This window comes from Cellulosimicrobium sp. NPDC055967, from assembly GCF_042269845.1.
In the GTDB taxonomy this organism is placed as follows: Bacteria; Actinomycetota; Actinomycetes; order Actinomycetales; family Cellulomonadaceae; genus Cellulosimicrobium.
Genome location: NZ_JBHJYJ010000004.1, coordinates 1,793 through 58,503, shown reverse-complemented (window position 1 = coordinate 58,503; position 56,711 = coordinate 1,793). Strand labels below are relative to the sequence as shown.

The 56,711-nt window shown below is 72.1% G+C and carries 48 protein-coding genes, 5 tRNA genes and 2 pseudogenes (1 of these 55 cut by a window edge); 18 read left to right on the top strand and 37 right to left on the bottom strand.

What is annotated here, in order from left to right; all coding sequences use genetic code 11:
* From ACFC2L_RS06900 to ACFC2L_RS06865, 8 genes are all read right to left on the bottom strand, one after another.
* Positions 1-1,321: the 5' portion of an ATP-binding cassette domain-containing protein gene (locus tag ACFC2L_RS06900; protein ID WP_375823540.1), read on the bottom strand. Its footprint begins 491 nt before the window's first position; only the first 1,321 of its 1,812 coding nucleotides appear in the window; the start codon lies at positions 1,319-1,321; the stop codon falls past the left edge of the window.
* Positions 1,318-2,412: an ABC transporter permease gene (locus tag ACFC2L_RS06895; protein ID WP_375823805.1), complete on the bottom strand. Its 1,095-nt coding sequence runs from the start codon at positions 2,410-2,412 to the stop codon at positions 1,318-1,320. The genes ACFC2L_RS06900 and ACFC2L_RS06895 overlap by 4 nt, the downstream gene beginning before the upstream one ends.
* Positions 2,413-2,542: 130 nt before the next feature.
* The gene (locus ACFC2L_RS06890) at positions 2,543-3,028 is read right to left on the bottom strand and encodes a CAP domain-containing protein (protein ID WP_375823539.1); all 486 of its coding nucleotides are present in this window, start codon (positions 3,026-3,028) and stop codon (positions 2,543-2,545) included.
* A gap of 65 nt (positions 3,029-3,093) precedes the next feature.
* Positions 3,094-4,410 (bottom strand): UDP-glucose dehydrogenase family protein, encoded by a 1,317-nt coding sequence (locus ACFC2L_RS06885; RefSeq protein WP_375823538.1) that lies wholly within the window; start codon positions 4,408-4,410, stop codon positions 3,094-3,096.
* A gap of 89 nt (positions 4,411-4,499) precedes the next feature.
* Positions 4,500-6,173 carry a polysaccharide biosynthesis tyrosine autokinase gene (locus ACFC2L_RS06880; protein WP_375823537.1) on the bottom strand — a complete coding sequence of 558 codons (1,674 nt, stop codon included), beginning with the start codon at positions 6,171-6,173 and terminating at the stop codon, positions 4,500-4,502.
* Between the two features lie 109 nt (positions 6,174-6,282).
* On the bottom strand, positions 6,283-7,272 hold the full coding sequence (locus tag ACFC2L_RS06875) for a GDP-L-fucose synthase family protein (protein ID WP_375823536.1): 990 nt from the start codon (positions 7,270-7,272) through the stop codon (positions 6,283-6,285).
* The gene (gene gmd, locus ACFC2L_RS06870) at positions 7,269-8,297 is read right to left on the bottom strand and encodes a GDP-mannose 4,6-dehydratase (protein ID WP_375823535.1); all 1,029 of its coding nucleotides are present in this window, start codon (positions 8,295-8,297) and stop codon (positions 7,269-7,271) included. The genes ACFC2L_RS06875 and gmd overlap by 4 nt, the downstream gene beginning before the upstream one ends.
* A gap of 39 nt (positions 8,298-8,336) precedes the next feature.
* Positions 8,337-9,716, bottom strand: a complete 1,380-nt coding sequence (locus ACFC2L_RS06865; RefSeq protein WP_375823534.1) for a glycosyltransferase — start codon at positions 9,714-9,716, stop codon at positions 8,337-8,339.
* A 76-nt stretch (positions 9,717-9,792) separates the two neighbouring features.
* On the opposite strand from ACFC2L_RS06865, the gene ACFC2L_RS06860 reads away from it, so the two are divergent.
* Entirely contained in the window at positions 9,793-10,326 is a 534-nt protein-coding gene (locus ACFC2L_RS06860) for an acetyltransferase (protein ID WP_375823533.1), read from the top strand.
* A 1-nt stretch (position 10,327) separates the two neighbouring features.
* Positions 10,328-11,461 (top strand): glycosyltransferase, encoded by a 1,134-nt coding sequence (locus ACFC2L_RS06855; protein ID WP_375823532.1) that lies wholly within the window; start codon positions 10,328-10,330, stop codon positions 11,459-11,461.
* On the opposite strand, the gene ACFC2L_RS06850 is transcribed toward ACFC2L_RS06855, so the two are convergent.
* The 9 genes from ACFC2L_RS06850 to ACFC2L_RS06810 all read right to left on the bottom strand — a co-directional run bounded on the left by ACFC2L_RS06850 (position 11,449) and on the right by ACFC2L_RS06810 (position 21,949).
* Entirely contained in the window at positions 11,449-12,837 is a 1,389-nt protein-coding gene (locus ACFC2L_RS06850) for a hypothetical protein (RefSeq protein WP_375823531.1), read from the bottom strand. The genes ACFC2L_RS06855 and ACFC2L_RS06850 overlap by 13 nt on opposite strands.
* 250 nt (positions 12,838-13,087) lie before the next feature.
* Positions 13,088-14,311: a hypothetical protein gene (locus ACFC2L_RS06845; protein WP_375823530.1), complete on the bottom strand. Its 1,224-nt coding sequence runs from the start codon at positions 14,309-14,311 to the stop codon at positions 13,088-13,090.
* Positions 14,308-14,652, bottom strand: a complete 345-nt coding sequence (locus tag ACFC2L_RS06840; protein ID WP_375823529.1) for a hypothetical protein — start codon at positions 14,650-14,652, stop codon at positions 14,308-14,310. The genes ACFC2L_RS06845 and ACFC2L_RS06840 overlap by 4 nt, the downstream gene beginning before the upstream one ends.
* Positions 14,649-15,590, bottom strand: a complete 942-nt coding sequence (locus tag ACFC2L_RS06835; RefSeq protein WP_253049233.1) for a polysaccharide pyruvyl transferase family protein — start codon at positions 15,588-15,590, stop codon at positions 14,649-14,651. The genes ACFC2L_RS06840 and ACFC2L_RS06835 overlap by 4 nt, the downstream gene beginning before the upstream one ends.
* The gene (locus ACFC2L_RS06830; RefSeq protein WP_375823528.1) at positions 15,587-16,690 is read right to left on the bottom strand and encodes a glycosyltransferase family 4 protein; all 1,104 of its coding nucleotides are present in this window, start codon (positions 16,688-16,690) and stop codon (positions 15,587-15,589) included. The genes ACFC2L_RS06835 and ACFC2L_RS06830 overlap by 4 nt, the downstream gene beginning before the upstream one ends.
* A complete protein-coding gene (locus tag ACFC2L_RS06825) occupies positions 16,687-17,793 on the bottom strand; it encodes a glycosyltransferase (protein WP_375823527.1) in 1,107 nt (368 codons plus the stop codon). The genes ACFC2L_RS06830 and ACFC2L_RS06825 overlap by 4 nt, the downstream gene beginning before the upstream one ends.
* A 7-nt stretch (positions 17,794-17,800) precedes the next feature.
* Positions 17,801-19,324, bottom strand: a complete 1,524-nt coding sequence (locus ACFC2L_RS06820) for a sugar transferase (RefSeq protein WP_375823526.1) — start codon at positions 19,322-19,324, stop codon at positions 17,801-17,803.
* 202 nt (positions 19,325-19,526) lie between these two features.
* Positions 19,527-20,093, bottom strand: coding sequence for a peptidase (locus ACFC2L_RS06815; RefSeq protein WP_375823525.1), 567 nt, complete (start codon positions 20,091-20,093; stop codon positions 19,527-19,529).
* A 95-nt stretch (positions 20,094-20,188) separates the two neighbouring features.
* A complete protein-coding gene (locus tag ACFC2L_RS06810; protein ID WP_375823524.1) occupies positions 20,189-21,949 on the bottom strand; it encodes a DUF4012 domain-containing protein in 1,761 nt (586 codons plus the stop codon).
* Between the two features lie 244 nt (positions 21,950-22,193).
* On the opposite strand from ACFC2L_RS06810, the gene ACFC2L_RS06805 reads away from it, so the two are divergent.
* Positions 22,194-22,739, top strand: coding sequence for a low molecular weight phosphatase family protein (locus ACFC2L_RS06805; protein WP_375823523.1), 546 nt, complete (start codon positions 22,194-22,196; stop codon positions 22,737-22,739).
* A gap of 47 nt (positions 22,740-22,786) precedes the next feature.
* Here ACFC2L_RS06805 and ACFC2L_RS06800 read toward each other — a convergent pair whose 3' ends face one another.
* The 5 genes from ACFC2L_RS06800 to ACFC2L_RS06780 form a co-directional block, all read right to left on the bottom strand.
* Positions 22,787-22,972, bottom strand: coding sequence for a hypothetical protein (locus ACFC2L_RS06800; protein ID WP_375823522.1), 186 nt, complete (start codon positions 22,970-22,972; stop codon positions 22,787-22,789).
* Positions 22,973-23,140: 168 nt separating this feature from the next.
* Positions 23,141-23,431: a helix-turn-helix domain-containing protein gene (locus ACFC2L_RS06795; protein ID WP_253049218.1), complete on the bottom strand. Its 291-nt coding sequence runs from the start codon at positions 23,429-23,431 to the stop codon at positions 23,141-23,143.
* A gap of 51 nt (positions 23,432-23,482) precedes the next feature.
* Positions 23,483-24,004: a TrmH family RNA methyltransferase gene (locus ACFC2L_RS06790; protein WP_375823521.1), complete on the bottom strand. Its 522-nt coding sequence runs from the start codon at positions 24,002-24,004 to the stop codon at positions 23,483-23,485.
* Between the two features lie 666 nt (positions 24,005-24,670).
* Entirely contained in the window at positions 24,671-25,312 is a 642-nt protein-coding gene (locus ACFC2L_RS06785) for a hypothetical protein (protein ID WP_375823520.1), read from the bottom strand.
* 1 nt (position 25,313) lies between these two features.
* Entirely contained in the window at positions 25,314-25,583 is a 270-nt protein-coding gene (locus ACFC2L_RS06780; RefSeq protein WP_375823519.1) for an NAD-dependent epimerase/dehydratase family protein, read from the bottom strand.
* 238 nt (positions 25,584-25,821) lie between these two features.
* Here ACFC2L_RS06780 and ACFC2L_RS06775 point away from each other — a divergent pair, with 238 nt between their 5' ends.
* The gene (locus ACFC2L_RS06775; RefSeq protein ID WP_375823518.1) at positions 25,822-26,754 is read left to right on the top strand and encodes an alpha/beta fold hydrolase; all 933 of its coding nucleotides are present in this window, start codon (positions 25,822-25,824) and stop codon (positions 26,752-26,754) included.
* Here ACFC2L_RS06775 and ACFC2L_RS06770 read toward each other — a convergent pair.
* Positions 26,751-29,501 (bottom strand): AAA family ATPase, encoded by a 2,751-nt coding sequence (locus ACFC2L_RS06770; RefSeq protein ID WP_375823517.1) that lies wholly within the window; start codon positions 29,499-29,501, stop codon positions 26,751-26,753. The two genes, ACFC2L_RS06775 and ACFC2L_RS06770, sit on opposite strands and share 4 nt — an antisense overlap.
* Before the next feature lie 226 nt (positions 29,502-29,727).
* Between ACFC2L_RS06770 and ACFC2L_RS06765 the strand changes: the two genes are divergently transcribed.
* From ACFC2L_RS06765 to ACFC2L_RS06755, 3 genes are all read left to right on the top strand, one after another.
* Positions 29,728-29,952, top strand: a complete 225-nt coding sequence (locus ACFC2L_RS06765; RefSeq protein WP_375823516.1) for a hypothetical protein — start codon at positions 29,728-29,730, stop codon at positions 29,950-29,952.
* Positions 29,953-30,299: 347 nt separating this feature from the next.
* Positions 30,300-31,853, top strand: coding sequence for a sodium/solute symporter (locus ACFC2L_RS06760; RefSeq protein ID WP_375823804.1), 1,554 nt, complete (start codon positions 30,300-30,302; stop codon positions 31,851-31,853).
* Between the two features lie 65 nt (positions 31,854-31,918).
* Positions 31,919-32,659, top strand: a complete 741-nt coding sequence (locus ACFC2L_RS06755; protein ID WP_375823515.1) for an alpha/beta fold hydrolase — start codon at positions 31,919-31,921, stop codon at positions 32,657-32,659.
* Between the two features lie 593 nt (positions 32,660-33,252).
* Here the strand turns inward: ACFC2L_RS06755 and ACFC2L_RS06750 are convergent.
* A complete protein-coding gene (locus ACFC2L_RS06750) occupies positions 33,253-33,993 on the bottom strand; it encodes an SDR family oxidoreductase (RefSeq protein ID WP_375823514.1) in 741 nt (246 codons plus the stop codon).
* A 115-nt stretch (positions 33,994-34,108) separates the two neighbouring features.
* Between ACFC2L_RS06750 and ACFC2L_RS06745 the strand changes: the two genes are divergently transcribed.
* Positions 34,109-34,702: a TetR/AcrR family transcriptional regulator gene (locus tag ACFC2L_RS06745; RefSeq protein WP_375823513.1), complete on the top strand. Its 594-nt coding sequence runs from the start codon at positions 34,109-34,111 to the stop codon at positions 34,700-34,702.
* Here the strand turns inward: ACFC2L_RS06745 and ACFC2L_RS06740 are convergent.
* Together ACFC2L_RS06740 and ACFC2L_RS06735 are read right to left on the bottom strand one after the other, a co-directional pair.
* A complete protein-coding gene (locus ACFC2L_RS06740) occupies positions 34,686-34,856 on the bottom strand; it encodes a hypothetical protein (protein ID WP_375823512.1) in 171 nt (56 codons plus the stop codon). The two genes, ACFC2L_RS06745 and ACFC2L_RS06740, sit on opposite strands and share 17 nt — an antisense overlap.
* Positions 34,857-34,974: 118 nt before the next feature.
* Complete coding sequence (locus tag ACFC2L_RS06735; RefSeq protein ID WP_375823511.1) at positions 34,975-35,883, bottom strand: aldo/keto reductase; 909 nt, start codon at positions 35,881-35,883, stop codon at positions 34,975-34,977.
* An 88-nt stretch (positions 35,884-35,971) separates the two neighbouring features.
* On the opposite strand from ACFC2L_RS06735, the gene ACFC2L_RS06730 reads away from it, so the two are divergent.
* Complete coding sequence (locus ACFC2L_RS06730) at positions 35,972-36,604, top strand: TetR/AcrR family transcriptional regulator (protein WP_375823510.1); 633 nt, start codon at positions 35,972-35,974, stop codon at positions 36,602-36,604.
* Between the two features lie 33 nt (positions 36,605-36,637).
* On the opposite strand, the gene ACFC2L_RS06725 is transcribed toward ACFC2L_RS06730, so the two are convergent.
* The 3 genes from ACFC2L_RS06725 to ACFC2L_RS06715 form a co-directional block, all read right to left on the bottom strand.
* The gene (locus ACFC2L_RS06725; protein ID WP_375823803.1) at positions 36,638-39,403 is read right to left on the bottom strand and encodes an AAA family ATPase; all 2,766 of its coding nucleotides are present in this window, start codon (positions 39,401-39,403) and stop codon (positions 36,638-36,640) included.
* Positions 39,404-39,510: 107 nt separating this feature from the next.
* Positions 39,511-40,272, bottom strand: a complete 762-nt coding sequence (locus ACFC2L_RS06720) for a sigma factor (RefSeq protein WP_375823509.1) — start codon at positions 40,270-40,272, stop codon at positions 39,511-39,513.
* Positions 40,273-40,487: 215 nt separating this feature from the next.
* On the bottom strand, positions 40,488-43,286 hold the full coding sequence (locus ACFC2L_RS06715) for an AAA family ATPase (protein ID WP_375823508.1): 2,799 nt from the start codon (positions 43,284-43,286) through the stop codon (positions 40,488-40,490).
* A 70-nt stretch (positions 43,287-43,356) separates the two neighbouring features.
* Here ACFC2L_RS06715 and ACFC2L_RS06710 point away from each other — a divergent pair, with 70 nt between their 5' ends.
* From ACFC2L_RS06710 to ACFC2L_RS06695, 4 genes are all read left to right on the top strand, one after another.
* Positions 43,357-45,144 carry an L-aspartate oxidase gene (locus ACFC2L_RS06710; protein ID WP_375823507.1) on the top strand — a complete coding sequence of 596 codons (1,788 nt, stop codon included), beginning with the start codon at positions 43,357-43,359 and terminating at the stop codon, positions 45,142-45,144.
* Positions 45,145-45,359: 215 nt separating this feature from the next.
* Positions 45,360-46,157: an alpha/beta fold hydrolase gene (locus ACFC2L_RS06705; RefSeq protein ID WP_375823506.1), complete on the top strand. Its 798-nt coding sequence runs from the start codon at positions 45,360-45,362 to the stop codon at positions 46,155-46,157.
* Between the two features lie 26 nt (positions 46,158-46,183).
* Complete coding sequence (locus ACFC2L_RS06700) at positions 46,184-47,134, top strand: alpha/beta hydrolase (protein ID WP_375823505.1); 951 nt, start codon at positions 46,184-46,186, stop codon at positions 47,132-47,134.
* A 24-nt stretch (positions 47,135-47,158) separates the two neighbouring features.
* Positions 47,159-47,905 (top strand): alpha/beta fold hydrolase, encoded by a 747-nt coding sequence (locus ACFC2L_RS06695; RefSeq protein WP_375823504.1) that lies wholly within the window; start codon positions 47,159-47,161, stop codon positions 47,903-47,905.
* Positions 47,906-47,983: 78 nt separating this feature from the next.
* Here ACFC2L_RS06695 and ACFC2L_RS06690 read toward each other — a convergent pair whose 3' ends face one another.
* Together ACFC2L_RS06690 and ACFC2L_RS06685 are read right to left on the bottom strand one after the other, a co-directional pair.
* The gene (locus ACFC2L_RS06690) at positions 47,984-48,277 is read right to left on the bottom strand and encodes a helix-turn-helix transcriptional regulator (RefSeq protein ID WP_375823802.1); all 294 of its coding nucleotides are present in this window, start codon (positions 48,275-48,277) and stop codon (positions 47,984-47,986) included.
* An 84-nt stretch (positions 48,278-48,361) separates the two neighbouring features.
* Positions 48,362-48,898: pseudogene (locus tag ACFC2L_RS06685) on the bottom strand (cupin domain-containing protein); the annotation flags it as partial.
* Between the two features lie 142 nt (positions 48,899-49,040).
* On the opposite strand from ACFC2L_RS06685, the gene ACFC2L_RS06680 reads away from it, so the two are divergent.
* Complete coding sequence (locus ACFC2L_RS06680; RefSeq protein WP_375823503.1) at positions 49,041-49,988, top strand: SDR family NAD(P)-dependent oxidoreductase; 948 nt, start codon at positions 49,041-49,043, stop codon at positions 49,986-49,988.
* 4 nt (positions 49,989-49,992) lie between these two features.
* Here ACFC2L_RS06680 and ACFC2L_RS06675 read toward each other — a convergent pair whose 3' ends face one another.
* From ACFC2L_RS06675 to ACFC2L_RS06650, 6 genes and pseudogenes are all read right to left on the bottom strand, one after another.
* Positions 49,993-50,994, bottom strand: coding sequence for an NADPH:quinone reductase (locus tag ACFC2L_RS06675; protein WP_375823502.1), 1,002 nt, complete (start codon positions 50,992-50,994; stop codon positions 49,993-49,995).
* Between the two features lies 1 nt (position 50,995).
* Positions 50,996-52,153 (bottom strand): annotated as a pseudogene (locus tag ACFC2L_RS06670) (low temperature requirement protein A); the annotation flags it as partial.
* Between the two features lie 213 nt (positions 52,154-52,366).
* Entirely contained in the window at positions 52,367-53,116 is a 750-nt protein-coding gene (locus ACFC2L_RS06665) for an SDR family oxidoreductase (protein WP_375823501.1), read from the bottom strand.
* 744 nt (positions 53,117-53,860) lie between these two features.
* Positions 53,861-53,932: transfer RNA gene (locus ACFC2L_RS06660), tRNA-Val, on the bottom strand.
* A 54-nt stretch (positions 53,933-53,986) separates the two neighbouring features.
* Positions 53,987-54,907 (bottom strand): aminotransferase class IV, encoded by a 921-nt coding sequence (locus ACFC2L_RS06655; protein WP_375823500.1) that lies wholly within the window; start codon positions 54,905-54,907, stop codon positions 53,987-53,989.
* Positions 54,904-56,001, bottom strand: coding sequence for an anthranilate synthase component I family protein (locus tag ACFC2L_RS06650; RefSeq protein ID WP_375823499.1), 1,098 nt, complete (start codon positions 55,999-56,001; stop codon positions 54,904-54,906). Before ACFC2L_RS06650 ends, ACFC2L_RS06655 begins: the two co-directional genes overlap by 4 nt.
* A gap of 177 nt (positions 56,002-56,178) precedes the next feature.
* Between ACFC2L_RS06650 and ACFC2L_RS06645 the strand changes: the two genes are divergently transcribed.
* The 4 genes from ACFC2L_RS06645 (at position 56,179) to ACFC2L_RS06630 (ending at position 56,697) form a co-directional block, all read left to right on the top strand.
* Positions 56,179-56,251: transfer RNA gene (locus ACFC2L_RS06645), tRNA-Gly, on the top strand.
* A gap of 48 nt (positions 56,252-56,299) precedes the next feature.
* Positions 56,300-56,370 (top strand) — tRNA-Cys (locus ACFC2L_RS06640).
* A gap of 22 nt (positions 56,371-56,392) precedes the next feature.
* A tRNA-Val gene (locus ACFC2L_RS06635) sits at positions 56,393-56,464 on the top strand.
* Between the two features lie 160 nt (positions 56,465-56,624).
* Positions 56,625-56,697 (top strand) — tRNA-Gly (locus ACFC2L_RS06630).
* Positions 56,698-56,711: the final 14 nt, after the last annotated feature.

Below are 56,711 nucleotides of genomic sequence, written 5' to 3'. Positions count from 1 at the left end.
GCCGACGCCCCAGCCCGATCTCCGCGACGGGCCGACGGCGGACGGCCGCGAGCGCCGACGGCAGCGCGGGCACGTCCCGCACCCCGTACACCGCCGCCACGAACTCGACGTTCTCCTCGACGCTCAGCTCGCCGGAGAGCCCGAGGCCCTGCGGGACGTAGCCGACCGCCCGGCGGCCCGCGCGGTCCGGCGGTGCGCCGAGGACCTCGACGCGCCCGCCGTCGAGCCGGTCGAGGCCGAGGACCATGCGCAGGAGCGTCGTCTTGCCCGCGCCGTTCGCGCCGAGCAGGCCCACCACCTCGCCGGGGCGCACGACGAGCGAGACGTCGTCGACGGCCCTGACGTCCCCGAACCGCCGCTCGGCGCCGTCGACCCGCACGAGAGGAGCGTCCGCCCCGGCGGCGGCCGCCGCAGGCCGGCCCGTGCGGGGTGACGCCGGGCTCGCGGTGTCGTCAGCGGCGTCCTCCGTGCCGTGCGCGTCGTCTGCGCCGTGCGTGCCGCGACCGAGCGTCAGGGCCACGACGGCGTCCTCCAGGTCGGGGTCCACGGGGTCCCGGGACGGCGAGGGCGAGCCGTCGGGCCACCACGTGCGGACGGTCCGGCCGCGTCGCCACGAGCGGCCTGCCGCGTCCGCGGGCGGGACGGCCGCGACCGTGACCCGGCCGGGGGCGGCGGCACGCACGTCGTCGGGCGTCCCCGCGGCGAGGACCCTGCCCGCGTCGAGGACGACGACGTCGGCCGCGCGCTCGGCCTCGTCGAGATACGTCGTCGTGACGAGGACGGCTGCGCCGGACGCCGCCGACTCGGCGACGAGCCGCCACAGCTCGACGCGGCTCACGGGGTCGACCCCGGTGCTCGGCTCGTCGAGGAGCAGGACGTCCGGCTCGTGCAGCATCGCGAGGCACACGCCGAGCTTCTGCCGCATGCCCCCGGAGAGCTGCGACCCGAGCCGGTCGCGCGCCTCGGCGAGCCCCGCGCGCCCGAGCAGCTCGTCCGCGCGTCGTCCCCGGCGGGCGGCCGGCACGCGGTACGCGTCGCCGACGAGCTCGACGTTCTCCGCCACGGTCAGCCCGGGCCACACCCCGCTCGACGACGGCTGGTAGCCGACCCGGTCGCGGGCCGGGGCGTCCACGGTGCCGCCGTCGACCGGCACCTGCCCGAGCAGCGCGCGCACCAGCGTGGTCTTGCCCGCCCCGTCGCCTCCCACGACCGAGGTGACCTGGCCGCGCGGGAGGTCGAGGTCCACGCCCGCGAGGGCGCGGACCACGTGCCCGTGCCCGGGGCGGAAGGTGACGTCGAGACCGCGCGTGCCCCAGGTCACCGGGCCGCTCCGCTCGGGGCGGGCGTCGCGGGCGCCGGTGCGGCCGGTCGGCGTCGGCGGTGCTCCCGCGCGGGCGAGAGCTCGCGCGAGAGCCGCAGGACGGCGAGCCCGAACACGACCACGGCCATCACCGCGAGCACGACGAGCGGCAGCCACAGCGCGGACCACGACGCCCCGCGGACCATCACCCCCTGCGACACCTCGGTGAACCACGTGAGGGGCAGGAGGTACCCGATCCAGCGCACCCCGGCCGCCATGGCGTCGAGCGGGAAGATCATGCCCGAGAGCAGCACCTGCGGGAGCATCGTCATGAGCGCGACCTGCACCGCCTGCCCGGTGGTCTGCGACACGGTGGAGATGAGCGCGCCGATGCCCAGCACGACGAAGAGGAACAGCGCGGCTCCCACCACGAACGGGGCCACCGGTCCCGCGAACGGCACGTCGAAGATCCACGTGCCGAGCAACGTCACCGCGACCATGTCGAGGCACGCGAGCAGGAAGTAGGGCGTGATCTTGCCGAGGATCACCGCGGCGGGACCGAGCGGCATCACCGCGAGCTGCTCGAACGTCCCCGCCTCGCGCTCCTTGACGAGACCGATCGACGTGATGATCGTCCCGATGAACGTGAGGATGAGGCCGATCAGCGCGGGCACCATCACCCACGAGGTGTCGAGGTCGGGGTTGAAGAGGATCTCCGAGTCCACGGCGTCGCCGAGGGACGCGACGAGCACCTTCGCCGACTGCGCCGCGAACAGGTTGGACCCGTCGACGTAGACGGTCGGGCGCTCGTCCCCGGGTGCCGGCGCGACGACCGCGACGTCGCTGCGGTCGTCGCGCAGCGCGGCGCGGGCGTCGGCGTCCGTCCCCGCGGGGTCCACGCTCACGACGTCGAGCGCGTCGGCGGCGGCCGGGTTCGCCTCGATCGCCGCGACCGCCTGCTCGGCACCGGGGCCGACGGCCGTGACAGTCAGCGTCTCGACCGTGAAGTTCGCCGCGAACCCGAAGACGACGAGCAGGAGCAGCGGCATCCCGACGAGCATCGCGACCGTGCGCCGGTCCCGGCGCAGCTCGCGGAACTCCTTGACGACCATCGCGCGCACGATGCCTCCCCGGCCCTGGCCGCGCCTCGGCACGGGGTCGAATTCATCACCTGTTGAAAACAGACGATAGGACGCGGCGGTCGAGGGGTCAAGGGCGTGCGGAGCGGGGTCGGGTCGCGGGTCAGCCGAGGAACACCTGGGCGCAGACGAGACCGCCGGCGTCCTCGGTGGCGTCCGCGACGCACGCGATCCCGACGGACGTCAGCGTCGGGTCCAGGACGTTCGCACGGTGCCCGGGGGACCCCATCCACGCGTCGACGACCGCGGCCGGCGCGGCGGAGGCCCGGCTGAGGTTCTCCGCCGCGGTGCCGCTCGCGGGAGCGCAGTCCGTCACGACCTCGTCGAGGGGGGCGTGCTCGAGCGGGGCGCCGACGAGCGCCGTGGCGCGGGACAGCGCCTGCTCGGTCGCGCAGCCGCTCTCCTCCAGCCGGGGGACCCCAGCCCCGTCGCGTTCCTCCTGCGTCTCCGCCAGCAGCCGGGCGGCGTACTCCGTCGGCTCCCAGGGCCGGGTCGCCGCGGGGTCGTCGGCGCTCGGAGCCCCGCGCCCACCGTCGTGGCCCGGCGCGCAGGCCCCGAGGGACAGGCACGCGAGGGTCGTCACCAGCACCGCGAGCCGGCATGCTCCGGCACGGGGCCCCGAGCCCGAGTTGGAGCGTGCCGCCGGGCCGCCGTTCACCGCCGGCCGAGCGCGCGGTACGTCCACCCCGCCTCGCGCCACACGGTCGCGTCGAGCGCGTTGCGGCCGTCGACCACGCGGGGGGCCGCCACGAGGCCGTACAGCTTGCCCGGGTCCAGGTCCTTGTACTCCTGCCACTCGGTGAGGACCAGCACGGCGTCCACACCGTCCACCGCCTCCTCGACGGTCTCGGCGAAGCCCAGCGAGGGGGCCTTGGCGCGCGCGTTGGCCAGCGCGCGCGGGTCGGTCACCACCACGCGCGCGCTCCGGTGGTGCAGCCGCTCGGCGACGTCGAGCGCCGGCGAGTCGCGGACGTCGTCGCTGTCCGGCTTGAACGCCGCACCGAGGACGGCGACGCGCGCGCCGGCCAGCGGACGCCCGTCCAGCACGCCGACCGTGAGGTCGACCATGCGCTCGCGCCGGCGCAGGTTGATCGAGTCGACCTCGCGCAGGAAGCTGACGGCGGGGTCGGCGTGCAGCTCCTCGGCCCGTGCCATGAACGCGCGGATGTCCTTCGGCAGGCAGCCGCCGCCGAACCCGAGCCCGGCGTTGAGGAAGCGCCGCCCGATCCGCTCGTCGAGGCCGATAGCGTCGGCGAGGAGCGTCACGTCTCCCCCGGCGACCTCGCACAGCTCCGCCATCGCGTTGATGAAGGAGATCTTCGTGGCGAGGAACGAGTTCGCCGCGACCTTGACGAGCTCGGCCGTCGCCCGGTCGACCACGAGCCGCGGCGTGCCGTCGCCGAGGGCCGCGGCGTAGACCGCGTCGAGCGCCTCGACCGCACGAGCGCCCGCCGCGTCGTCCGGGACGCCGTAGACGAGCCGGTCGGGTCGCAGCGTGTCCTGGACGGCGAACCCCTCGCGCAGGAACTCGGGGTTCCAGACGAGCGTCGCGGTGGGACGGGCCACGGCGAGCTCGTCCGCGAGCCGCGCGGCCGTCCCCACGGGGACCGTCGACTTGCCCACCACGACCGCGTCCGCGGCGAGGTGCGGCACGAGCGACCGGAAGGCCGCGTCGACGGACGACAGGTCGGCGGCGTACGAGTCGGCGCGCTGGGGCGTCCCGACGCACACGAAGTGGACCTCGGCGTCGGCCGCAGCGGCGAGGTCGGTCGTGAAGGTGAGCCGTCCGGAGGCCCTCGCCTCCGCGAGCATCCCGTCGAGCCCCGGCTCGTAGAACGGTGCCCGCCCGTCACGCAACGACCCCACCTTCCGGGCGTCGACGTCCACCCCGACCACGTCGTGCCCCAGGGTCGCCATGCACGCCGCGTGCACCGCACCCAGGTAGCCGCAGCCGATCACCGAGATCCTCATGCCGTTCCCCCTGCTCGTCGCCGCCGGCCACCCGGCGTCCCGTCCGCGGCGCTGCGTGCGACCGGCGAACCGGGGCAGCGCCGCCCTCCTCACTGCCGCTCGCTCGGCAGCACCACCTCGTCGAAGGTCCCCGCACGGACGCGACGGCCGACCGAGACCGCCGGCTCGTCCGCGGCGTCCCGGTCCCCTCGTGCGGCGTCCGGTGCCGCACTGTCTGCCGCACCGCCTGCCGCACCGTCGGACGGGGCGACCCGTCCCGACTCCTCGGCGCCGACGCGCGCCCACGCACCCGGGACGGCCGACGCGGTGGCGCCCTGCGGCGACGGCCGACGCGCGTGCCGACGCGCCCCGCCCGCGCGACCCCGGGCCCCGCGGCGCGTCGTGCCCGCGGACGCGCCAGGCTCGTCCGCGGTGTACTCCTGGTAGGCGTACTCGTACGCGCCCGCACCGGGGCCCCGCACCGGCACGCGGTTGACGACGATCCCCAGCCGGGGGACACCCACGGTGCCCAGGGCGGAGAGCGCGGTCTCCAGCTGGTTCCGGTGCACGGTGCCGGCGCCGACCACGACGATCGCGCCGCCGACCCCCTTCGCGAGGATCGCCGCGTCGGTGACCGGGAGGAGCGGGGGCGTGTCGATCACGATCACGTCGTAGTCGGCCCGCAGCCGGTCCAGGAGCTGCGTCATCGGGGCCGCCCCGAGGAGCTCGCTCGGGTTCGGCGGGATCTGCCCGGAGGCGATGACGTCGAGGTTGGCGTTGCCCCACGGCTGCACGGCGTCCTCGATGCCCACCTTCCCGATGAGGACCGTCGTCAGCCCGACCGAGCCCTCGACCCCCAGGTACCGGGCGACCGACGGCCGCCGGAGGTCCGCGTCGACGAGGACGACGCGCTGGCCCGCGTCCGCGAGCGTGATGGCCAGGTTGATGCTGGTGGTGGTCTTGCCCTCGCCCGGGAGCGCCGACGTCATGAGGTACGTGCGCGCGGCCGGGCCGAGCTCGAGGAACTGCAGGTTTGTGCGCAGCCTGCGGAAGGCCTCCGCCCGGACGGCCTGGGGCGACTCCTGGACGATGAGCGGGTGCTCCGGCGCCTCCTCGTCGTACCCGACGACGCCCAGCACCGGGGCGTCCGTCACGTCCTCGACGTCCGACGTGGACCGGACGCGCGTGTCCAGGAGCTCGCGCACGACCGCCACCGAGACGCCGAGCACGAGGCCGACGACGAGCCCCAGCGCCAGGTTCAGCCGGACGTTCGGCGACGCGGCGGAGGTCGGCACCGATGCCGCGCGGACCGTGCTGATCTGCACGGGCGAGTCGCCGCCCCCGACCGGGGTCTCGAGCTCCCCCACGACCGCTGCGAGCGACCGGGCCGTCGCGTTCGCGATCTCGGCGGCGAGCTGCGGCGACTCGTCGGTCGCGGTGACGTTGATGAGCGCCGTGTCGAGCGGCGAGTCCGCGTGGACGCGCTGCGCGAGGGACCCGGCGTCGTCCGCGAGCCCCAGCTCCTCGATCACGGGGTCCAGGACGCGCGGGCTCGTCACGAGCTCGATGTACGACTTGACCTGGCGCACGGTGAAGTTCGACCCCTGCAGCAGGTCCGTCGTGGAGTCGGAGCCCTGCACGGACACGTACACCTGCGACCGGGCGGAGTACGTCGGCGTCGTCAGGAGCGAGTACGCGCCCGCGAGCGCCAGCCCGAGCACCCCGGCGACCACGATCGTGACCCACCTCTTGCGCAGCAGGACGAGGTAGTCCCTGAGCTCCATCGTCGTCCCCCTCACCGGGCCGCTCCCCCTGAGCGTCCACCCACGACCGCCTCAATCTCGCACAGGGCACCGCACGTCGCGAGCCTGGGCGCCTCCGCCCGCACCGGGGTCACGCGCGGACCCGCCCGGCCTGCTCGCGGTACCACGCCACGGTCCGCTCGATCCCCTCGCGCAGCCCCGTCCTCGCCTCCCAGCCGCTCGCGCGCAGCCGGGACACGTCGAGCAGCTTCTGCGGCGTGCCGTCCGGCCGCGACGTGTCCCAGCGCGTCGCGCCGTCGTACCCGACGACGTCGGCGACCGTCTCGGCGAGCTCGCGGACGGTGACGTCCTGCCCGGTGCCGACGTTGACCTGGACGGGGCCGTCGTAGTGCTCCAGGAGGTGCAGGCACGCGTCGGCCATGTCGTCGCTGTGCAGGAGCTCTCGCCGTGGCGACCCCGTCCCCCAGTTCGTCACCTCCCGGGCGCCGGTCCGCACGGCCTCGTCGTAGCGCCGGATCAGCGCGGGCAGCACGTGCGACCCGGTCGGCGAGAAGTTGTCGCCGGGTCCGTAGAGGTTCGTCGGCATGGCCGAGATCCACGGCAGCCCGTCCTGGCGGCGGACCGCCTGGACCTGCAGGATGCCGGTGATCTTCGCGATCGCGTAGGCGTCGTTGGTCGGTTCGAGGGGCCCCGTCAGCAGCGCGTCCTCGACGATGGGCTGCGGCGCGAGCCGCGGGTAGATGCACGACGAGCCCAGGAACAGCAGCCGCTCGACCTCGGACGTCCGCGCGGCGTCGAGGACGTTCACCTGGATGCGGACGTTCTCGCTGAGGAAGTCGACCGGGTACGCCGCGTTCGCCATGATCCCACCGACCTTCGCGGCCGCGAGGACGACGTAGCGCGGGCGGTGGGCACGGAAGAAGTCGTGCACCGCATCGCGGTCGGTGAGGTCGAGCTCCGCGGAGGTCCGTCCCACGAGCCGGGAGAACCCCGCCCGTTCCAGCCGGCGCCAGATCGCCGAGCCGACCAGGCCGCGGTGGCCGGCGACGTAGAAGACGGCGTCCCGGTCGAGCGGCGCGGGTTCGTGGCGGACGAGGTCGCGCTCGTCGGGCGTCGTCATGCCGCGTCCCACGTCGCGAGCGCGACCCGGTCGATCCACGGCGACCCGGCGTGGCTCAGGGCCTCGACGTCCGCGTCGACCATGATGCGCGCGAGCTCGCGCCCGTCGACGGTCGGCTTCCACCCGAGGTCGGCGTGCGCCCGGCTGGGGTCGCCGACGAGGGCGTCGACCTCCGTCGGACGCAGGTAGCGCTCGTCGAACCGCACGTGCCGCTCCCAGTCGAGCCCCGCGTGGGCGAACGCCTCCTGGAGGAAGTCGCGCACCGACAGCCCGATCCCCGTGGCGAGGACGTAGTCGTCCGGCCGCTCGGCCTGCAGCATCCGCCACATGCCCTCGACGTACTCGGCCGCGTACCCCCAGTCACGAACCGCGTCGAGGTTGCCCAGGTACAGGTGCTCCTGACGACCGGCCTGGATGGCCGCCACGGCGCGCGTGATCTTGCGGGTCACGAACGTCTCGCCGCGGCGCGGGCTCTCGTGGTTGAAGAGGATCCCGTTGACCGCGAACATGTCGTAGGCCTCGCGGTAGTTCTTCGTGATCCAGTACGCGTAGAGCTTGGCCGCCGCGTAGGGCGACCGCGGGTGGAACGGCGTCGTCTCGTTCTGCGGCGGCGGGGTGGCGCCGTAGAGCTCGGACGACGACGCCTGGTAGTAGCGCGTCTCCACGCCCGCCAGGCGCACCGCCTCGAGCAGGCGGATCGCCCCCGTCCCGGTGGTGTCCGCCGTGTGCTCGGGCTCGTCGAACGAGACCCGCACGTGAGACTGCGCCGCGAGGTTGTAGACCTCGTCCGGGCAGATCTGCGCGATGAGCGACACGAGGCGCGCGCCGTCGGACAGGTCCGCGTAGTGCAGGAAGAGCCGCGCGTCCTCCTCGTGCGGGTCCTGGTAGAGGTGGTCGATCCGCGCCGTGTTGAACGTCGAGGCGCGGCGGATCAGCCCGTGCACCTCGTACCCCTTGCGGAGCAGGAGCTCCGCGAGGTACGAGCCGTCCTGCCCCGTGATCCCCGAGATCAGTGCCTTCTTCATGCTTCCCCCTGAGTCGTGCAGCGGCGCTGCCGTCGGTGGTTAGGTACGTGCGACGCCCGGGACGCGCGCCGCGCCGTCGGGCGGCACGACACCCGCGGTCGCGGTCGCTCCTGGTGTCGTGGTGGTGCCTGCGGTGGTGGCCCTGGCCCGGGTCCCCCGCGGGCCGCGTGCGTGCTGCCGGAGGACCGTCGCGAACGCGTCGACCGCGGCGTCCTCCGTGAGCGTCTCGTCGCGGTAGCGGCGGCCCGCCGATCCCAGACGGTCGCGACGACCCGGGTCGGCCGCGAGCGCCCGCACCGCGTCGACGAGCGCCTGCGGGTCCTGCGGGTCGACGCGGACGCCGCCGCCGGACGCGCGCAGCTCGGCCGCCGTCGTCGAGCCCTCGGACGACGCCGCGAGCACGGGCCGGGCCGCGTCGAAATAGGACGTGAGCTTGCTCGGCACGGACATCTCGGCGAGTCCCGCGAGCTCGTTGACGAGCAGCACGTCGGAGGCCGCGAGCGCGGCGCGGAACTCCGCGTCGGGCAGGGGGTCGACGAACTGCAGGCGGAGCACCCCGCGCCCGGCCGACTCGAGCGCGGCTCGACGGCTCCCGTCGCCCAGGAGCACGAACCGCACCCGCGCACCCTGCGCGTCTGCCAGACGCGCCGCCTCGACGACGTTCTCGAGACCTTGCTTCACCCCCTGGTTGCCGGCGTGGAGCACGACCGTCTCGTCGTCTCCCCACCCGTGGGCGGCGCGTACGGTCGCGCGGTCCGGGAGCACCGCGTCGGGCGCGAGGTGCGTCCAGTTGCGTACGACGCGCAGCGCGGCGGCATCGACCCGGAGGGACTCGCCCAGATGACGCGCGAAGCGCTCGTGGATCGCCACCACCGCGTCCGCACCGCGCGCGACGCAGCGCTCGACGGCACCCACGAGGCGGGCCACGCGGCCCGAGGCCGCCCCGGTCTCCTCGACACCGAGCGAGTAGAGGTCCTGGGTCCAGAGCACGACGCCCGGCGCGTCGGCGCGCGCCGCCCTGCGCGCACACCCGGTGCGGAGCCGCAGCATCGCGACGGCCGCCGCGAAGAGCGACGGTGAGACGAGCAGGACGACGTCGGTGTCGGGCCAGCGCGTCGTCGCAGACCGCACCCCAAAGCTCAGCTCGGCGAGGAGGCGGCGCACGGAGCTGGGCGACCGGGGTACGTAGTGGCGCAGACGGAGCACCTCGACGCCGTCGACCCGTTCCCGGCGGGACCACCCGCGGTAGCCCGCACGGACACGCCACTCCGGGTAGTGCGGAAAGGTCGTGAGTACGCTCACCCGCGCCCCGCGAGCAGCCAGGGCGCGGCTCAGCGCCGACGTGTAGGGCGCATTTCCGGTAGGTTCAGGTGCGTAGTTGGCGCCGATCACCAGGACGCGCATTCCCGAGATGCTCACGCACGTACGATAACGACGTTCGGGCCGATTCGCTGGGGGGCAGATGACATCGCAGAGAATGCGCCAGGAAATCCGCGTGATCCCGCTCGCCGAGGCGCCCGGGGAAAGGACGTCCTGGGGGCGTCCGAGTGCGCTCGTCTACCTGTGGGGCGCCGCCGAGATCCTGTTCGTGTCGAACCCCTGGCAGTTCAGCTCGCGCCTGCGCGTCGCGGTGCTGCGCGCCTTCGGCGCCGACATCGGAGCCGGGGTCGTCTTCCGCCCGCGCACGCGTGTCCGCTTCCCATGGAACCTTCACGTGGAGGCAAACTGCTGGATCGGTGAAGGGGTGTGGATCCATAACCAGGACCATGTCTGGATCGGGCACGACGCCGTGCTCTCGCAGGACACGTTCCTCACCACGGGGAGCCACCGGCACCGCACCGACATGGGGCTCGTGACGGCCCCCGTGCACGTCGGCCCCGGGGCGTGGGTCACCGCACGGTGCGTCGTCCTCGGCGGTACGCGGATCGGGCGCTCGGCGCTCGTCACACCTGGGTCGGTCGTGCGCGGCGACGTGCCCGACGGCCGTGTCTGGGACGGCCGGTCGCTCTCGGACCGGACGCGGTTCTGAGATGGCCGGCCGACGCCTGCGGGTCCTGCACGTGGCCACGCTCCTCACCCCCGACGGCGCGTACGGGGGTCCCGTCCGCGTCGCGACCAACCAGATCCGGGCGCTGCGTGCACGAGGTCACGACGCGATCCTCGTCGCCGCTGCGGCAGGTTTCGACGAGCTCCCGACGACGTGGGACGGCGTGCCGGTCGTGACGTTCCCCGCCGTCCGGGCCGCGCCGGGCGCGGGGTTCGCGGGGCTCGCCGCACCCTCGATGGTGCGGTGGATCCGGGCCTGCGGGGCTCGTGCCGACGTCGCGCACGTCCATCTGGCGCGCGACCTCGTCACCCTGCCGGCGGCGGTCGCCTGGGCCCGGTCGGGCAAGCCCTACGTCACGCAGACGCACGGCATGGTGATGCCGTCCCCGCACCCGCTCGCGGCGCCCCTCGACGCGGTCCTCACGCGCCGCGTCATGGCTCGCGCGTCGACGAGCTTCGCCCTCACCCCCGTCGAGGAGGGCGGCCTCCGCACGCTGTTCGGCCCGGGAGTCAGCATCCAGCGGCTCGTCAACGGCGTGCCGGCGGGCGGGACGAGCGACCCGCAGCCCCCCGACCACCATCCCGAGGTGCTGTTCCTCGCCCGCCTGCACCCCCGTAAGCGGCCCGTCGCCTTCGTCGACGCCGCGGCCCGTCTCGCGCCGCGGTTCCCCGAGGCCCGGTTCCGGATCGTCGGTCCGGACGAGGGCGAGGGCGCCGCGGTGCGCGACCGGATCGCGGCACTCCCGGCGGGCGTCCGCGGGCGGGTCGTCTGGGAGGGGGCGCTGCCTCCCGAGCGCACGACGGCCCGGCTCGCGCGCGCGTCGCTCTACGTCCTGCCGTCCGTCGACGAGCCGTTCCCCATGAGCGTCCTCGAGGCGATGTCGTGCGGGGTCCCCGTCGTCGTGACGCGCACGTGCGGGCTCGCGGAACCGGTCGCGCGCGCCGCGGCGGGCGAGGTCGTGGGCGAGGGCGTCGACGATCTCGCCGCCGCGGTGGCACGATTCCTCGACGACCCCCGTCTCGCCCAGGACGCGGGCCGCCGCGCGCGCGACCTCGTCCGGAGGGACTACTCGATGGGCGCGGTCGCGGACGCGCTGGAGCGCGCCTACGCCCGCTGAGCCACGGCACCCCGGACACCTCGGCCTGCACCGACGCCCGGCCCCAGCGCGACCGCGGCGGCGACGAGAGCGACCGGCACCCAGAGGTAGCGGTTGTACATGCTCGGCGCGGTCGCGCTGAACGCGAGCGCCGTGACGCCGACCGCGTACACGCGGGCCTGGAGCGCCGTCCGGGGCACGGCCCGCGCGGCGCGCAGCGCCGCCACCACGAGACAGCCGAGCAGGCCCGCCGCGAACAGGACGCCCCCCTGGTAGAGCGCCGCGACGGGCAGGCTGTGCACCCCCAGCGTGTCGACGACGAGAGAGGACCGGGCGTCGAGACCGGCCCCGCTGACCGGGTCCTGCAGGAAGCCCCGCCACCCGAGGACGATCGTGTCCCACCGGGACGCCGAGGTGTTGAGCGACGCGTCGCCGCCCGACAGCCCGAGGACCTGCGCGACCCGTTCCGCCGGCCGCAGCGCGCCTTGCGTCTCGCCGAGCACGCCGCCCGCGAACCAGAGCGCCGCACCGGCGATGACGGCCGCGACGGCGACTCGCCCGACAGGGATGCCGCGCAGGAGAAGGAGGGCGGTGCTGCCGAGGACGGCCGCCAGCATGCCGCTCACGCTGCCGCTGAGCACGAGACCCACGACTCCCGAGAGAGCGGTGCCCACGAGCAGGAGACGCTGGAGCCCTCCCAGGCCGCGCGTCAGCCCGGACAGGCCGATGACGACCGCGAGCGACGCGATGGCACCGGTGTCGCTGACGTGGCCGGTGAACCCCGTGTAGCGGCCTGCGGTCGTGACGACCCCTCCGGGGATCGCGCCCGGGCCGAGCGCGAACTGCACGAGCGTCCCCAGCGAGCACGCAGCCGCCCCGACGCCGAACGCGACGAGGCCCCGCCGCAGCCGCCGCTCGTCGTCGAGGAGGACCGCGAGCTGCCACGGGAGAACGAGCGCGACGTACAGCACGCGGACGAGGCTGACGAGGCTCTCGGTCGGCGCGGGAGAGCCCGCCGTCGCGAGGCAGCCCCCGACCACCAGCAGCACCGCGGCGGGCAACGCCCAGGCGCCGTACGGATGCGGCGTGGGCTGTCGGCCTATGGCCGCGAGGCACAGCGCGAGACTGGCCAGGAGGACGACGTCTCCCACCGTGATGCCGCCGCCCACCCGCAGCACCATGAGCGACACGAGGACGAGACCGCCGTACAGGAGCACCCGCGCGAGAGCCAGCACGGGGTCGCGCGACCCGTCGCGACCCTCGTGGACGACCTCGACGTCGCGGGGAGCTCTCGCCGCCCTGCGGGCGCGCCCGCCCGGAGGGCGGCCGGCGACTCGTCCCACTCCTGGCGGGACGACCCCCACCGATTCCTCGGTCACCGAGAACTGGTCATGCATCAGTCATCCCCTGCCCATCTCTCCGCCGCCACCCGGACCACCCGCGGGGCCGCCGACGACGCCGCCCCGCCGAGCCGCGACGGCACGCCGGGAGTGCGCGACGCACCGCTCACCTCGATCTCGAACTGCGCGAGGTGCCGGCGCCGGGAGACGACGCGCGCCCTGCCCTCTCGACGCGCTCCGTGCCCTCTCCGTCCCGGACAGAAATATGGACCGCGCAATGACCACGAGGCCGCACCGTATTCACGCTTCACAGGGCCGCCGCGTGATAGGTCCGCGCCGCCGCGGGAAGGAAGAAGACGACATATCCGATCCCTCCGAGGACGAATCCCAGGACGAGGCTCACGAATGGCCCTCCGACCAGATATCCGATCACGAACCCGCACCAGGTCACCGCGACCATGCCGACCCGCGCGCGCGTCACGACGGACTGCGCCTTGAAGATCCGCATGACGACGAGGTGCGGTCCCACGAGCCCGCCGCAGGCTGCGAAGCAGCCGACCGCCGCGAGCGCGACGACGAGCTCCCCGCGCTCGATGCCGGACGGCTGGACCGCCCCCGCCGCGGCGACGAGCACGAGCACCGCGCCGAGCGCGGTCGCCCCGCCCGCGGACAGCAGGCCGAGGCGCCGTCCGCGCCGGACGAGCGTGGCGTCGTCGGGCCGGCCGGTCTCGCTGACCGCGTCCGAGAGCAGGTTCAGCGCGACGGCCGCGAAGAGCACGTTCACCGGACCGTAGAGCGTCTGGCTCAGCCGGAACGCGCCGACGCTCGCGCTCACGGAGAGCGCGCCGAGCACGAGGAGCGGGACCGTCGTGGCGAGCTGGGCGACGAGGAACTCCCACGCCTGGGAGCGAGCCCGCGTCCCGTACACCGAGTACCGCGAGAAGCGGGGCACGCGGTGTGCCGCCAGCGCGAGCGGGACCGCCGCCACGGCGTAGCCTGCGCACCACACCGCGTAGAAGGCGACGAGCGGCTGCGCCGTACCGGCGACGACGAGGACGGCGGGCACGAGCAGGAGACGGATACCGTCCGAGACCGCAACCGCCCCGTTGCGTCCCTGGCCGATGCAACGAAACCGCAGCCAGTCCTGGACGACCGGCGCGACGCTGAGGACTCCCAGCAGCGTCGCGCCGCCCACGCCGAGCACGGTCACGGCGAGGTCCGCCGCCGCGACGAGCACGACGACCGTCCCCGCGGCGGCGGCGACGTAGCGAAGGGGGACGACGGCGTGGGGGTCCGTCCGCCGCTCGATGAGCGCGGGCTGGAAGAGCCCGCTCCGCACCAGCCCCGTCCCGACGTTCAGCACGAGGAGAGCCAGGCTGAAGCTCGCGAACTCGTCCGGCTCCATGTGCCAGGCACCCAGGAGGACGACCGCTGCACCCGCCGCGCTGGCCGCGGCCTGCGAGAGGACGAGCGGCCGGGTCAGGGCCGCCGGGACCGCGAGGGACCGCCGTAGCACGTCGGGAGGCGTCATGCGTCGAGCCTCACGACCCGGCTTCCTGCGAGCAGCGCGCCCAACCGGGGCGCCAGCGGGGCACCCCGCCTCCAGTACACGACCCCGATGCCGGCGTTGAGGATGGTCCGGCGCCAGCGCCAGGGCATGACGAACCGCCCGAGGCGAGCCGCTGCGTCGGATCGGCGGTCCGTGACGCTGAACCGCAGGTGCGTGGCCACGGGGTCCAGGCCGGCACGGGCTGCCTCGTGCCACGCCCGCTCGTCGGTGACGAGCACGAAGTCGGCCACAGGGTCGCAGTCCGCGACGGTCCGCCCCGGCCCGTCGAGCACGGCCGTCGCCTCCGGTCGTCCGCGCGTCATCGCTCGATCCCCCAGCGGCGGCGCCAGGAGTCGACGGCGTCCCGCGGGACGTCGATGCGGACCACCTCGCCCGAGCGCAGGTCCTCCTGGTAGCGCCGTGCCGCGTGGCGCGAGGGCGCTCGCAGGCCGACCGACCGCGCGATCTCCCGCGCGCGGTTGTCGATCGACAGCACGAGGGTGGGCACGCCCCGCTGCATCGCTCGGATGCCGCCGTGGAGCCGGAGCCCCACGTACGCCGTCCCCGGCGCGTCGAGCACCGCGTCGAAGTCCTCGAGGCGCGGGCCGAGCATCGTGCCCGTGCCGGCCCGGAGACCGTCGACGTACTCGCGGTCGCCGGGGCCCTGGGGCCAGAAGAGCACCTCGTCGAAGCGTTCGGCGAGCGCCCGCACGAGCCTCCGGTCGGCCAGCGGGTCCTGGCTGTAGTCGGTGAACGTCACCACGACGCGCCGTTCGTCGGACGGGAGCGTCTGCTTCTCCACGCCCCACAGCGTCGGGCAGCTCGTGTGCACCGCGGGCACGCGCGCTCGCCGCAGCTTCGCGAGCGAGTACTCGTCGCGCACGGCCCAGGGCACGTCCCCGGCCAGGGACCGCAGCCACGCCCCCGAGGCCGGGTCGATCCCCGCACGCTGGTACTGCCACCAGCCGACGCCGAGGAACGTCAGCCGCCCCCGGCACAGGTCGACGTCGGCGGCGGGCCAGTGCCACGCGCGACGGAAGCGCATGTGGTCGGAGAGCAGGTTCGTCCCGCACACGACCACCGACCGGGCGCCGCGCAGGGCCGCGCGATGGGTCGCGTCGAGCCTCCCGTGCATCGGCACGAGCTCGACCTCGGTGCCCCGCTCGCGCAGCGGCGCGACGAGCTCCGCGTCGACGGCCTCCGAGATGATCCGGTCGCCGACGTTCGTCGACGCCGCTCCCGGGTCCACCACCACGATCATCGGACCGCTCCTTCCTCGAGGCTGCTCAGCCAGCCGCGGTAATCCGCGCCCACCCGCTCCCACGTGGCGGAGCCCTCCGTCCACTCCCGGGCGCGGCGGCCGAGGTCGCGGTTCCCGTCGACCTCGTCGAGCGGCCCCAGCAGACCGGTGGGGCGGGCGAAGTCGGCGACGACGGCCGCGCCCGCAGACCGCAGCGGTCCCGCCGCGTGGATCGTCGACGAGACGACGGTCGGGACCCCGGCGGCGAGCATCTCGAGCAGCGTGATGCTGCACGACTCCCAGCGAGAGGGGTGCAGGTAGGCGCGGCAGCCCGTGATGAGCAGCCACTTCTCCTCCCCGCGCGCGTTGCCGCGCAGATCGACGGTCCCGTCGAGGCCGAGCTCGTGGACCAGTCGGGCGGTCCGCTCGCGACCACCCCGGAAGTCGGGTCCCGCGAGCACGAGGCGCGGACGCGGCGCCGGGAGCTCGGCCCAGCGGCGCAGCAGGTTGTCGATCCCCTTGTGGTCGGGGTCGTAGCGACCCATCCAGAGGAAGTAGTCACCCGCTCCGACCCAGCGAGGGACCTCCTCGGGCGCCGGTGCGCCGTTGGGCAGCACGAGCGCCGGCGCGGTCCGGCCGCGCGCGACGTCGTCCGCGAGGCGGCGCTCGGACGGGTAGAACACGTGCAGCCAGTCGACGCGGCGCACGACGGACGCCTCGGCGGCCCGCCGGGCGCCGGCCACGTCACGCAGGCGCGACGTGATGCCCGGCTCGTACACGCCGTGCGGCATGAGCACCACGACCGCGCCGCGCGCCCGGGCGCTCCGCGCCGCGACGACGTTGCTCACGACCCAGCCCTCGTGCAGGTAGACGACGTCCCCGGGCCGCACCTCGCTCGCCAGGCCCGTCGGTACCCAGCTCGTGCGTCCCCGCCCGAGGTGCGTGACGGTGCGCACGCTCCCCCGCAGGTCCTCCGGCACCTCTCGCGGTGCCGGCACGCTCGCGCACAGCACCACCGCCTCGTATCCCGCGCGGCGCGCCTGGCGCACCCAGTTCTCGACGGAGTCGGTCACGCCGGACGGGTGGGCCAGGAACCGCGCGTAGTAGTGGACGACCCTCATGCCGCCTCCTTCACGACCTCGTGCACCGACCGCACGATCCGTTCGGCGGCTGCCTCCGTCGACGGCACCTCGCCCGTGGCCCCCGCCGGACGGTCCGTCGCGGCGAGGCGCAGCCACGCGGCGGCGAGGTCCGACGGCGTCCCGGGCACGGTGAAGAGGTCGGACCCCTCGGTGAGGTACTCGATCTCCGGGGCGTGGCGACCGACGTCGCTGGTCAGGACGGGCAGCCCGAGCGCGAGGGCGTCGACCGCGACGAGCCCCACCCGACCAGGGTTCAGCAGCAGCCGCGACACCGCGGCGGCACGCGCGGTCCCCCGTGCGTCGACCTGCCCCAGTACCACGACGCGGCCCGTCTCGGCGGCCAGGTCCTCGAAGACCCGCCGAGCGGGTCCGTCGCCCGCCACGAGGAGCCAGACGTCGGGGTCCCGACGCAGGGCCTCGCGCACGGTCCCGACGACGAGGTCCGGCAGCTTGTGCGCGTTGAGCGCCCCCAGCAGGAGCGCGGCGCGGGCATCCCCCGGCAGCCCGACGGCGTCGCGGTAGGCGACCAGGTCCCGATCGTCGAGGGCGGCCCGCTCGCGCCGCAGCGTGCGCGTGTCGGTGCTGTTGCCGAACGACGTGACGCGGTCCGCCGGGACCCGTGCCGTCTCCAGGACGTGACGACGTCCTGCCTCGGTGTACGTCAGGACGTGCCGCGCGCGACGGTTCAGCCAGGCCTCCCAGCGCCCTGCGAGCTTCACCTCGTCGGCGGTGTAGGAGGCGCCGTGGCCCCAGGTCACGTACGGCCTCCCGCGCAGGGCGGCCGCCAGTGCGTCGAGGTTGCCCGCCTGCATCTCCGTGACGAGCACCGCGTCACGCCACTCCGTCGGGACCACGCGACGGACCAGGTGCCGCCCTCCGGGGCCCACGCGCACCACGCGCACGGGCACCTCGGTGGCCCAGGCCGCCTCGACCATGTCGCCCCGTCGGCGACGGCGCCGCATCTGCTCGAGGTCGCCCCCGTAGAAGACGTGCGCGTCGACCCCGCGCTCGTCGAGCCCCTCCACGACCAGAGCGAACAGGTGCTCCCGGTACGCCGGGACGTAGGGCTGGGTGATCGCCACCCTCGGCCTAGTACGCACCGTCACGCCCCACCACCGCCCGCAGCGTCCGCAGCAGGATGAGGAGGTCCCCGGTCACGGTCCAGTTCTCGACGTAGTACAGGTCCAGCCGCACGCTCTCCTCGAGCGTGAGGTTGTTGCGGCCCGAGACCTGCCACAGACCGGTGAGCCCGGGCTTGACCAGCAGCCGCCGGCCGATCTCGTCGTCGTACTGGTCGACCTCGAGCGAGACCTGCGGACGAGGTCCGACGAGGCTCATCGAGCCCCCGAGCACGTTGAAGAGCTGCGGGAGCTCGTCGATCGAGTAGCGGCGGATGAAAGCACCCACCCGGGTGACCCGGGGATCCTGCTTGGGCTTGTAGAACACGCCGACGTTGCCCGCGCCGAGGACGTCCTCGAGCCGGGACTCCGCGTCGACGACCATCGAGCGGAACTTGAGGACGGTGAACGGCTCGCCGCGCAGCCCGACGCGCTCCTGCGCGAACAGGACCGGACCGCGGCTCGTGAGCCGCACCGCGAGCGCCGTCACGAGGAGCGGGACGCAGAAGAGCACGAGGAGGCCGAGCGCGCCGACCACGTCGAACGCGCGCTTGAGCACGTGCTGGGGGCCGGAGTACCCGGGCGCCTCGACGTGCAGGAGCGGCAGCCCCGCCACCGGCCGGGTCCGGATGCGTGGTCCCGCCACGTCGGTCAGCGCGGGCGCGAGGACGAGGTCCGCCCCCCACGGCTCGAGGTCCCACGCGAGCCGCTTGACGGTCCGGGGCGTCACGAGGTCGGACCCCGTGACCATCACGGTGTCGGCCCGCAGCGGCTCGACGAGGCGCGCGGTGTCACCGACCCCGCCGACCACCGGCACGCCCGCCACCGTCTCGTGCGGCTCGACCGCGCCTCCCGGGACGCACGCGCCGACGACCTGGTAGCCGCTGTCCGCCGCCTCTTGCAGCCTCTCCACGAGGTGGGCGGCTCCGTCCCGACCGCCGACGACGAGCGTCCGCGACCGGCAGCGGCCGCGCCGGCGCAGGCGGACCAGTCGGCGCCGCACCGCCCACCGCCCCAGCAGGAGGAGCACGAGCCCGACGGGCAGCGCGACGGCGACGTACCCCCGGGCCAGGTCGTACCGGACGAGGTACGCCGCGATCGCGACCACCCCGAACACCGCGATCGTCGTGTTGACGACGCGCGCGTACTCGGGCGCACCGGAGCCCAGGCTCCGGCTGTCGCGCGAGAACGCCGCCCGCAGCGCGCACCACCAGACCGCGAGCAGGCCGGCCGAGATGGCGACGTACCGGGCGTCCAGGACGGTCCCGCCGATCCCGTCGAACCGGACGAGGTACGCCGTCGCGATGGCGGCGCCCACCGCGAGCGCGTCGACGGCGGCGACGCGCCGCGCGAGCCGCGGCTTCCAGCCCGGGCGCCGATAGGCGCCGAGGGCGATCCGGACGAGCTGTCCGGTGTCGAAGGACGGCGTCGTGACCGGCCGTCCCGTCCGTTCGAGATCGACGGTGTCGACCTCGTGATCCTTCTCCAACGTCATGGTGCCCCCTGCGACGTCCGTGGACGCAGCCCCGACGGTCCGCCGGCGCGCGACCGCCCCTCAGGGCGTGCCGGACGCCGCCGTCACCGACGGTCTGCCGAGCTCTCCGCCGCAGGTCCGGACGTCGTCGTCACGGCGGCGGCCGGTCGCCGGGCGACCGGTGTGCGTGCGCTGCACCCGTCGTCGAGGACGGGTGCCCGGCTCAGGCCTTGGTCCCCGCCGAGCGGCGTCGGCTGCGCGCGACCAGGACGGCCGTCGCGCCACCCGCGACGAGCAGGACGGCGCCGCCGAGCAGCAGCACGTCGTCGGACCCGGTCTCGGCGAGGCCGCCCGAGGTCCCGTCGCCCGCGCCGTCGGCCGAGTCGCCGCCCGAGCCCGTGCCACCGGCCCCGTCGGAGGCGGGGACGGAGACGATCTGCTGGCTCGACAGCACGGTCCCGTCCGCGTCGGTCGCCACCAGGGAGAAGGTCCCCGGCTCGGAGAGCGTCACCGCGAACGACGCGAAGCCGTCGACGGTGTCCTTGGTCAGCGCCTTCGTCCCGGCGATCGAGATGGCGCCGTCCGGGACGTCGGGCGACGAGATCGTCAGCGTGATCGTCGGGTTCCCGGCCGGTCCGCCCACCGTGACGGTGAACGTCTCGCCGACCTCGGGCGTCGCGGTGGAGACGCCGACCTCGTACTCGTCCGCCTCGTAGGCGGACGCGACGGCCGGTGCCGCGGCGAGCGCCGCGGCGAGGAGCAGCGTGGTCGCTGCGCGTCGAAGCTTCATGTCAAAGGCCCCCTGCCTTCGTCGTCGGGCGCGGGGACCTCCGGTCCGCCGACGTCACGGACGTCGGTCGTCGCACGTGCCCCCGCCGTGCTCCCTCAGGAGAACACACCCGTGCCGCACCCGACAGCCGGGAGGGCCGTCGTCTCGTTCCTGGCACCTGGAGTTTTCCTCACCGAAACACTGCCTCGCTGGTTCTTGCCGCTGACGACCTCGTACTCGTACGTCGCGGACTCCCCCGGCGCGAGCGCGACCGACCGCGCTCCGACGACGAGCCCGTCGTGCACCTGGGCGAAGAGCCCGGGCTCGCCCTCGCCCGACGACGCCCCGCGGATCCCTCCGCCCTGCGGCGCGTAGACGAGCAGGTTGGTCCGTATCGTGCCGTCCCCTCCGGCTCCGAGGACGTACTCGGGCAGCTCTGCCGCCTCCGCGCGGGTGAGCGTGGAGGCGAGCGTCACGTGCACCGTGAAGGCCTGCGAGCCGTCGGGACGGCACGTCACGTCGTCGACCGCCACGGTGGAGTCGAGGTAGTAGCCGGTCTTGGACGCGGTCGTCGCGTTGAGGTAGACCCCGACGACGGGAGACGTCGGGCCGCCCGCGGGATCGGTGCGGCGGCCCTCGAGCTCGCCAGAGAGGACCGTGCCGGCCAGGAGGTCCTGCTCCGCGGCCCGGGCGGACCACACGAGCAGACGACCGTCCCGGGCCGACCCGGCGAGCGCGTCGACGAGCGCCGCGGCGTCCCCCTCCCCCGTGGTCAGCGAGCCGAGCACCTCGCGGGCGACCACGGCCAGCACGGCGTCCTGCTCCGCCGGGTCCGCGTGGTCGACGTAGACGCCGTGGAGCAGGTAGGCGGCCGCGTCCTGCGTCGTGAGCCGGAGCGTCCCGCCGCCCGGCGTCGCGACCTCGACCGGCCCGACGCCGCCGAGCACCCCCGCGAGGGCCACGGGGTCGACGGCGACCACGCCGTCGACCTCCGCACCCGTCTGCCGCAGCCAGGCTTCGCGCGCCACGCGTGCGGCGCGCGGGAAGTCGGGGGTGGACGTGACGTTGAGCATGTACCTGCCGAGGTCGTCGCCGAACAGCGCGGCCTCGGAGCCGCTCAGGTCGACCACGCTCTCCGGGAACGCACCGAGCGCGCTGCCCGGACGGACCTCCACGAGCTCGACGGCGCCCGACTCCGCCCGGAGGTGGAGCACCGAGCCAGCGATCCCGCCCGTCGCGCGCGGCTCGGCGTTGTTCTGGACGAGCACGAGGTAGTCCCGCACGCCGTCGGCGCCGAGCATCGGCGGGACGAGCTGGACCGCGCGTGCGGCGGTCGCCGTCTGGGAGGCGACGCCGCCGAGCTGCTCGCGCAGGTCGTCCACCGCGGCGGCCAGCGGGCTCACGAGGGTGGAGGTGTCGATGCCCGCGACGGTCTCGTACGACGCCACGACCGCGCGGTCCGCGGCGACGACGTCGTCGCGCGCCGCGCGGAGAGGCCCCAGGTCGACGGCGCCGGCGGTCGGCGCGAGGGCCGACGGGGACGCGACGGCGACGGCGTCCGCGAGGCGCGGGAGGGCGTCCTGAGCGACCCGGTCGACGGCGCCGGTGGCCTCCCCGAGGGCTCGCGCGTCGTCGCCGACGAACGGCAGCGCGCGGGCGACCGTCCAGTGCGGGCCGTGCGTCGCGGACGCCGCGACGCGTGCGGACCGACGGACGTCGTCGATCGCCGCGCCGGCGTCCCGCCCCGTCCGCACCTGCTCCTGCAGGGCGGGCAGGGTGGCGGCCACGTCCTCGAGCGCGGCACGCGCGCGCAGGACGTCCGTGACCAGCCACACGGACCACGCCAGCGCTACCACGAGGGCGATCCCGCCGGCCACGGCGACGCGCCTGCGCCGCCCCGGAGAAGGCGCTCGGCGGGACGGTCGCCGTGCCGCAGGACGACCTCGTCCTGGCTCCGGTCGTGCGGAGGGCGCGACCAGCGTCGCGGCGCCTGCCCACCGTGGGCCCCACCCGTCGTGCACCATGCCGCCCCCCGCGACTCGCCCCCGACGCGACGGCTCCGGTGCGGGCCGCCGCTCGCGCTACATTACCCAGACCCACGGTCGCCAGGAGGTCTGAAGCGTGCTCTCCGTCCTCGTCGTCTGCACCGGCAACATCTGCCGGTCGCCTGCGGCACAGCTCGTGCTCGGTGCCGCGCTGGACGACTCCGTGGTCGTGGCCAGCGCCGGGACGGGCGCCGTGGTCGGCGCACCCGTCGCGCCCGTCATGGCCCGTCTCCTGTCGGACCGCGGCCTCGACCCGTCGGGCTTCGTCGCCCGCTCGCTCACCGAGGACCTGGTCCGCTCCGGGGACCTCGTGCTCACGATGACGCGCCGGCACCGGGCCGCGGTGCTCGAGCTGGCGCCGTCGGCGCTCCGGCGGACCTTCCTCGTCACGGAGCTCGTATCGATCGCGGAACGGCTGGGAACGGGCGCACCCGGGGCGGACGACGCAGCCCGGCTCGCCGACGTCGCCGCCGCCGCGCCCCGGGCGCGCGCGAGCCTCGACCTGGAGCGCGACGCCCCGGACGTCGAGGACCCCTACGGACGGTCGGAGGACGTCTACCGCCGCGTGCTCGACCGCATCGAGGCCGACGCGCGGCGGCTCGTCGCCGCCCTGCGCGGGTGACCGGTCCACCTCCCTGCCCCCTGCACAAGGAGGGGGACCGGCTGCCGTCAGGGTCGTTGGAGCACCGTGACGACCACCACCACGACCGCTCCCCACAGCGCGAGGCCTCCGCCGCACCCGATGGCGAGGCCCTCGGCGCCCGTCGCGCCACGGCGACGGGCACGTCCCGCGGGGACGATCGCGGTCGCTGCGCCGAGGACGACCAGTACCCAACCGACCGTCACCCAGAGCATGCGGGCAGCCTGCCCGGCACCCCGGCGGCTCGCAGGCTGGACATCTGTCCAGAACTGGCCGCTTCGTCCGGTATCGACGCTATCTCCGGCATGCACGAGCGATTTGTCGCGAACATTCACCCGCTCCCGCCGACGCTACCGCTCAGATGGCGAGACGACCTCGGCTCCTCAGGCGTCGGTCGAGCGTCCCGGACGCCGCGCCGAACCCTCCGCCGGACCCGGTCCCGGGTCTACGGGGAGGGCCCGCACGGCGGGTCCGATCCGGTAACGGCGGTCCGTGCCCTGGACGAGCCAGCGGTGCGCGACGAGGGTCTGCGCGATGCGGAAGGCCCCCGGGCGGCTCACGCCGAGACACGACGCCAGCTCGGCCAGGCGCATCGCCCCCGACTCGGCGACCAGCTCGACGGTGCGCACCGCGCGTGACACGGACGCCAGGACGTACGACCCCCTGCTCGACATGCTCGGAACCCTAGGAGCCCTCCCCGCCGCTCGCACCGCACGCCCGGGCTCTCACGCCAGGCCCGCCAGGCGGTACAGCACCAGGCTGCCCGCGACCGCGACGTTGAGGCTCGCGCCCCAGCCCGCCATCGGGATCTCGACGCACTCGTCGACGCGCGCGAGGACGTCGTCCGGCACGCCGTGCCGCTCGTGCCCGAGCAGCAGCACCGTCGGCTCCCGCGCCGGACCGAGCCGCGGCAGCGGCGTCGCGCCCTCGGCGAGCTCGACGGCGACGAGCCGCTTCCCGGCGGCCTGCTCGGCGTCGAGCCACCCCTCCTTCGACGGCGCGACCCAGTGGAGGCACAGACGTCGTCCCTTGAGCGTGTCGCCCACGGCGAGCGCCGCCCGCCGGTAGTGCGGCGTGCGCGGCACGGCGAGACACGCCCCCACGGCGTCGCACGTGCGCAGGAGGGTTCCGAGGTTGGCGTCGTACGCGACCCACAACGGCGCGACGACCAGGTATCCCCAGCAACCGTGCCGGGACGACCGGCGGGCGCGGCGCAACTCGCGCGGCGTGGACTTGGCGCCGCTCATCGGCGCGGTACGGGAGCTCCCCAGGTGTGGTCGTTCATCGTGAGGCGCCTTTCAGCGGCGGCGCCGGGCCCTCGTCGGACGACGACGGTGCGTCGTCGTGCGGGTCCCAGGCTAGCGCGTCGGCACGGCCACCAAGCCAGCACGACGCGCGGTCCGCGGACGACGAAAGCCCGGGACCATGCGGCTCCGGGCCTCGAGCTCGGTGGGCGGTACTGGGTTCGAAGAAGCCCTCGAACCTGCCATGAACAGTGCCGACACGACACGACGAGCACCGTTGCGACTTCAGTGGGCCCTGAGGTCCTGTGCCTCGAACGGTCGCACTGAACTGTCAACACACGATACCCGCACTCCCGGTCGGCCGCTCCGCGACGAGCGCCTCCGCCTGCAGCAGCCGCAGCGCCTCGCGCACGGGGTGCGCGAGACCCCGAGCTCCGCGGAGTGCACCTGTTCGATGAGCCGGGCGTCGGGTGCAAGCAAAAGCATCGACGATGCAGCCCCGCAGCACGTCGTACACCGCACGGGCACCGACTGACGGCGGGCCAGGCCCGCGTCGCCGGGGCCGTCGTGGCCTGCCCGACGGCGGGGCGCAGGTCCGGCGTCGTCGTCACCTTGCCATCGGGCCACACCCGCTGGACACTTGTATACAGATAGCTGGAGACGAATCGGTTACGATCCGGACGGCTCCTCGGCGGTGCCCGTCTCCAGCGCTCGAACCAGTGCGGCTTCCCGGTCCGCGGTCCGCCCGCATCTCGCGCTCGTGGCGCGGATCGACGCCACGCCGTCCACGCGGTGGTCGTCCGCCGCGTACCCGTGGCTGGCCGCCGTCAGCTCGGTTGCGACGACCTCGGCCTTCATCAGCTCGGCGCCCGGTGCGCCGTAGAAGTGCAAAGACTCCGAACGGGGCGCCAGGAGAAGTCCGGCGAGCGCGCCGTGGAAGAGATCGCCCCCCTGCCCCTCCGCCAGGTGACGGCGCAGCACGTCGTGCTGATGGCCGTCCTCAGCAACGTCGCGCACGGCGACAGGGCGCGTCAGGCATCTGGGCATGATGGCGATCGGCCCCTTCATGCCCGTGAGAAGCTGCCCGGCAAACTCGTGAAACTGCCCCGCTCGGGCGATGGTCCATGGGACCGGTCCGGAAGCGACCACTCGCTCCTGCGCGAGCTTGCCGGCGTAGTACGAGACGTCGATGTCGTCGATGTCGTCGATGCCGACGATGCCGACGATGCCGACGATGCCGACGATGCCGACGATGCCGACGATGCCGACGATGCCGACGATGCCGACGATGCCGACGATGGACAGCGCCACATTATGCCCCACACCCGCGAAGTTCGGCGGCGAGCAGACGACGAGTCACCGTCTCGAAGAACCGGCGGGCGGCGGATGCCGAGAGCGTCGTCTTGTTGGTCACGTCGATCACCGTCTCTACGCCGGACAGAACTTCCTCGATTCCACGTCCCGCGAAGAGGTCCACTCGTGTCCTCGGACTCAGTGGCACAACGTGGTGACCGCGGTCCCGTACTGACCTCGCGACGTACTCGCCGACAGTCCCTGTCGCTCCAGCTACGGCGATCTTCATGGCTCCTCGGGTAGCTCGATTCCTTGGCCGCCACCGCGCCGCTCCAGCCACTCGTCGAAGGTGGTCGTGAGGCTCGCTGTGAGGTGCAGCCGTCTCGATCACCGACCGCAGGGGCACCGAGATCGTGACAGCCTCCTCGTCGTCGCGGCCGGCTCGGTCACATCGTCCGACCGTCCCCGGTCGTGAGTGCAGTGGCGTTCGACCCACGACACTTGGCCCCGCCCAGAAGGACGACACGATGATTGGCTCCGCGTACACGCTTCGGCACCTCGCCGCCGGCGAGCTCGACGTCGCCTACCACGACCTCGGCTCATCGGACGCTCCGCCAGTGGTGCTCCTGCACGGCTTCCCGTACGACGTGCACAGCTTCATCGACGTCGCCCCGAGTCTGGTCGACGGAGGCTTCCGGGTGATCGTCCCGTACCTGCGCGGACACGGGCCCACGAGGTTCCTCCGCGATGACACACCCCGCAGTGGTCAGCAGGCTGCACTCGGAGCCGACCTGCTCGCACTCCTCGACGCCCTCAAGCTGCAGACCCCGATCCTCGCCGGCTACGACTGGGGCGGCCGAGCCGCATGCGTGGTCGCGGCGCTTCATCCTGACCGCGTCGGCGGGCTCGTCAGTGTGAACGGCTACCTCATCAACGACATCGCCTCCGCCCACGTACCGATCACGCCCGAGCGCGAGGCGGGCTTCTGGTACTTCTGGTACTTCTCCACCGAACGGGGCCGTAGGGGACTGGAGAGGAACAGGCAGGAGATCGCCCGCGTCATCTGGTGCCGGAACTCACCCGAGTGGGTCTTCACCGACGACGACCTCGCTCGAGCGGCCCGCGCGTTCGAGAATCCCGACTACGTCGACGTCGTCATCCACTCCTACCGACAGCGACTCGGACTGGCGCCCGGCGCCGTCGCCCATTCTGCCGACGAGTCGCGCCTCGCCTCGCTACCAGCGATCAGCGCTCCGACGATCACGCTCGACGGCACGGCGGACGGGAACTTCCCCGCGACCGACGGCTCTCACGATGCCGCCAGGTTCACCGGATGGCGCGAGCATCGTCATGTCCCGCATGCGGGTCACCATCTTCCGGCCGAGGCGCCGCAAGCTTTCGTCGACGCGATCCTGGACGTCGCTACGCACCTCGACACGAGGTCGCGACGGCACGTCTAGTTCGGGCCTGGCAGGACCTTCCACAGCTCGTTCCGCGACCTGACGTCGAGTTTGGCGAAGACCTTGCGCAGGTGCCACTCGGCGGTGTGTGAACTGATGAAGAGGCGTGCTCCGATCTCGCGGTTGGTGAGGCCGTCACGGGCCAGCCGGGCGACGTTGCGTTCCTGATCAGTGAGGTCGTCCACGGACGCCGTGCCGCGAGTGCGCACCTTCTCCCCTGTGACAGCCAGCTCGCCGCGCGCTCGGTCGGCGAACCCCTGCATGCCGCATTCGGCAAAGATGGACACTGCTGAGCGCAGCTGTGCGCGGGCGTCGATACGACGCCCGTGCCGGCGCAGCATCTCGCCGTACAGAAGCTGGCTGCGTGCCTTGAGGATCGGCACGCGGATCCGCTCGAACCCGTCGATGGCATGGAGGTAGTGAGCCTCACCGTCATCGTCGTCGTCCTGCATCGCGTGGACCAGCGCCATGAACGCGGCAGCCCAAGGGCTTTTGTCGATCACCGGGTTCGTCACCTGATGAAGTCGTTCGACAGCCTCGCCTGCGAGTTCTCGTTCGCCGAGGTGCGAGGCGGCCTCGACCACCTCGAGCATCGTGCGCATCGCGTGGCCGAGCTCATTGACGTACGGAAGCTCTCGACGCGCAGACGCCAAGGCCTTCTCGTAGTGGCCTGCCCCGTTGTAGACCACGGCCTCTGCCATGTTGGCCACTGTCAGTGCGTACCCCTCGCCTCGTGCGTGAGCGTCGGCGCGGAGCTGCGGCGCCATGGTCTCGACCTCATCGAGATGACCTCGATAGGCAGCCAGGAAGATCCGCCCGTACAGAGGGAGGGGGTGTCCGGTGATGGAAAGAATCGTGTCGAGGTCGTCGCAGATGGCCTCCGCGCCGTCCAGCCGACCGTCGAAGGTGCGGGCGACCATCAACAGGTTGAGCGCCATGGGAAGCACGGTGAGCACCCCTCCGGCACGCGCGAGCCGGACTTGCCGCTCCGCGAGAGTTCTCAGCCCCTCGGCATCCCAGATGTCCTGGGCGGCGCGACCCCCGAACCACATCCACGCGAGAGCTCGGTGGTCCGTGGCTGGCTCCTCGGCAAAGGCCGCGATGGCGCGCCGCACGATAGGCAGCGCGAGAGATGGTCCACCCAGCGCGAGCTGCGCCTGCCCCCGAAGGATGAGGTCCGGTGCACTGTCCAATGTCCCGGTGGCCGTCGACGACATGATCGCCTGCGCGATCTCGTCGATGGCGCCCGGCTCGCCGAGCCTCCCGGCGTAGGTGGCGGCGGATAGGGCCTGCATGTACGTGTCTCTGGCCAGCACCGGGTCGTGGGGCTCGAGCGCCTGTGCTGCGGTGAGGAGCCTTCGCGGCGCACTGCGATCGCGACGGAGCGCGTACTCGCAGCGTGCCTGCAGCCGTGCGACAAGGGCTATCTGGAGGGAGTTCAGCTCGTGGTCGCGTGTTTCGTCGAGCAGCTGCAGCGCGTCGTCAGGTGCGCCAGCGTCGAGCTTGGACTCGGCAGCCGCGATCGATCGATCTGCCCGCGCTCGAGGTTCGGGCGTCAGCTGCGCGGCCCGTTCGAGGAAGGCTGCAGTGGCTGCGACCCCTCCACGAGCGCGTGCTCGGTCGGCCGACTGCACGAGGGCTGCCGCCACGTTCTCGCTGGGCTCTACTGTCGCGTTGGCCAGGTGCCAGGCGCGACGGTCCGGGTCTCGCTCGGCATACGTCGCCTCAGCCAGGGCCTCGTGGACACTTCGACGGTCAGCCGGGTCGGCCGCCCGATAGATCGCCGACCGGATGAGCGGATGTCGAAACTGGATGCGTCCGGAGACGACGAGCGCGTCGGCCTGCTGGGCGAGATCCAGGTTCTCAGGGCCAAGTCCCAGGCGTGCGGCGGCCCGCCACAACAAGCCCATGTCACCGGTGGGATCAGCTGAGGCGAGGAGGAGAAGTGTGCGGGTCGAGGGGGGAAGGCTGTCGAGCCGGGCGAGCAGGCTCCGCTCGATCCTGCTCTGCAGCGACAGGGATCCGGCGAGCGCATAGCCGCCGGCCATGTCGGCGGCGGACGTGCGAGGCAGCTCGCGGAGTGCGAGCGGGTTGCCGCGACACTCGACGAGGAGCTGGTCGAACACTCGCTCGTCGATCGCACCCGGCAGAGCCTTTCGGAGGAGTTCACGAGAGTCGTGGTCGCTCAGCCCCGGGACGGACAGCTGGGGCAGGTCCGCGAACAGATCATCCTGGCGTCGCATGGCCAGGACCATCGCGATGTGTTCGTTGGAGAGACGACGGGCTACGGACGCGATGGCTCGTGCCGAGGTCTCGTCCAACCATTGCGCGTCATCGACGATGCACAGCAGAGCGCCCTCGCCGGCGGCCCGCGTCAGCAGATCGCGCACACCGAGTCCGAGATGAAGCGGGTTGGGCGGTCCTGCCGCACGAATACCGAAGGCACATTCGAGCGCTTCCCGGCGAGGTTCCGGAAGGTGGACCGCCGACGTGGTCAACAGATGTCCGCAGAGCAACTGCAAACCTGCGAACGTGAGCTCGACCTCGCTCTCGGAGGCGACCATCCGCTCGACGCGGACATCAGTACCCGCATCGGCGATGAGCGCGTCCACCAGGGCGGTCTTGCCGATCCCGGCTTCGCCGCTCAGAACGACAGCACCACTGTGCCCGTCGCGCGCACGAGCGACCAGCTCCTGCAATCGGGCCAGCTCCTGGGTCCGGCCCAGAAGGCCTCTGGACGGCGGCACCACTCAAGCGTATCTCCGAGGCTTCAAGGCCTCTGAAAGGTCGGACCGGTCCCGTCGGAACCGGCATCCGCTGCCCAAGGCCCGATGGCGGACGGGGCGAGGCAAAGCGGGCACTACGCACCTCCCTACGCACCTGACTACGCACTCGCAGGGCGCGCTCCGCTGCCTCGTCGGTCGACGGTGGATGAGTCGCCGAAGGGCGGCTCCCACCCTCAAGGAGGCCGACATGAACCTCGTCCACGCCCCGTCTCCCGACGGTCGCCCGGCCACCCTCGCGGACCAGCTGTACCGGGCCGCTCTGCGACTCCACGCCGGCGGAGAGGTCACCAGCCGCGCCGTCGACGCGATGATCGAGGCCGCAGAGATCCTCAGGTCGCTCACCACGATCGTCCCGATCACGGCCTCCGGCCTCGCCGACGGCGCCGTCAGAACCATGGAGCCGGCACCATGACCGGCCAGATCGTCCTGACCGCTGCCCTCTATCTCGTGGCCGCGCTCCTGGCCTGGTACGAATTCCGCCTGGTGTGGCGGGAATGCCATTCGCCCCGAACGCCGCGAAGACGAACAAGAGAGTCCGGAGCACCTCGGGGCGCAGCATCCACCGCGGCTTCCGACCGAGAGCGGACTGCGCCTCCGGGATGATCAGTCCCGCGCGGCGGCGACCCAGCCATCGGCGGCACGCGCAGCACATCGGTCGTCCGATCGAGTCACACCAAGCCTCGGCGTCCGGTCAGTCATGTCGAGTTCTCATCCACATCGTGACGTACGACCACGGAGAGTGAGGCGGCAGACGTGATCATTGCAGCCAGCGACAACCCGCTACGCCTGGATGCCAACTTCATCGACTTCGGGCTGGTGGCTGTCTACTTCATCTTCGTTCTGGGCATCGGCTGGCTGGCGAGACGCCAGGTCTCATCCAGCCTGGACTTCTTCCTCTCGGGTCGGTCCCTTCCCGCGTGGGTCACAGGGCTCGCGTTCATCTCCGCGAACCTCGGCGCCGTCGAGATCATGGGAATGTCCGCCAACGGTGCGCAGATCGGCGTGGCCACCATGCACTACTACTGGATCGGTGCCGTGCCGGCGATGCTGTTCCTCGGCGTGGTGATGATGCCGTTCTACTACGGGTCGAAGGTCAGGTCCGTCCCCGAGTTCATGCGACGACGGTTCGGGACCGGAGCGCACCTGGTGAACGCCATCAGCTTCGCGGTCGCGCAGCTGCTCATCGCGGGCGTGAACCTGTTCCTTCTGGCGACCATCGTGAACGCCCTCCTGGGTTGGCCGTTGTGGGTCTCCCTGGTCGCGGCGGCGGCGGCGGTGGTGCTCACGTACACGGCGCTCGGCGGGTTGTCCGCCGCGATCTACAACGAGGTCCTGCAGTTCTTCGTCATCGTCGCGGCCCTGCTCCCCCTGACGATCGTCGGCCTGAACCGCGTGGGCGGCGTCGGCGGCCTGGTCGACAACGTCGAAGAGTCGTTCGGGACGGAGATGCTCTCCTCGTGGCCCGGTGAGTCCCTGACAGGCTTCGACTCACCCGTGTGGTCGGTGATCGGCATCGTGTTCGGCCTCGGCTTCGTGCTGTCCTTCGGCTACTGGACGACGAACTTCGTCGAGGTACAGCGCGCCATGGCGTCGGACTCCATCACGTCGGCTCGCACGGCCCCGGTCATCGGTTCGTTCCCGAAGATGCTGATCCCCTTCGTCGTCGTCCCGGGCATCATCGCGAGCGTCCTCGTCCCGGAGATCACGGCCCTGAAGGAGGGCCAGGGCGACGGGACCGTGCAGTACAACGACGCGAACCTGCTCATGATCCGCGATCTGCTCCCCACCGGGATGCTCGGCGTCGCGCTCGCCGGGCTTCTCGCTTCGTTCATGGCGGGCATGGCGGCCAACATCTCCGCGTCCAACACCGTCTTCAGCTACGACATCTGGCAGCAGTACGTCAAGAAGGACAAGCCCGACGGCTACTACACACGCGTCGGACGCATCGCGACGATCGTCGCCGTGCTGCAAGAGATGGGGGTCCCGTCGACCGACGATCTCGCCCCTACCCCGGCACACGCCGCCCGAGCCTTCGACATCCGCACGATCATCGGAGCCGTCCTCGGCATCTACGGCGTCGTCCTGCTCGTCATGGGGATCCCCGGCGCCGGGGAGACCGCCGGGCACCACACCGATTCCGAGGTCAACCTGTGGACCGGAGCCGCGCTCACCGCGGCCGCCCTGTCCTTCCTTCTGTGGGTCCGATACCGGCCCCTGCTCGTCTCCACCGGGGGCGAGGCACGCATCGATCCGACGGACTGGCGGCGGCGATCGACAGCCCTGCTCTGCCCGCCGCAACGGGTGCCAATGTGAACCCCGGGACCGGGGAACGGCACCCGCCACACAACCTGCTCCACGCTCACGACAGGAGTACTCCCATGAGCACCACACCCACAGCCGTCCTCGTGCACGGCGCCTTCGCCGACTCCTCGAGCTGGCACGGCGTCGTCGAACGGCTCCACCGCGACGGCATCCCGGTCGTCGCGAACGCCGTCCCGCTGCGCTCGCTGTCCGGCGACGCCGCATACCTGCGGGACGTCATCGCCGGCGTCGAGGGTCCCGTCCTGGTCGTCGCACACTCGTACGGCGGCATGGTCGCCACCGAGGCGGTCTCACAGGCGCCGAACGTCGTCGGCCTCGTGTACGTCGGCGCGTTTGCTCCCGAGACCGGAGAGAGCGCGTTCGACCTCGCCGGCCGATTCCCCGGCAGCACCCTCGGGGAGACGCTCGCGTCGACTCCGCTGTCCAACGGTCAGACGGACCTGACCATCCGCCCGGAGAGGTTCCACGAACAGTTCGTCGCGGACGTCGCCCCCGGTCACGCCACGTGCATGTCCGCGTCCCAGCGCCCGGTCACGCAGGAGGCCCTGACCGAACCCCTGGCAACGACGGAGCCGGCCTGGCGTCACGTACCGTCCTGGTTCGTGCACGGGGGCGAGGACCGGAACATCCCTCCCGCCGCGCTTCGGTTCATGGCAGAACGTGCCGGCTCCCGCGGCACGACCGAGGTGGAAGGCGCGTCCCACGCAGTCGCCGTCTCGCGGCCCGACGAGGTCGCACGGATCGTGACCGCCGCCGCGCTCGAGCTCGAGCTCGGGGACACCGCGATCGCTCGGTAGCGAGAGCTCGGTAGCTGCGGCCCTGCTGAGGCACCTCGCCGGCAGGGCCGCGGCGCGACGCCGAGAACGCGCGACCAACATCACGTCACGAACCGAGCAGCCGCACGGTCGCCAGTGGGAGAGCGCCGCGGCGGTGCTTGGGGAGGAACTGATGGAACGCATCGTCATCGTCGGCGGCGGCTACGCAGGGTTCACCGCAGCCCGGGAGCTCGAGAAGCACCTGCGGCGCGAGCTGCGCCGCGGCGACATCGAGCTGGCCCTCGTGGATCCGCGGCCCTACATGACCTATCAGCCGTTCCTTCCAGAGGTCGTGGCGGGATCCGTGGAGGCCCGGCGGCTACCACGTGCTCGCTATCCCCACCTGGGAGCGAAAGGTACGCGTGCTCGCCGTGTGGCTGACGGCCTCGCTCTTCGGGCGCGACATCGTCTCGCTGGCGTCGGTGCAGAGACCGCGCGCAGCGTCCGTCGCTGCGACACCCGCGGATCCGAGGCCGGCGACGACGGACGGCTCGACGGGCCCGACGCGCCGGGTCGCCTGACACGAGCACGCCGCCCGCGACGCCACTGCCGGCGTCACGGGCGGCCTTCGCCCATCAGAGCACCTGCTCCGTCGGCCGAATGAGGAGCTCGCTGATCGACACGTGCGGCGGGCGGGTCACCGCGAAGAGGACCGCCTCGGCAACGTCCTGCGGATCCAGGATCCGGATCTCCCCGGCCATCCGTGCGGCGAGCTCGCGCATGGCCGGGTCGCTGAGGTGGCTCGCCAGCTCGGTGTCGACCATGCCTGGCTCGACGAGCACCACGCGAACCCCCTGCTGCGCAACCTCCTGGCGCAGGGCCTCCGAGAAGGCGTTCACACCGTGCTTGGTGGCGGCGTAGACACCGGCGCCGGCCGATGCCGTTCGACCTGACGTCGACGACGTCTGCACCAGGGTCCCCCGGCTGGCGATGAGGTGCGGAAGCGCGGCGTGCGACACGTGCATGGTGCCCAGCAGGTTCGTGCGCATCATGCGCTCCCACTCCCCCGGGTCGGCGTGCTGTACGGGTCCGGTGAGCATGACGCCCGCGTTGTTGACCACGACGTCGATCCCCCCGAGCATCTCGGCAGCGGTCGCCACGCCCGCCCGCGCGGAATCTTCGTCGGCGACGTCGAGAGCCAGCGGCATGATCGTCCCTGACAGCCCGTCGGCCTGAGCGGCGACCTCCTTGAGTCGCTCCACCCGCCGCCCCGCAGCGACGACACCGGCCCCGGCGTCGGCAAACGTGCGAGCGACTGCCGCGCCGATGCCCGACGAGGCCCCCACGACCAGCACCTTGCGATCCGTCATGTCCATTGCCTACTCCTCTTCCAATCCCCAAGATGACCAAGCGGTCATGTTAGATGCTACCTCTAGAACATGACCGACGGGTCATGTTCTGCTAGCGTGACCGGCGAAGGAGGTGGTCGCGATGCGCGCTGATGCTGCACGTAACCGCGAGGCGGTCATCTCAGCGGCCGCCAGCGTCCTGGCAAGTTCGGGCCTGAGCGCCTCGGTGTCCGACATCGCCGATCGAGCGGGAGTCGCGAAGGGCACGGTCTTCCGGCATTTCGCCTCGAAGGAGGACCTGGTCTCTGCCGTCGTCGCCGGCCTGGTCAACGAGCTCGTCGATCAGGCCGAGGGCCTTCTCGACGCGACCGACCCCCTGCAGGCACTGCGGGAGTTCGTTGCCGCCGGGATCAGGCTGCAGGCACGAGATCAGGCCTTCTGCCAGCTCGCGTCGACGGCAGAGCTCGCGATCCCGGGCCTGACGGAACGGCGGACGCGCCTCGAGAACGTCGCCGACCTCCTGGCCCGCCGCGCGGTGGAGGCCGGCGCAGTACGTGCCGACGTCACCGGCCGCGAGGTGGTCGGGATGATGACCGCCTCGTATCAGGGCGCGTGCGCGACCGGCGACCCGGGACGCTGGCCGTACTTTCTCTCGCTCCTCGTCACCGGACTTCGTCACGCGGACGACTCGTCCCCCTCGCCACCGAGGCAAGCCGTCGTCACGGCCAGGGCGTGAACCATCTCCGCTTGAACGCCGCCCAGCGCTTCCTGAAGGACAGCCGGCGGAGCTCGCTGCGGGTTGGCGCACCGATCACCCGCTCGAGCGCGCGGTCGAGGCGGAGCTCGTATCCGATGTCCGCCAGTCGGCGCTCTTCCCACTTGCTCAGCATGTGAACTTCCGCCTCCCCTGCAATGAGCCCGCCCACGGAGGGCAGAGCGTGCGACTGAACGTTCGACCAGGCTGGCGGACGATCCGTGACGGCGGGTCGACCTGATGCGGGAGCCGGGCTACCGCCTTGCCGCCGAAGGATCGGTCCAGACGGAGTTCAGCGCGGCGAGTGTCGAGTCGTCGAGCACGATGTCGCCCACCGCAAGGTTGTCCCGCAGGTGCTCGATCGAGGCAGTGCCAGGGATGAGCAGGACATTCGGCGCGCGATGAAGGAGCCAGGCCAGTCCCACCTGGGCCGGTGTGAGCTCGAGACGCTCCGCCGCGGATCGCACCACCGGCTCGTCAGTCACCCTCGGCGCGCCCTGCATCGTGCCCCCGAGCGGGTAGAACGGGACCCACGCGATCTTCTCGTCGATCGTCAGCTCCAGGAGGTCTTCACGGTCACGAGCCACGACGCTGTAGTTGTTCTGCACGCTCGCGACCCCGGCGGGCAACGCGCGCTGCACGATGTCCAGGCTGACGTTGCTCAGACCGATCGCGCCGACGAGGCCCTCGTCGCGCATCTGGACAAGCTCGGCGAGCTGGTCGTCGACGTCGACCCTCTGATCGTCAGGGATCGGCAACCCGTCCATGCGCCGCAGGTGGACGACCGAGACCTGGTCGACCCCCAGGCCGCGCAAGTTCTCCTCGACGCCCGCGCGCAGCTGCTCCGGTCGCTGGGCGGCTCGCATGCCGGCCTCGCTCGGCTCGACACCGACCTTCGTCGCGACGACGACGCCGTCGTGGGACCGGAGCGCCTCGCGCAGAAGCCCGTTGACCCAGCCACCGGCGTAGAACTGTGCCGTGTCGACGTGGTCGACACCGAGCTCGAACGCCCGGCGAACCAGCATGAGGGCCGCAGCGCGATCCTGGCGGAGTCGACCGAGCTGCATCGCGCCGTAGCCGACGGCCGAGACGGTCCGGCCTCCGATCTCGGCTCGCCGAGTGCCGGACGGGCCGGCGGAAGCAGCGGGGATGAGAGCTGTCATGGTCACGACCTCGGTTCCCGTGGGAGTATGGCGCTAAGCGGAGGGTCTTCCGCTTAGACACGCTACCCCACACCGGAAGGGCTTCCGATTGAAGTTGCCACGGACACACGATGTCGACCCTCCCACCGGGCCGGCGGACGGGACGCCACGGCCGCTGCGCGCAGACGCACAGCGCAACCGCGACCGGCTCGTCGACGCAGCGCGGGCCGCTCTGGCGAAGGACGAGGGCGCCTTGACGTGCGAGGATGTCGCCCGCGATGCCGGGGTGGGGGTCGGGACGCTCTATCGCCACTTTCCGAACCTCGGAGCGCTCGTCGAGGCTGTCTACAGCGCCGAGCTGGACCAGCTGGCGGCAACGGCGCCGGGGCTGCTCGATCACTTCCCGCCCGATGAGGCACTCCGCACGTGGGCCGAGCGCTACGTGCGCTTCACGACGACTCAGCCCGGCCTGAGGCCAGCCCTCCGTTCCGGCATGGCGAGCGGCACCGTCCCGGCCCCGCACACCCGCCAGGTGCTCACGAGGGTCGTCGCCGACTTCCTCGCGTCCGGTGCCCGCAGCGGTTCGCTCCGCGCGGACGTCAGCCCGCAGGGCGCCACATCGCTTCTCCTGGGCGTGATGCTCTCCATCGCGACCGAACCGGCGCACGACGCCGGGTCCGACCGCATCCCGGCGATGGTCGGCCTGTTCGTCGACGCGTTGCGGGCACCGACTGCCAGTTGACCGCGAACCCGTTCGTCTGACGTCTGCCGACTGTCAGGCCTGTAGATCCGCGAGCCGTGCGCCGATGTCCTTGCGCGAGCTGATGCCCAGCTTCGAGAAGACCTTGCGCAGGTGCCACTCGACGGTGTGTGCGCTCAGGAAGAGTTGGGCGCCGATCTCGGGGTTCGTCAGACCGTCAGCCGCGAGCTGCGCGATGCGCGCCTCCTGCTGCGTCAGATCGACGCCGGTGCTCGCGTCCTGCGACGGCTTCGGCATCTGCACCCCGACAGCGGCGAGTTCCTGCCGGGCGCGCTCGGCGAACGCGGCCGCCCCGAACGTGCTCAGCATCCGGTGGGCGAGATCGAGGTTCCGCCTTGCCTCGGATCGCCGTCCCGAACGGCGGAGCCACTCGCCGTACGACAGGTGCGCCCTGGCGAGGAACATTCGCGTACCGCCCCGCTCCAGCCGGTCGATCGCTTCCCGATACCGCCCGTCGGTGTCACGCTCGTTGCCGACCATGGCGGTGACGAGCGCTGCGGTCCCGAGTGCCCAGTCGGTACCGCTCGCCGCCGCCATCTCGACGACGCGCCTCGCCTCGGTGATCGCATCCCCCGGGCGGCCCAGGTGTGCCGCCCCCCAGACGAGCTCGACCATCGCGGAGGACGACAGACCCATCTCGGTGGGATAGGACGCACCGCGCCGGGCCGCGTCGAACGCCTCGTCGTAGCGGCCCAGACCGTTGTAGAGGACGGCCGCTGCCCAACCGGTCGCTGTCGAGACCTTCCCCTCACCATGCAGGAGGAAGTCGTCGGTGACCGTCTGGATGGTCCGTAGCGCCTGCGACTCCCGGCCCTTCCACGGGTCGACGACCAACGCCGCGTAGTGGGCCAGGACGTTGCTGCCGGTGACGTCGCCCACGTTCGCCGCCTCTGCCACGAGCGAGTCCGCCACGGAGAGCTCCCCGGCGAACACCCGGTTGGACAGGCGGAGCAGCAGCGCCGACGGGAGCACTGACAGGGCGCCGGTGCCACGCGCCAGTTCGACCAGGGAGCCGGAGAGGGACGACCAGGTGTCGAAGTCCCAGGCGTTATGGGCCACGCGGCACACGAGCGGCAGCCAGCCGAGCGCCTCGTCCGGTGGCAGCGCGGCCGTCCGGTAGCTCATGAGAGTTCGCTGAATCTGCGGAAGGCCCGCGGCGTACCCGTCGGCTATCACGCGGGACAATCCCACGAGGAGCAGGTCGGATCGGGTGGGCTCGCTCGAGGTCGTCATCTTCAGCACCGACGAGGCGACCTGCTCGATGGACCCGCCGGCGAGCCTGCCGGCCGTCAGCGCCGCGTACATGGCATCGCGGTACGTCTTCTTGGCCAGCTTCGGGTCGAAGTTCTCCAGGCGTTCTGCGGCGGAAAGCAACAGGGGAAGACCTTTGGCCGCGCTTCGAGAGAAGAACTGCAGCCGACCACGCACCAGGTCCGTCCGGGCCTCGTCATAGGCGCTGAGCGGGCTGAGGCTCGCGATGTCGAGCAGTTCCAGCGCCTCGTCGTAGGCGCCGGCCTGACTCTTCGCCTGAGCAGCAGCGAGCGCACGCCGTCCTCGTGCCGTGGGATCGGGGGTGAGTCGTGACGCGCGGTCCAGGAACGCCGCCGCGGCCGCGACACCACCGCGTTCCATCGAGCGCGACGCCGCCTGCTCCATCTGGGTCGCGACACTCTCGGCAGGCTCCGGTGCCGCGCTGGCCAGGTGCCACAACCGACGATCCGGGTCTGACGCCGGGTCGATGGCGTCCGCGAGCGCCTGGTGCACGCGTCGGCGCTCCTGGGGCGTCGCTCCGCGATAGGCCGCCGACCGGACCAGCGGGTGGCGAAAGCGAACCATGCCGCGCCTGGTGACCAGCCCGGCGTTCTCCGCCTCCCGTGCCGCCTCGTCGACGTCGATGCCCATTCTCTCGCCCGCGCGTTGCAGCAGCGCCGCGTCTCCCACGGGTTCGGCCGCCGCGACGAGCAGCAGCTTCCGTGTGGCGGGCGCGAGGTTCTCGATCCTGTGCAGGAACCCCGTTTCGATGCGGCTCGCCAACGGTTGTCCATCGGCCCCCACCGGGTCGGCAGTGCTCAGAGGCGTCCGGTCGCGGGGTAGCTCCAGGATGGCGAGCGGATTGCCTCGCGCCTCGGCAAGGATCTGCTCGCGGATCCGGACGTCGAGCTGGCCGGGCGCGACAGTCTGCAGAAGCGCACGGGCGTCGTGATCCGCAAGTCCCACGATCTGCAGCGCGGGCAGCCGCTCGAAGAATGCGCGTGGGGCCGGCACGCGCTCGGCGAACAGCAGAACCACCCGCTCGGCCACCAGTCGGCGTGCGACGAAAGCGAGCGTCTGCGCAGAGATCTGGTCGAGCCACTGGGCGTCGTCGACGAGACAGATCACGGGCTCGTCCTGGGCGGCGTCACCCAGCAGGCTGAGGACGGCCAGCCCGACGAGGAATCGATCGGGAGGACTGCCCGCACTCATCCCGAACGCGGTCTCCAGCGCCGCCCGCTGCGGCGCACGAAGCTGAGCGAATCGGTCGAGCAACGGCGCGCACAGCTGGTGCAGCCCGCCGAAGGCTAGTTCCGTCTCCGCCTCTACGCCGGCAACGCTGATGACCCTGAATCCCTGCGCGCTGGCACGCGCGTACTCGATCAGCGCGGACTTGCCGATGCCGGGTTCACCACGAAGGACCATGGATGCGCCCTGGCCGTCCCTGGCGGCCTGCAAAAGGTCGTCCACGACGGCGCACTCGCGACGCCGGCCCAGGAGCCTTCCCGACGCCTCGCCAGATCGCTGCATGGTCACCGAGATTATCCTGCCGCGCCCGACGCCCAGCGCGTCGCGCCAGCGACCCGCGCGGCGCGGCGGCCGTGGTATCGGCGTGCCGGTTCCCGTGGTGAGTACGCTCATGCGGCCAGCGCGGGCGTCGCCCCGCGGCGCATGTCGGCGGGCTTCCTCGAGGGTGCCGACGCGAGGCTCAGCGCCGGGCGCACGTGGTGGGCGAGGCATCGCTCCAGGCTCTCGAACTCACCCGTACGGCTGGCCGTCAGGAAGGCCGTGACGAGGCGGCGGTGGGACCGAGGCTCCACCGCGGAGCGCTCCGTGCCCCGTTCGATGCGCCACCGGGCTCGGCTCACCAGCTGTCGCGCGTTGACGGCGCTCGTGCGCAGCAGCCGCGAGACGTCCGCGTAGGAGTAGTCGAACATGCTCCGCAGCAGGTAGGCGGCAAGCTCCGCCCGGGTCAGCCGCGCCATCAGCACGGCGAGGGCCTGCTCGACGGCCGCCGACTGGTCGGCCTGTCCGGACGGGTCGGACACCGTGTCACCCGATTCGGCCGCGATGGTCTCGCTCGGTGCCTCGTAGCGGTGGTGGGCCGACTGAATGACGTTGATCGCCAGCCGGGTGGTCGTCGTGGTCAGGAACGCCTCGGGGTTCTTGATAGCGCCCCTGTCGGTGCGCTGCCATCGCAGCCACGCCTCCTGCACCACGTCCTCGGCGCTCGAGACGTCGCCGCCGGTGACCCGGTAGGCGATGCGGAACAGCCGGGGACGCTGCGAGACGAAGAACGCGATCGCCTGCTGCAGCTCGATGTCGGGTGCGTCAGTCCGCTCGGACGGTTCCTCGGCGATCACGATCGTCGGCGTGGTGTCGGTGCTCGGTGCGTACATCTCGGACTCCTTCGGAGAATGACCGTCGCCCTCCAAGGGCGGTGCATTCACCTTTCGTCCGCGGCACCGATTACCGCGCCACGGGAGTCCGTGGTCGAGTGCGTGGGCGAGTCCGTGGGGGTAGCCGTGGTGCGCCACCACGGACCATGGGGAAATCAGTATCTTCGCAGGTCATCGCCGATGACGCGTGCGTGAGCCTGTCGCCGACAGACGGGTCACGCGGGCGTGCGCATACCGCGGGCCACACCGTCGGGCTCGATCGCAGCGAGCGCGCCGCGCAGCTCGCGGCGGGAGGAGATCCCGAGCTTCACGTACACCTTGCGAAGGTGCCATTCGACCGTGTGCGGGCTGAGGAAAAGCTCCGCGCCGATCTTCGGGTTCGTCATGCCGTCTGCTGCCAACGCGGCGATCTGCGCCTCCTGAGCAGTCAGGCGCGCCGCTGGTTCTACGCTGCGCGCCCGAACCTGGTCGCCCGTGGCGAGGAGCTCACGGCGTGCTCGCTCGGCGAAGGCGCTCGCCGACATCTCCTCGAACATGTCGTGCGCCGCCCGGAGCTGTACCCTGGCGTCCGAACGTCGGCCCTCCCGGCGCAACCATTCGCCGTACAGGAGGTGGGTCCGTCCGACCTCGACGACGACCCGGTCTCGCCTAAGGTGTTCGAGGGCGCTCCGATAGAGCGCGTCGGGCTCGCCGCCGGCGCCGACGAGAGCTGCACACCGTGCCCGGATCCCCTGCGCCCACCCGGTGTCGGCCGCCAGTGTCAGCGCATCGAGGCGAGCGAAGGACTGCTCCGCCTGCTCCGGCGCGCCGCAGCGCACTGCGGCCTCGATGTGTTCGACCAACGACAGGCCCGTGAAGTTGAACCCGTCGTGGTCGATTCCGGTCTGCGAGGCTGCCAGAGCCTCGTCGTACCGCGCCAGCCCGTTGAACAGCACGCCCTGGACGTATCCCGTCACGCCGAGGAGGGACACCTCACCGCGTTCCGTGGCTCGGTGGCGTGCCTCGTCGATGAGGACTGTGGCGGGGCCCTCGACGCCCCGCCACGCCGAATGGACGAGCGCGGCGTAGGCGTGCGGGGCGTTGCCGGTCGCTGCGGCGATCGCGTCGGCCTCGTCGATCAGGCCGGCGGCCCGTGTCAGGTCGCCATGGTGGATGTCCACGCCGCTCGCGTAGATGAGCGCGGGCGGCAGCACCCCGAGGGCTCCGATGTCTCGGGCCAGGCGCACGGCGCGTGCGGACAGGACATCCCACGCGTTCAGGTCCCATGCGTGGTGGATGAACGCCTCCAACGCGACCGGCGCCAACAGGAGCCACCTCATCGTGGCGTCGCGGCCGTCGAGCTCCTCGTGCGCGAACGGCTCGAGCGCGGCCCTCAGGGCCGGAACGCCCTTGCCCGGGCCGTCGGAGAGCAGCATCGCCACAGCGTCCAGCAGGACGTCGGACGGGGCAGAGCCCGGCGTCGCCGCGCCGAGCTCGCGCGCCGCCCACGCAGCGGCGACGGCACCGGACGGCCCGTGGACCCGGCCGGAGAAGACCGTCGCGCTGATCGCCTCGAGGTAGGTCTCGCGCGCCAGCGCGGATTTCTCCTTCGCGAACGTCGACGCGGCGTCCAGGAGGAGCGGGGCGGCCTCGTCGCTCCGACTTCGCGCGAACAGGACGCGTGCACGCAGGCGGGTGAGCCGAGCACGGTCGAGCGGGCTCAACGGGCAAAGATCTGCGACGGACGCCATCTCCGTGGCTCGGTCGGGAGACGCGGCGGAGAAGTGCGCCTCCGCCGCGGCAAGGGCCCGGCGTCCCCGCAGTCCCTGGTCGGGCGTCAGGTCGGCAGCCCGCTCGAGGAGCACGGCCTCGGCCGCCATACCGCCGCGTTGCCGGGCCCGGTCGGCCGCCTGCTCCAACGCCTCGGCGACCCCCTCGTCGAGACCTTCGCACGACTGCGCGGCGTGCCACGCTCGCCGGTCGGGCTCCAGCTTGGGATCCGTGGCGGACGCGAGCGCCCGATGGACGCTGCGGCGCTCCTGCGGTGTCGCCGCGCGGTAGACGGCGGAGCGAGCGAGGGGATGACGGAACCGGATCGACTCGCCGAACTCGATGAGCCCGGCGGCCTTGGCCGGCGCGGCATCTGGCGTGATGCCCAGGTGACCGGCCGCCCGCTGAAGCAACCGGCTGTCACCCACGGGCTCGGCGGCGGCCAGGAGCAACAGAGTCCGCGTCGACGCCGGGAGCGACTCCAGCCGGCGTGCGAAGTCCTCCTCCACACGGCTCGAGACCGACGATGTGTCGGCAGCGTCAAGGCCGTAGACCAGTTCCGCCCCACTGCGACCGCGTGAGAGCTCGAGCAGCGCGAGCGGATTTCCGTGGGTCTCCGCAACCAGCCGCTCACGGACCGGCCCCTCCAATCCACCACCGACCGCGATGTCGAGCAGCTCGCCGGCGGAGACAGGGTCGAGTCCCTCGACCCTGAGCTCGGCGAGCCCGGTCAGCGCTGCCGTCCCTTCCGGCTCGCGAACGGCGAAGACCATCGCGACGGACTCGGCAAGCAGCCGTCGGGCCACGAACTCGAGCGTCTGACGCGAGACCTGGTCCAACCATTGCGCGTCGTCGACCACGACGAGCACCGGCCTGGGCTCCGATGCCCGGGTGAGCAGGGTCAGCACGGCCAGCCCGACCAGGAACCGGTCAGGCGGGTCACCGGCCGCGATGCCGAAGGCGACCTGAAGGGCGTCACGCTGCGGTCCGGGCAGGGCGGGGATCTCGCTGAGGAACGGGGTGCACAACTGGTGCAGGCTGGCGTATGGCAGTTCCATGTCGGCCTCGACGCCTTGCGCCCGAGTCACCGTGATCCCCGATGCCTGCGCGGTCACGTAGTCGAGCAGTGCCGTCTTTCCCTCTCCGGCCGCACCTCGCAGAACACGAACGGCCGAGTCCCCGCTGCGAAGGCGAACGAGCAGATCGTCCAGGACCGCACGCTCGGGTACCCGTCCGACCAGCTTCGGCAGCGACTTGGTGCTCATCGGACTCCTGGGCTCGCGGCGAGCGTCACGTCTGTGGCCGCCCTCGGAGGCAGATTACCCGGGTTGTCACATGCGGCGACGTCGCACGGTCGACCAGGACGACCACACGTCTGCCTCAGGAGGAATCGTGTCTCCACGCGTCCATCAGCTCGCCACCTCGGTCGTCGTGATCGGGACCGGAGGTTCAGGACTTCGCGCAGCCATCGAGCTCGCAGAGTCGGGGGTCGCCGTGCTCGCGGTGGGCAAACGGCCGGCGTCCGACGCCCATACGTCGCTCGCGGCAGGCGGCATCAATGCCGCACTGGCGACGACGGACCCTGCTGACACCTGGGAGCAGCACGCGGCGGACACACTCCAGGAGAGCTACCTGCTGGCCGACCCCCGGACGGTTCAGGTCGTGGCCCAGAACGCGCCGCGGGGCATCGACGACCTGGAGCGGTACGGCATGCGCTTCGACCGGCAGCCCGACGGACGGATCGCGCAGCGGTACTTCGGCGCGCACACCTACCGGCGTACCGCCTTCGTGGGCGACTACACGGGACTGGAGGTCCAGCGGACCCTCGTCAACCGCGCCTCCCAGTTGGACATCCCGGTGCTGTCGACCGTCTACATCACGCAGCTGCTGGTGAACGACGGGGTCGTCTTCGGCGCGTACGGCTTCGACCTCACCGACGGATCGCGATACCTGATCCACGCGGATGCCGTGATCCTCGCCGCGGGCGGGCATACCCGCATCTGGCGGCGCACGTCGTCCCGCCGCGACGAGAACACCGGCGACGCGTTCCGCCTCGCTGCCGACGCGGGGGCCAGGCTGCGCGACGCCGAGCTGGTGCAGTTCCACCCGTCGGGGCTGGTCGAGCCGGAGAACGCCGCGGGAACGCTCGTCAGCGAGGCCGCACGTGGCGAGGGCGGAGTCCTGCTCAACAACCTCGGCGAACGATTCATGGCCCGGTACGACCCCGAGCGCATGGAACTGTCGACACGCGATCGGGTCGCGCTCGCGTCGTACACGGAGATCAAGGAGGGTAGGGGAAGCCGTTCCGGCGGCGTCTGGCTGGACCTCTCCCACCTGCCGCGCGAGACGATCCTCACGCGGCTGCCGCGCGTCTACCAGACGCTGCTGGAGCTGCAGATGCTGGACGTCACGCGCGACCCGATCGAGGTCGCCCCGACGGCCCACTACTCGATGGGCGGCGTCTGGGTGCGCCCGGAGGATCACAGCACAGACGTCGACGGGCTCTTCGCCATCGGGGAGGCCTCGAGTGGGCTGCACGGCGCGAACCGGCTCGGCGGGAACTCTCTCATCGAGCTCCTGGTCTACGGCCGGATCACCGGTCGCGCGGCCGCCGATTACTCGGCAGGGCTCGCGACGCAGAGGCGGTCGCTCGGGGCGATCCGGGACGCCGACTCGTCGATCGACATGCTGCTAGACGCCGACGGCGACCAGAACGTCCGGGCGATGCAGCGCAGCGTCCGGGACCTGATGACCGAGCACGCGGGAGTCGTCCGCGACGAGGTCGGCCTGCGCGCCGGGCTCGCCGCCCTGGACGAGGTCGAGGACCGGATGTCGCACGCCGGCGTGCACATCGACATCGCCGGATACCAGGACCTCGCGCACGCATTCGACCTTCGCTCTGCCGTCCTCTCGGCCCGGGCCACGCTGGAGTCCGCGCTGGAGCGGCGGGAGTCGCGCGGCTGTCACAACCGGTCCGACTATCCCGACCTCGATCCGGAGCTGCAGGTCAACCTGGTGTGGTCCCCCGCCCACGGCGTGCAGCGGGAGGCCATCTCGCCGATCCCGACCGACATCGCCGAACGGATGCACGACGTCTCGGCCGACGGGAAGCTGGTCGAGTAGAGGCCTCCCGGGATCCGCCCGAGACGGCTCCCGCGGACGGCGGGTGTCACGCAGGTGCTCGACGCCCGGTCGATCAGTGCGACGGCATCCGCCGTCCCGCGAGGGCCATCGCCCAGCGGTTCCGCCCTCCGAACGGGAGACTTCTCATGACCGTGACAACTCGCTCCGCACTGCGCAGGGCGCGGCGCAGGGCACGCCGCCGAGCCGGCCTCGCGATGCTGGTCAGTCTGTTCACCATCGGCTCGGTGGTCGCGCTCCCCGGGGCCGCGGACGCCCACACCAGCGAGCGCCACGGCTCGAAGCCCACGATCGTCCTGGTCCACGGCGCGTGGGCCGATGCGTCGAGCTGGACCGGCGTCGTCCGACAGCTGCAGGCCGACGGATACCGCGTGGTCGCGCCGGCGAACCCGCTGCGGTCCCTCGAGTCGGACTCCGACTACCTCGAGACGCTCCTCGCCACCATCGACGGGCCGATCGTCCTCGTCGGGCACTCCTACGGGGCCGCGGTCATCACCAACGCCGCCGCCGGGGACCCGGCCGTCCAGGCCCTGGTGTTCGTCAACGGCTCGGTGCCCGCCGAGGGTGAGACGGTCGCGGAGCTCGCGGGTCCCGACTCGGCGCTGTCGGTGTCCGACCCGACGACGATCTTCGACTTCGTCCCCGCCGCGCTACCGCCGACGCCCGAGACCGATGTGTACCTGAAGTCCACGACGTTCCTGCGGTCCTTCGCCACCGGCCTGAGCCGTGACCGTGCACTCGCATTGTGGGCGACACAGCGGCCCGTCACGTTCGGAGCGCTGAACGAGACCTCCGGAAAGCCCGCGTGGGAGTCGATCCCGAGCTGGTACCTGATCGGCACCGAGGACCGGGTGATCCCGTCGAGCGCCCAGGAGGACATGGCCGACAAGGCCGGATCGACCGTGGTCCGGTACCACGCCGGCCACCTCGGCCCCATCACTCACCCCACCCAGGTCACCCGGACCATCACCGCGGCAGTGCGCGCCACCCGCTGACCGCAGCTCTCCCGAAAGGAAAGACCATGAGCAACCACCACCTCGAGCCCGAGGCGCAGACGATCGCCGACGCGACCGCGAAGCCGCCGTTCTTCTACGAGATGACGCCCGACCAGGCGAGGAAGGTCCTGGACGACCTCCAGGCCCTCCCGACCTCCAAGCCCGACGTCGAGGAGGAGTGGATCGTCGTCCCGGCGCACGTCGGCGAGGTGCACGTGCGCGTCGTCAAGCCGGCCGGGACCGCCGCCCCCCTGCCCGCCATCCTCTACATGCACGGCGGCGGCTGGGTCCTCGGCAACGCCGGGACCCACGACCGGCTGGTGCGGGATCTCGCCACCGGCGCCAACGCCGCCGTCGTCTTCGTGGAGTACGACCGGTCGCCAGAGGCGCAGTACCCGGTAGCGATCGAGCAGGGGTACGCGACCGCGCAGTGGATCACGGCCCACGGAGCCGACCTGGGCATCGACCCCGAGCGGATCGCCGTCGCCGGCGACTCCGTGGGCGGCAACATGGCCGCGGCGCTGACGATCATGGCCAAGCAGCGTGGCGACGTGACCTTCGTGCACCAGTCGCTCTACTACCCGGTGACGGACGCCGCGCAGGACTCGGCCAGCTACGTGGAGTTCGCCGAGGGGCCGTTCCTGCTCGCGAAGTCCATGGCGTGGTTCTGGGACGCGTACCTGCCGGACCTGTCCAAGCGTGCCGAGATCACCGCGTCGCCCCTGCGCGCCACGCTCGCGGACCTGGCAGGACTGCCCGAGGCGTTCGTGGTGGTCGACGAGAACGACGTCCTGCGCGACGAGGGCGAGGCCTACGCGCGCAAGCTCATCGAGGCCGGTGTCCGGACCACGACCGTCCGGTACAACGCGACCATCCACGACTTCATGATGCTCAACCCGCTGCGTCCGTCTGCCGCCTCGAGCGGCGCGATCGCGCAGGCCGTCGGCATCCTCCGCACCGTGCTCCACGGACGCTGACCTCTTCACGACAGGAGAACCCTCATGAGTACCCAAGTCCCGACCATCGTGCTCGTGCACGGCGCGTTCGCCGAGTCCGCCAGCTGGGACGGCGTCATCGACCGGCTCCACGAGCTCGACATCGACACGATCGCGGTCGCCAACCCTCTGCGCAGCGTCACCAGCGACGCGGCCTACCTGCGCGACGTGATCTCCGGCCTCGGCAAGCCCGTACTGCTCGTCGGCCACTCGTACGGCGGAATCGTGATCACCGAGGCAGCCGCAGACAACCCGGCGGTCGTCGGGCTCGTCTACGTCTCCGCGTTCGCCCCGAACCACGGGGAAAGCGCGCTCGAGCTCTCGACCCACGTCCCCGGGAGCACCCTGGGCGACGCCCTCACGGCCTACCCGGTGTCGACGGGGGGCAACGAGTTCACGATCCGCCTCGACGCGTTCCACGACCAGTTCGCAGCCGACGTCCCCGCAGTCGTCGCCCAGAACATGGGCCGCACCCAGCGCCCCGTGACCGAGGTGGCGCTCAGCGAGGGTCTGCCCACCAGCTCGCCCGCCTGGCAGACCCTGCCGTCGTGGTTCGTCTTCGGCGACCAGGACCGCAACATCCCGGCGGCAGAGCTGCGTCTTGAGGCCCAGCGTGCGCGTGCTCGAAGCGTCAACGAGGTGTCCGGCGCCTCGCACGCGATCGCCGTCTCGCGCCCCTACGAGGTCACGGGCACCATCCTCGAGGCGCTCAGGGAGTTCAGGACCGCCGGCACCGCGCACGACGCCGCCTGAGGCGCCGCACCCCGGCGCCTCGTGGAACCCAAGGTGGGTGGCCGCCACGGCGGCCACCCACCTTCGTCGTCAACGGCATCACGATGTCCCTCGCCGACGCCGATAGACACTCGGGGACATCCCGAGGACCCGCTTGAACGCCACGCTCAAGGCGCTTTCCGTGCCGTAGCCCACCGAGTGGGCGACACTGGCGACCGTCATCTGCCCGTCGTGCAGCTGACGAGCCGCGAGCTCGATACGCCAACGGGTGAGGTAGTCCAGGGGCCCGATCCCCACGAGGGTCTTGAACCGCGAGGCCAGGGTGGAGCGAGAGACCGACGCCCGCGCCGCCAGCTCCGCCACGGTCCACGGGTGCGCCGGGTCCCCGTGCATCTGCGCGAGCGCAGCGGCCACGACGGGATCTCTGAGACCCGCCATCCAGCCCGACGCGGCACGAGGGTCCCGCGCGATGTGGAGGCGCAGCACATGGACGAGCATGACCGTGGCGAGATGCTCGGCGACCACGCTCGAGGCCATCGGCCTGTGCGTGAGCTCGTCCTCGATCTCGGACAACGCCCACGCCACCGTCTCCGCATGTCGACTGCCCGCCGGGATGTGCAGCACCGGAGGCAGCCGGCCGATCAGGAGCTCCCGAGCGCGCGCTCCGAAGGAGAACTCGCCACCCACGAGCAACACCCCATCGCCTTAGCCCACCCGGGCGACACCGTCTTCCGCCCGCGCGAACACCGGCCCCGCGTCGACAGGAACGGCGGCCGGGTCGCTTCGCAGCACGAAGGGGGCAGGGCGCGTGAGGAGGTAGCAATCCCCCTGCGACAGCTCGATCACCCCCTCGACCCCGTCAACCTCGAGCACGCACGAGCCACGACGTACGGCGTTGAACTTCACTCCCTCCGGCGGCTCGAACCGCAGCGCCCACGTTCCTCCGGCGGCAAGGGGGGCGGAGAGATGGCTGCGCGGCGAGAGCAGGGTCAGAACGTCTTCGAGCGGATCCATCAGCATCCCGATCAGGCTGGACGATCACGAAAGTTTGCTAGCCCTTCAAATAGAGATCGTCCAACATTCGCGGCCTAGCCTGAATCCAGGCCCCCACCTATCCCAGGAGAGCAGACACGTGACAACCGACGATCTCCGTCGAGTGACGACCCCGTTCACCCCCAAGGCCAGCGCCCGCGACGTCGTCGACGGCATCGACCTCACTGGCCGACGCGCCGTGGTCACCGGAGGCAGCGCAGGCCTCGGCGCCGAAACGGTACGCGCCCTACATTCCGCCGGCGCGGAGGTCACGATCGCCACACGACGCCCTCGAACCGCGGATGCGCTCCTGGCGGAGCTGAACTCGGCGAGCTCGGCCGCCCGGGTACGGGTCGAGGCGCTCGACCTCGCCGACCTGGCCTCGGTCCGCAGCTTCGCACGGGCGTGGAGCGGGCCGCTCGACATCCTCGTGGCGAACGCCGGCATCCTCGCGCTGCCCGAGCGCACCCTGACACCGGAGGGCTGGGAGATGCAGCTCGCGACGAACTACCTGGGCCACTTCGCGCTGACCCTCGGCCTCCACGGTGCGCTACGGCAGGCCGAGGCGGCTCGCATCGTGGTCGTCAGCTCCGGCGCGCACCGGGACTCGCCCGTCGACTTCGAGGACCCGCAGTACGAGCGACGGCCCTACGACCCCTGGGGGGCCTACGGGCAGTCCAAGACCACGGACATCCTGCTCACCGTGGGGGCGCGCCGCTGGGCGGGTGACGGCATCACCGCCAACGCGGCCAACCCGGGATACATCCTCACCGGCCTGCAGCGGCACGTGGACGACGACACCATGCGCGCCTTCGGCGTCATGGACGGCGAGGGCAAGCTGACGCCGCTGCCGTACTACAAGACGCCCGAGCAGGGGGCGGCCACCTCCGTGCTCCTGGCCACGTCGCCGCTCCTGAAGGGCGTGACCGGTCGCTACTTCGAGGACAACCAGGAGGCGCGAACGGTGCGAGACGACGACACCGAGCCAGGCGGCGTCGCGGAGCACGCGCTGGACCCGGAGTCCGCCGACCGCCTCTGGGAGTACGCGACGGGAACTATCGGCGACATGTGAGGTGTCAGCCCCGCGCAGGCCTCAGCACGAGCCGAACTCCAGCCGCGGTGCCCGTCTCGATGCGTGCGTGCGCCTCACCGGCCCGATCGAGGGGAAGCTCCTCGATCGGGCCGGGTTCCAACGTTCCCTCGCGCACGAGCCGGTTGATCTGTCCGGCGGCAGCGGCGAGCTCCGCCGTCGACGCGTTGCTGATGGCGTACCCGACGATGCGTCCGTCTCGGGTGTACAGAGATCCGACCGGGAGGCCGGGGCGTTCTGACAGGCCGGCCATGAGGACGATGCGTCCCCTCTGTGCCAGGAGCTCGACCGCGAGCTCGAGGTCATGGCGGCCGGAGGTGTCCAGGTGCAGGTCGACGCCATCAGGTGCCGCGTCGCGCAGCAGGTAGCCCAACCTAGGATCGCGGTAGTCGAAGGCCTCGCGCGCGCCGAGCCGCCGGCACGCGTCGAGGTCCGCCGCGCTGGCCGTCGCGACGACGCTCGCTCCGACGCGGGTCGCGAAGACCGTCGCCACCCGTCCCACGTGGCCCGCCGCTCCGGCTACCAGGACTGTCTCGCCGGCCCGGGCGCGGCCGTGTACCACGATCCCCAGGAATGCGGTCGCGGCCGGGTGGACGACAGCGACCAGCTCAACAGGGTCTGCGCCGGGTGGGGCGTGATACAGCCTGTCCGCGGCGACGACAGCGAACTCGGCGGCCGCGCCCTGGCGTCCACCGTGTCCCAGGCTGTTCGTCCAGACGAGGTCGCCCGGCCTGAAGCCGATGATGCCCGACCCGCACGCCACGACCGTGCCCACGAGGTCCCGTCCGACGACGAACGGGAACGGCATCGCCGTCTGGTAGGCACCGGACCGCACGAAGGTGTCAACGGCGTTCACAGCCACCGCCTCGACCTGCACGAGCACGTCGGTCGGGCCGCAGCGGGGCACGGGGACCGGACCGTACTGGATGCTGCTCGCCGGGCCACGACTCTCGACATAGGCCGCATTCATCGTGTCGAGCCCCACCATGTCAGTCTCCCTGCGTCTGTTCTCTCACGCCGATGTCGGTCGATCGACGTCCACTTCCACGTCCGGGGCGGCGTGGGTCCGTGTGATCCACGACGACCGCTCCTGCTGCGGCCAGCGCCACCAGACAGATGCCCGCAATCAGGCCCGTCGCCTGGGACGCCGGGACGACGATCAGGAGGATCAACAGGAGCGTGACGGTCGCAGCACGATTCCGGGACGGGCGTCCTCCGCCGCCGAGGCGCAACAGCTCGACCGACGCGATCGTCAGAGCGACCGGAGTGGCCACGGTGAACGTGGCGACCCAGACGGGCAGGGCCGCCGTATGACCGGTGCTGGCGGCGACTGTGACCTCAAGGCCAGCACCAAGCGCGGCGAGGGATGCGAACGGCACATAGTGGCCGTATCCCCAGAGGAAGGAACGGTGTCGCCGGACAGCGAGTGGCTCGCCGGCAGGCACCGCGAAGTAGAGCCACCAGAGCGATGCGATGATCGCGAGACTCGACGCGGAAATGATGGCCAGGCTCAGGCCTGCAGCGTCCTCCACGACGCTGACGACGCCCGTCGTCACGGCGAGCACTCCCTCGCCGAGGAGGATGATCGTGAACAACGAGTAGCGCTCTGCGATGTGGTGCGGATGCCACGACGTCGGGCCTCCGGCACGCTCGGCCCACACGGGGACCAGGAGCTCCATCGCTGCCAAGGTCACGAACGTCGCGACGCCGAACCGATCGGTCAACCCCAGCCGGGCGAGCCACAGGATCTGCAGGCTGGCGATGCCGCCGGCGTACCGCAGGGAGGTCGGTCGACCCGAGGGGTGTTGGACCGCCGCGCGGAGCCACATGCTCAGTAGCCCGACCCGCATGATCAGGTAGCCGATCGTGACGACCGCGTAATCGCTGTGTTCGAAGGCTCGGCCCGTGCCCGCCGCGAGGACGAGCACGCCGCCCATCTGAACGAAGGTTGCCAGGCGGTAGGACAAGTCGTCGATGTCGTATGCCGACGCGAACCATGTGAAGTTCATCCAGGCCCACCAGATCCCGAAGAGGACCATGAGGAAGGGCCCGATGGCCGACGAGAGGTGCCCGTCGAGCGTGGCGTGGGCCAGCCGCCCGGCAAGCTGCGCGATTGCGACGACGAACGTGAGGTCGAAGGGCAGTTCGAGCGGGGTGGCTGATCAGTGGGCCTCGTCGATCTCTCGAGGGCGCATGCTCCGCCGTCCGGTACGAGAGCGGCCGACTATTGCGGGGTACGGCGGCACGGCTTCCTCCGACCGGTGGTGAACGAGGTTCGTCCGGTGCCCGGGCGGGGCACGCCCAGGCACCGGACAGCTCACCGCCCCGAGGGGGGAAGACTCAGGACGACGAGCGTTCGATCAGCGGCCGGAGCCGGCGAGCCACTCCTCGTAGCTCGTCGTGCCCAGGACCGCGTCGGGGCCGGGGACGAGGTCGTCGTCCTTCAGCACGGTCCCGAAGTACTTCGCGCTCGGGTCGGCGACGATCTCCCGCTCGTCCCCGGTGCGAGCCAGCGCAGCCCCGATGAACTCCGACATGCGGACCTTCTCGGGGCCGCCCGTCTCCGCGATGCCGTTCACCGGCTCGCCGGCCGCTGCCCGCCCGACCGCCGTGGCGACGTCGTCGGAGGCCATCGGCTGGTAGTAGGCCGTCGACAGCTGCGCCTTGCCGTCGATCATCGAGGAGTTGGCGATGGCGGTGGAGAACTCGAAGAACTGGGTAGCACGGACGATCGTGTAGGGGATGCCCGACTCCACGATCAGCTTCTCCTGCGCGACCTTGGCGCGCAGATAGCCGCTGTCCGGCAGCCGGTCGTCGCCGACGATCGACAGGGCGACGTAGTGCTTGACCCCCGCCTCCTTCGCCGCGGCGATCAGGTTGTTGGTCGACGTCACGAAGAAGTTCATGACGTCGTCGTCCGCGAACGACGGGGAGTTGGACACGTCGATCAGGACATCCGCTCCGGCGACCGCCTCCGTCACCCCCTCGTTGGTGATCGTGTTGCAGCCGGTCTGCGGGGCGGCGGGGCTCGCGTCGTGCCCATGGGCGTTGAGCTTCTCGACGACCTTGGAACCGATCAGTCCGGTCCCACCGATGACGACAACCTTCATGGGAAGCACCTCTCTGGAATCTGGGAGATGAGGGGCTGCGCCGTAGGTCTCGCGACCCCTCTGCACCACTGACCGAGCAGCGGCGCAAGGTGTGACAGCGGCGGGTGACGAGCGGGTCCAGTCGCTCTCTGCTTCCGGCCTGGCCCACAGCGGGCCCCGGTGAAACCCGGTGAGTCCCGTCCTTACCTGCGACTCGACCCTCCGCTTGTCGCAACGTTCGACCGAGGGGTGCGCCAGGCTGTGACACCCGTTCTTGCTGTCCTTGCGCGGATCGGTCGGACCGTCTTGCGCGGCGAGTGCGCAGTCGAAGGAGCCTCGGTCCCGCACGGCGCACGCGGGCGAGCGGTGAAAGATGGCTGGACGATATCGATCCAGAACTTCTCCCCGTACGCATGCTGACCTGTGCCGATGCATGGTCCGAGGGGCGCGTACGGGGTACGTACGGGGTGGTGCACCCCGTACGTTCTCGGTAACGCACTCAGCCCAGCGTGAGGCGCATGAAGCGCGCTACCGCTCCCGCGGTCTGTACGCCGGCGACGATCGTCGCCGCGTCGTCCGCGCCGTCGCTCGGGCGGGCGGCGCTCACCTACGCAGAAGCAGAAGTGGCCGTCTTTCCCCGCCAGTCGGACGGGAAGGCGCCGATGACGCGGCGCGGCTTCCTCGACGGTCGGGTCCACCAGGGGCAGACACGAGAGAGGGCCTCTGACCTGCGGATTCGCAGGTCAGAGGCCCCAACACTCAGGGTGGGCGATACTGGGTTCGAACCAGTGACCTCTTCGGTGTGAACGAAGCGCGCTACCACTGCGCCAATCGCCCGAGTGCGTGGTCGATACTAGCCTGAAACGGACCGGATCGAAAAACCGGCGCGGATCAGGGGTCGAGACGCTCGCGACGGCGCCGCTCGAAGAGCTCGCGCGCGGCGAGCGACAGCCCCCCGGCCGCGACGTCGACACCGTCGATCCAGGTCACGGGCTGGACGTTGCGGACCGAGCCGGTGAGGAGCAGCGCGGCCTCTCCTGCGGTCACCTCGTCGAGCACGGCGAACGGGAGCTCTCCGGGACGGGCCTCGCGCACGGGCAGCCCGTCCTCCGCGGCCCACTCCAGCAGCAGCTCGCGCGTGATGCCGGCGAGGCAGCCCGACGCCAGCAGCGGCGTGACGAGCTCGCCCCCGCGCTCGACGAACACGTTCGCCCCCGTGCCCTCGCACAGGTCGCCCGCGGTGTTGGCGAGGAGCGCCTCGTCGCCGCCCTGCGCGACGGCGTGGGCGAGGGCGACGACGTTCTCGGCGTACGACGTCGTCTTGAGCCCGGCGACGGCCGACCGCTCGTTGCGCGTCCACGGCGAGCGCACGGCGCGCCCGGTGGGGCTGAGGGTCGCGGGTCCGGCGGCGACGACGACGGTCTGCGCGCCGGGCGTCCGACCGGAACCGAGCGGGCCGACACCCGCGGTCACGGTGATGCGCAGGCGGCCGACGTCGCCCGCCCCCGCGCGCGTCCGGGCGCCGGCCTCGGCGAGGACGGCCGCGACGCCGTCGAGCACGCGCTGCTCGTCCGGCGCGTCGAGCCCGAGGCCCACGGCGGACCGCGCGAGCCGGCGCAGGTGGCGCGTGAGCGCGAACGCCTGCCCGTCGAACACCGCGCACGTCTCGAACACGCCGTCCCCGACCGTCAGGCCGTGGTCCACCGCGCTCAGCGCCTCCTCGCCCGGGCGGACGAGACGTCCGTCGGCCCAGATCACGAGGTTCTCGGACGGGCGGTCGGACGTCGGCGTCGTGGCGGCGGCGGGGCTCATGGCTCCAGTGTGCCGGAGGCGAGGCCGACGAGGCGCCGCGCCTTGAGCTCGGTCTCCTCCCACTCGCGCGCCGGGTCGCTCCCCCACGTGATCCCGGCCCCCGTGCCGAACCGGAGCACGCCGTCGGCCCACCAGAAGGTCCGGATCCCGACGGCGAGCACCGCCTCGTCGCCGTCGACCCAGCCGATCGCGCCGCAGTACGGGCCGCGCGGGACGGGCTCGAGCGCGTCGATGATCCGGAGCGCGGACGACTTCGGGGCGCCGGACACGGACGCGGGCGGGAACGTCGCGTCGAGCAGCGCCGGCCACAGCGACGCGCCGCCGCGCAACCCGGGACGCAGGCGGCCGGTGACCGTGCTCACGAGGTGCACGAGACCCGGGTGCGCCTCGACCGCGAGCAGGTCCGTGACCTCGACGGTCCCCGGGTCGCACACGCGCTGGAGGTCGTTGCGCACGAGGTCGGTGATCATGACGTTCTCCGCGCGGTCCTTGGCGGTGAGCCCGTCCGGGGTGGGCGCGGTGCCCTTGATGGGGCCGGAGGTGACCGCCCCGCCCGCGACGCGGAGGAAGAGCTCCGGCGACGCCGTCACGACCCACGCCGGGTCGACGCCGGAGCCCGCCGGGACGTGCAGGACACCCCCGTACGGCGCCGGGTTCCCGCGGGCCAGACGGCGGCCGAGGGCCACGGCGTCCGGCTCGCCGCAGTCCGGGCCGAGCAGCGGGGCCGACAGCACGCGACAGACGTTGGCCTGGTAGACCTCGCCCTCACGGACCTCGTCGCGCACGCGGGCGACCGCGGCCTCGTACGCGGCCCGGTCCATCGAGCTCGTCCAGCCCGACGGCGCGGGTCCGCGCCACGCGTCCCCGTCCTCCCGGGCGAGCACGGCCGGGTCGACGCGCTCGGCGAACCGCCACGCGCGCGCCCGCCCGCCGCGGGCCCGCGCGTCGAAGTCCGCCACGACGAACCACGGACCGTCGTCGGCGAGCCGCTCCGGCTCGCGCCACAGGTCGACGACCTCCACCACGCCCAGGGCGGCGCGGTCCCCGAAGAGCGCGAGCCCCGGCCTCGACGACGTTCTCCCAGGTCCTGGCACGGGACCACGCTACCGAGCGTGCGCGCACACCCCGACGGGTGCTCGGGACGCGCCCGACGCGCGCGCGACGGTGCCGGTTGGACGCCGGGCGCGAACGTGGACTAATGTCTGGGACGCGCCGGAACGCCGGAGGGCAAACGGGAAGCGATTCCTCGACACCCTCGACAGTCCGGCCGCGCGGATGTGGCTCAGTTGGTAGAGCATCACCTTGCCAAGGTGAGGGTCGCGGGTTCGAGTCCCGTCATCCGCTCGGAGGCCCACTCTCCGTCCGCCCTCGTGGCGGCGGAGGGCAGGTCGCGGTGGAGTGGCCGAGAGGCGAGGCAGCGGCCTGCAAAGCCGTATACGTGGGTTCGAATCCCATCTCCACCTCGCAGACAGCACCACCCCATGGGGGCGATTGGCGCAGCGGTAGCGCGCTTCCCTGACACGGAAGAGGTCACTGGTTCGATCCCAGTATCGCCCACGAGCACGACGCGAGAGGCCGCCCCGGCACCGTCCGGAGCGGCCTCTCGCGTGCCGACCGTCACCCGGACCGGATGCACGGTTCAGGTCGGAAGTCGGCTAGTATGTGCTTCGCGCCGGAACACGGGAGGGCTCACAAGAGCTCTCGCAGGACCGGCCGCGCGGATGTGGCTCAGTTGGTAGAGCATCACCTTGCCAAGGTGAGGGTCGCGGGTTCGAGTCCCGTCATCCGCTCGGAGGCCCACTCT

Excerpts from the sequence above, each read along its gene's own strand:
- ACFC2L_RS06820 (WP_375823526.1), bottom strand. The coding sequence starts at position 19,324 with ATGACGTTGGAGAAGGATCACGAGGTCGACACCGTCGATCTCGAACGG.
- ACFC2L_RS06795 (WP_253049218.1), bottom strand. The coding sequence starts at position 23,431 with ATGTCGAGCAGGGGGTCGTACGTCCTGGCGTCCGTGTCACGCGCGGTG.
- ACFC2L_RS06695 (WP_375823504.1), top strand. The coding sequence starts at position 47,159 with ATGAGTACCCAAGTCCCGACCATCGTGCTCGTGCACGGCGCGTTCGCC.
- ACFC2L_RS06665 (WP_375823501.1), bottom strand. The coding sequence starts at position 53,116 with ATGAAGGTTGTCGTCATCGGTGGGACCGGACTGATCGGTTCCAAGGTC.
- ACFC2L_RS06850 (WP_375823531.1), bottom strand. The coding sequence starts at position 12,837 with ATGCATGACCAGTTCTCGGTGACCGAGGAATCGGTGGGGGTCGTCCCG.
- ACFC2L_RS06690 (WP_375823802.1), bottom strand. The coding sequence starts at position 48,277 with ATGCACGGGGACCCGGCGCACCCGTGGACCGTGGCGGAGCTGGCGGCG.
- ACFC2L_RS06855 (WP_375823532.1), top strand. The coding sequence starts at position 10,328 with ATGGCCGGCCGACGCCTGCGGGTCCTGCACGTGGCCACGCTCCTCACC.
- ACFC2L_RS06800 (WP_375823522.1), bottom strand. The coding sequence starts at position 22,972 with ATGCTCTGGGTGACGGTCGGTTGGGTACTGGTCGTCCTCGGCGCAGCG.
- ACFC2L_RS06720 (WP_375823509.1), bottom strand. The coding sequence starts at position 40,272 with ATGTACGCACCGAGCACCGACACCACGCCGACGATCGTGATCGCCGAG.
- ACFC2L_RS06775 (WP_375823518.1), top strand. The coding sequence starts at position 25,822 with ATGATTGGCTCCGCGTACACGCTTCGGCACCTCGCCGCCGGCGAGCTC.
- ACFC2L_RS06835 (WP_253049233.1), bottom strand. The coding sequence starts at position 15,590 with ATGATCGTGGTGGTGGACCCGGGAGCGGCGTCGACGAACGTCGGCGAC.
- ACFC2L_RS06880 (WP_375823537.1), bottom strand. The coding sequence starts at position 6,173 with ATGGAGCTCAGGGACTACCTCGTCCTGCTGCGCAAGAGGTGGGTCACG.
- ACFC2L_RS06655 (WP_375823500.1), bottom strand. The coding sequence starts at position 54,907 with ATGAGCCCCGCCGCCGCCACGACGCCGACGTCCGACCGCCCGTCCGAG.
- ACFC2L_RS06755 (WP_375823515.1), top strand. The coding sequence starts at position 31,919 with ATGAGCACCACACCCACAGCCGTCCTCGTGCACGGCGCCTTCGCCGAC.
- ACFC2L_RS06745 (WP_375823513.1), top strand. The coding sequence starts at position 34,109 with ATGCGCGCTGATGCTGCACGTAACCGCGAGGCGGTCATCTCAGCGGCC.
- ACFC2L_RS06765 (WP_375823516.1), top strand. The coding sequence starts at position 29,728 with ATGAACCTCGTCCACGCCCCGTCTCCCGACGGTCGCCCGGCCACCCTC.
- ACFC2L_RS06750 (WP_375823514.1), bottom strand. The coding sequence starts at position 33,993 with ATGGACATGACGGATCGCAAGGTGCTGGTCGTGGGGGCCTCGTCGGGC.
- ACFC2L_RS06710 (WP_375823507.1), top strand. The coding sequence starts at position 43,357 with ATGCGGCGACGTCGCACGGTCGACCAGGACGACCACACGTCTGCCTCA.
- ACFC2L_RS06715 (WP_375823508.1), bottom strand. The coding sequence starts at position 43,286 with ATGAGCACCAAGTCGCTGCCGAAGCTGGTCGGACGGGTACCCGAGCGT.
- ACFC2L_RS06780 (WP_375823519.1), bottom strand. The coding sequence starts at position 25,583 with ATGAAGATCGCCGTAGCTGGAGCGACAGGGACTGTCGGCGAGTACGTC.
- ACFC2L_RS06895 (WP_375823805.1), bottom strand. The coding sequence starts at position 2,412 with ATGGTCGTCAAGGAGTTCCGCGAGCTGCGCCGGGACCGGCGCACGGTC.
- ACFC2L_RS06790 (WP_375823521.1), bottom strand. The coding sequence starts at position 24,004 with ATGAGCGGCGCCAAGTCCACGCCGCGCGAGTTGCGCCGCGCCCGCCGG.
- ACFC2L_RS06700 (WP_375823505.1), top strand. The coding sequence starts at position 46,184 with ATGAGCAACCACCACCTCGAGCCCGAGGCGCAGACGATCGCCGACGCG.
- ACFC2L_RS06875 (WP_375823536.1), bottom strand. The coding sequence starts at position 7,272 with ATGACGACGCCCGACGAGCGCGACCTCGTCCGCCACGAACCCGCGCCG.
- ACFC2L_RS06845 (WP_375823530.1), bottom strand. The coding sequence starts at position 14,311 with ATGACGCCTCCCGACGTGCTACGGCGGTCCCTCGCGGTCCCGGCGGCC.
- gmd (WP_375823535.1), bottom strand. The coding sequence starts at position 8,297 with ATGAAGAAGGCACTGATCTCGGGGATCACGGGGCAGGACGGCTCGTAC.
- ACFC2L_RS06705 (WP_375823506.1), top strand. The coding sequence starts at position 45,360 with ATGCTGGTCAGTCTGTTCACCATCGGCTCGGTGGTCGCGCTCCCCGGG.
- ACFC2L_RS06675 (WP_375823502.1), bottom strand. The coding sequence starts at position 50,994 with ATGGTGGGGCTCGACACGATGAATGCGGCCTATGTCGAGAGTCGTGGC.
- ACFC2L_RS06740 (WP_375823512.1), bottom strand. The coding sequence starts at position 34,856 with ATGCTGAGCAAGTGGGAAGAGCGCCGACTGGCGGACATCGGATACGAG.
- ACFC2L_RS06885 (WP_375823538.1), bottom strand. The coding sequence starts at position 4,410 with ATGAGGATCTCGGTGATCGGCTGCGGCTACCTGGGTGCGGTGCACGCG.
- ACFC2L_RS06725 (WP_375823803.1), bottom strand. The coding sequence starts at position 39,403 with ATGCAGCGATCTGGCGAGGCGTCGGGAAGGCTCCTGGGCCGGCGTCGC.
- ACFC2L_RS06735 (WP_375823511.1), bottom strand. The coding sequence starts at position 35,883 with ATGACAGCTCTCATCCCCGCTGCTTCCGCCGGCCCGTCCGGCACTCGG.
- ACFC2L_RS06840 (WP_375823529.1), bottom strand. The coding sequence starts at position 14,652 with ATGACGCGCGGACGACCGGAGGCGACGGCCGTGCTCGACGGGCCGGGG.
- ACFC2L_RS06830 (WP_375823528.1), bottom strand. The coding sequence starts at position 16,690 with ATGAGGGTCGTCCACTACTACGCGCGGTTCCTGGCCCACCCGTCCGGC.
- ACFC2L_RS06815 (WP_375823525.1), bottom strand. The coding sequence starts at position 20,093 with ATGAAGCTTCGACGCGCAGCGACCACGCTGCTCCTCGCCGCGGCGCTC.